Source organism: Gimesia sp., assembly GCF_048262075.1.
Taxonomy (GTDB): Bacteria; Planctomycetota; Planctomycetia; order Planctomycetales; family Planctomycetaceae; genus Gimesia.
Genome location: NZ_JBLXFK010000009.1, coordinates 173,014 through 230,684, shown reverse-complemented (window position 1 = coordinate 230,684; position 57,671 = coordinate 173,014). Strand labels below are relative to the sequence as shown.

The window sequence follows — 57,671 nt, the reverse complement described above, 5'->3', positions numbered from 1 at the left end:
CAGCAGCAGGCTTGTCAGGCCAATCGCCAGAATGACTTCCAGCATTGTAAAACCGGAAGAACCCACGGATTGTCTGTTCTGGCGAACGGTATGAATTTTCATAACTGTTCCTCCAGTGTGGTATCGGTCGTCGTTTCGACAGTATTGGCTGCATCAAGCAGCATGGCGGGATCGCGCACCTGCCGAATTAGCTGATAACTGGTCGATACGGTTTCAGAGTCGCCAGCGTACTGTACGAGCACTGTCAGTTTGAGGATGTTTTCATAGTCGCCTGGTTCGACGTTGAGACTCCATTTCCAGTTTTCATTGTCATCGTCAAACGCGGCCATCGACACCGATTGCATTGGCTGAGCGCCAGCCAGTACTTCTGCAAGGACCGACTGACATCTGAAAATCGCCTGGGTTCTTAACTGGGTCTGTACCGCGGCCCGGGAGCCGATTCCAATTAACTGGCTAAGCGCCGTTAAAGCGCCCAGAAATATTGATAGCGAGATCAAGACTTCCAGTAGCGTCAAACCTGCTCGGGGTGAAGTATGATTTATAGAAATCCGATGACGAACCTTCATGGCGATTTCTCCTGTTTGTAAGAAATCGTGGTATTACCGGTGAGTCCGCGAACTTCGATGCGTGCTACTTTTTGCTCTTTTTTCAGGATATCATGCTGCAGGTCGAGGGCTGCAGTTCCATCGGGATAGAAGGTGATGGGGAACGAGCTTTCAACCCAGCGTAAGTCTTTTGCGTTAGGGAGGCCTGACAGCCACCCAAACGGGATGATCGGTTCGGTGACAGTAGCGGATACTGTTTTGCTGAACTGAAATTCTTCAGGTAATTCACGGACGAGGAATGCATCGCTGATACCTGTCGTGGTTGAACCAGTTTCTTCGGTATTGAGACCCAGTAGTCCCTGGTCAACGGGAACCACCAGATACTGATTTCCTCCCAGTTCCAGATAGACATGATAATTCACGCCATGTTCAATAGCGCGGATGCGGGCGGCAGCGAAGGCCGAATCTACATCCTGCATACTTTGACGCAAGCGGTTACTGGAACTGATTCGCAGGACGGCAGGCCAGACCACGGAAACGAGCACCAGCAGTAATGCCAGTACCAGCAGCATTTCGAACAGCGTAAAGGCTGAGCGATGCTGATGCGCGTTTCGGAATATGTGTGGCTGTTTTGTCACGTGTGACGTCCTCTGAATTCATCTGCTGCAGGCCTTTGGCTAAGACAGATTATTCGTTCAGATCCCAGTTGTTGACATCATCGCCTGAGCCATTTTCATCCTGTTGATTGGGGCCAGATGACCAGATCGCAGGTTTGGTTGACTTGGCTTTGTTGTTGGGATATTCATAATGAAAGACCTGCCCCCAGGCATCGAGGGGAATTGATTCAATAAAGGGCTCGGCTGCCTGACCATCAGTGCTGACGGGTTGCATCAACAGTTCTAACTGTTCGGGACCGCCTTGCGGGTATTCACCACTATTCTCAGCAGCATACAGTTTGAAGGCCTGTTCCAGATTATGAATACTGGCCCGGGTGGCTTTGATATTGGCTTTTTTCTGACTGCCCAGCAGGTTGGGGACCACCATGGCTGCAATCACCAGGATGATTCCCAGTACGATCAGCATTTCCAGCAGGGTAAAACCGCGACGTTGTTTTTTGGTTTGTGATTTAGTTCGATGCATGTCTCCATCCTTTTCGCAATATACATTTCCAGAAGGAATGATTCTGGGTTCTACCCGTGTGAAGATAAAACCAATAAGTGAACTCAGTCTCTATTATAGTAAACCGGAGCTTTGAAAAACCGGTAAAAGTAACGCTAACATCACAAAAACCACAACTGCCGCCATCAACAGGAGCATTAACGGCTCCAGCATACGCACAAACATGTCGAGTTTGCGGTTGGTTTGCCGCTCCATGTTGTTGGCAATATCAATTAACACCTGTTCGAGGTTATTCGCTTCTTCCCCCACGGCAATCATCTCAACGACTTCTTCGGGGAACTGGCCACTCGATGCGAAAGGCTGTGCAATTGATTTTCCGGCAGAAATACTTTCAGCCGCTTCTCCGATCGATTTGCTGATCACTTTATTGCCGGCGGCATCTTTGGCGATTCGGAGCGACTGCAGAATGGGGACACCATTGGCGAGCAGTGTTCCCAGGATGCGGCAGAAGCGGGCAATTGCCAGGCTGCGGACCACATCACCCAGTCCATAGGCTTTCAGGCGGAACTGATCGAATTTGAACCGACCTTCCTTCGTTTCGATGTATTTATAAACCGCGACGACCGCCATTCCGATCGAGAAAAATATGATAAACCAGTAAGATTGCATAAATGCACTGAAACCCAGCAGGGTGGTCGTGGCCCAGGGAAGTTCGCCCCGTTCCGACATGCGTGCAAAAATCGGTTCAAATTTAGGCACAAAATAAACCAGCAGAAAGCTGACAATGACCGTACCAAACGTGGTGAGAAAGGCTGGGTAAATCATGGCACCGACAACGCGGTTTTTCAGTTCTTCCTGATGATCAGTAAAACTGGCGATACGTTTGAGTACGTCCTCCAGAAAGCTGCCTTCTTCTCCGGCACGGACCATACTGACTGCGAGTTCGGAAAAGACTTTAGGGTGCTGTCCCATCGCAACCGCTAACCGGGTTCCGTCGGCGACTTCCGCGCGAACTTCTTCCAGCACCTGTTTGAGAGAAGGGTTCGTGGACTGTTTATTTAACAGTTCCAGTGAACGCAACAGGGGAACACCCGATTTGAGCAGGTCTGCCAACTGGGTGTAAAAGATTGACAGATACCGGGCGCGAACACGGCGACCTGAGTGTTTCAACTGGGCTTTTGCCTGTTCTGCCAGATCGACTTTCACCGGAAACAGACTGCGCGCGGCCAGTGAATTCAAAGCATCCTGCTGATTGGATGCTGACAGAATTCCTGTGACCTGGCGGCCCGTTGCTTCGCGTGCGATGTATTGAAAATCCGGCATTTTTCTGACTCTGGTCACATTTGCTTATAAAAAGATTTCATTTCTGGTTTGACTGAAGTTTGATTAAATATCACCTTTGGTCACGCGGAGGATTTCATCAATGGATGTCACTCCCTCCAGTACTTTCAGCCAGCCGGCATCTCTCAATGTCTGCCAGCCATTCTTGCGGGCATAGTCACGGATCTGTCCTGAGCTGGCATGCTCGGTACATAATTTTCGGATGACCGCATCATTGATCAGCAGCTCCAGGATCCCAATTCGTCCGGAATATCCCATTTCACGACAGTGGCGGCAGCCGACCGGTTCCCAGAGTTCTTTGATATCCTGCACGGGAAAATCGGGTGGGATTTTATCGGGATGCGGTTCATAAGGTCGTTTGCAATGCTTGCAGAGCACACGCACCAGGCGTTGTGCCAAAACGGCTTCGACCGTACTGGCGACGAGGTAGGATTCGACTCCCATGTCAATCAGTCGTGTGAATGCACCGGGGGAATCGTTGGTGTGCAGTGTGCTGAATACAAGGTGACCGGTCAATGATGCCTGGATGGCACTGTTAGCGGTTTCGCCATCACGAATTTCTCCGATCAGGACAATATCGGGGTCGTGACGTAAAATACTGCGAAGACCGGCGGCGAAAGTGAGTCCGATCTTAGAATTCACCTGAATCTGGCTGATGCCTTCACTATGATATTCGACCGGGTCTTCCACGGTAATGATTTTGGTTTCTGGATTTTTGATTTCGTTTAAGGCACTGTAGAGAGTCGAGGTTTTACCACTTCCCGTCGGTCCCGTGACCAGGATAATACCGTGCGGCAGTTCGATCATCTCGCGAAATGATTTCAGCATCTCCGGGTTCAGGCCGACATTATCCAGGCGGAAGACCATGCGTTCTTTGTCGAGCAGACGCATTACGATACCTTCGCCGTAGATCATGGGGATGATCGAAACACGGACGTCGATTTCCCGCCCGGTAATGCGGAGCTTGATGCGTCCATCCTGAGGCAGTCGCTTTTCAGCAATATTCAGGTGAGACATGATTTTAAGACGCGTGATAATTGCAGAATAAAAATGATTGATTTCCGGAGGGACAGACTGCACCCGCAGCAGGCCGTCAACGCGGTAACGGACAACGAGACCCGTTTCGTGTGGTTCAATGTGGACATCACTGGCCTGCTGCTGCAGCGCTTCGATCAGCAGTTCATTGACCAGGCGAATGACGGAAGCGGTCTGGGCCATGTCGGCCAGTTCGCCATGTTCTTCGGAGACTTCCTCCAGTAGTTCGACGCCATCTTCTGCGGCCCGTTGTGAGACGAGTTCATTAATCGTATCGCCGCCGACCCCCAGGTTTTCCTTGATCAGTTCCATCACATCATCATGTAATGCCAGGACTGGTTCGAGATCCAAACCGCTCAGTGAACTGAGTTCGTCGATGGCTTCAAAATCAAATGGATCTGCAGAGGCGACCAGGACACGACCATTGTTGCGCTGCAGAGGGAGTAGAGCATTTCGAAAAATAGGTGTCGCAGGAAACTGAGCCAACAGCACCTTGTCGACCTGATAATCTTTGAGCTCAAAGTATTTCATGCCCAGTTCGTCGGCAAAAGCTTTGAGCAGGTCTTCCTCAGTGGCCAGTCCCATCTCCATGATAACGCGGTCCAGACGATTCCCGTTCGCCGACTGCTGCGCCAGGAGCAGTTGACGTTCGTCAAGGATGCCACGTCTTTGGAGAATTTCACCGATTTCCATGGAGTTGACTCAATGGTTTGATATCAGAGGATTGGAAAGGAAATTGTAATATTGTATCAGCGACCACGACCACGGCTGGAGCGACTGCTGCCGCCTCCGCGGGTGCTGCCACCATCGCTGCCTGGGAAACGAAAACCACGTGAGCTGCGGCCACCAAAAGGTGAACTGCTGCGGCTGGAATCGCCACCCGGCGCACCACCGGCTCCCATGCGTTCGCGCATTCGCTGTTCGAAGAAGTTACGGATTTCTTCACCACGATCACTGGAACCTGAGGGAGAGGTCGACTGGCCAGGGGAACCAGGTGTTGGATCGGCTGTTTTTTTGCGGGCATCACCGGTCGTGCTCACGGTGACATTGGGTAACAGTGAAGTCAGGGCGCTCTGGATCAAAGCAGAGTTCCCATTATTTAATGTGACAACCTGTACGGACTTTCGCGACATTTTCGCAGAGTAATCCAGTTCACGCACCAGTGATTCAATTTCCTGAAACAGGGAATCACTGGCGGAAACGAGCAACTGGTTAGCGTTGTCATCCACACTGACGGCAAGACGGGCTTCTGCCGGCTGGGCATTTGAGCCGCCTGAAGCGCCTCCTCCCATCATGGCGGCGAAAGGATTGCCGCCTCTGCGCGAGTTGTTCTGCTGTTGTGGTGCCTGCAGGTAATCTTTGTAAAGTTCTTTGACGATGTTGGCGACTTCCGTTGCTGATGCGAATTCGACGGGAATGATTCCCGGTGATCGATCTCGCAGTGAAGCAGGTAGTTCAGAAGTATCCAGGACTTTCAGCATCTGTTCCACAGAGCGAACTTTATCGGATGGCCCTGTCACATAAAGTGCATTGGAGCGGACTTCCGGAATAATACGCAGTGTCTGCGGTCCCATGCCCAGGGTAGTGAGTCCGGTGGCATCCATCAGGCTGCCGCCAATGTTGGAGATACCACTGAACATCCCGGAGCCCGTGTCCATGTCCGAGACAGAACTGCTGGGAAACAGGCTTTCCAGCATCTTAGCGGTCGAGGTGGCATCCGCAGAGCGCAGATAAAAAACAGTCCATTGATTTTTCGGTGGAATCGCCTGGGTCAGCGCTTCAATCATATTTTCCAGTCGATTAAGGGCTTCCAGATCCATGGAGGAAATAATCAGGTTATCACCATTGGTGGAGACAGCCACCGGGTTCTTTTTTTCAACCGGAGCATTATTAGCTGGTTTCTTCCCAGCTTCCGTTTGTTGAGCGGGGACCTGTTTGCTGCTGGAGTCTGTGTCGTCCTTCGCTTCTGCAGAGGATGTTGTTCTCTCGTCGCTGGCGGTAAAGAAAAACCGTTGTTGATTGGTTTCACGAACAGGTTGTTGCTGCCGAATCGGGCGGTTCAAGGGGGTACTGGTATTTTGTGAAGGATTTCGAAAACCCCGATTGCGTTCAGGGGCTTCTTCTTCGCCTCCGATAATGCGTTCACGAATCAGATTGTTTTCCGAAGGCACAACAATGCGGATGGGGTTTTCATCGCCTGAGGAAGCGGACCAGAGTTTATTGATCAGTTCCATGATTTCCCGAGAATCACGGCCGCCCAGCGGGATGGTCCGGACAGGACCACGATCACGGGGGTCGGTGGAGCGCCCCGATCCATCTTCGCCCAGTTGAGCCAGAAGGGCTTTGACCTGAACGACCTGATCGGGAGTGCCACGAATCAGGAGGCGACGTCCCAGCAGGTCAGCTTCGATGGTTGGTGCATCGTCACCATCGCGTAAGAACAGCGACCGTAGCGTTGTTGTGGCGGAAATGGGATCCATCGAGCTGAGATTGATTACGGAAACAGACTGGCTGCCTCCTTCGCCGTCGAGCTGACGAATCATTTCTTCGATTTTTTCGTGCTCTTTATGAGTGGCGAGAATATGGATTTTATCATTGCGGGCGTCTTCGTTGACGACAACGCCCGGTATCATCGCATCCAGAGTTTTGGTCACTTCGCGTGAGTCGGCAGAACTGACGGTATACACTCGTAGAAATGGCTTATTGCCACCAGGCCCGAGCGGGTTGTCTTCATCCACGTCGATGGATTTGATAATTTCATCCGCGATTTTAATCTGATCGGGTGTGGCAGTGACCAGCAAACGATTTGTACGAGGGTCAGCGGTCACCTGAGTATTAGATTCTTTACTGGGTTGTGGCTGTGGAGGGCTTCCACCACGATCTCTGCTGCTTCGGGAGCGATAGTCAAAGTAACGTGAAGAGGTGGCGCTGGCGCTCACGTTCTGTGTGGCAGCAGGCAGGCCAAACTGGCTCCGGACAATTTTTTCGGCCTCCGTCGCGTCAATGTATTTCAGTTCAAAGGAGCGAAACGCCAGGTCGGTAGGCCCTGCGTTTGCCATGGCACCTTCCAGCAGTTTTTTCACTCGCGACAGATTACTACCGATATCAGTCACAATGATGGAGTTGGCCGTGTTCAAAGCCACTGATTTGCCTTGGGGACCCAGAATTGCCTGAACTTCCTTGGCGACCTGACTGACGTCGACCCCTTCCAGCTGGAAGGTCACGCTCATCAGTTCGTTTTTACCATGTTCGGTAATCTTTTCAGAATCGACAATGGGTACGAGGTTGGGCGGAATTCCGTTATCGATGTTAAGAACCACCAGAAACTGATCACGGCGGACAATGATATACCCTTTCTGCAGGAGATAACCATTGATAATGTCGAGTGCTTCCGTGGGGGAGTAGGATCCCTGGTCGAAATAATTAAAGGTTCCTGGAGGGACATCGTTCAGATCGAGTGTATAACCGGCTGATTCTGCAAACAGCTTCAGAACATCACCCCAGGGAGCAAAGCGGAAATTGAAAGACATTTTGTTAACAGGCCCCGGTTTCTTTGCTGTCTGTGGTTGATCGGGGTCGGAAGATTCACTGGCTGCGCCGTTCATGGCGACTGCATTGCCACTACCGAACGAGACGCGACGGTCTTCCGGTTTCAACCCTTCCGGTTCCATCGGGATCTGCGGGCGTGGTCGTGGAATTGGACTGGTATTACTGCTGACAGCAGGCGCACCAGGCTCAGCCGGCTTTGCTTCTGCGACCAGTGCCGGTCCCAGCATCTGCTTCCATTGGGTCTGCTGGTCTTTGGTCAGCACAGCTTCAATTTTTTGATCGAATTCCTGCTGAACCTTGTCACGTTCTTCTGAAGTCGCACGGCGACCCAGTTCACGACGGGCGTTGGAACGCTGTTCTTCCAGTTCCGAAATCTGCTTCAGTTGGTCTTCAGACAGGTTGAGTTTTTTGGCGGTATCGTCATTGGTCAGCTGTCGATAACCGGTTTCCTGTAATTGCAGTTGTTTGAGTCGGGTGACCTGCTTTTCGTTCAGCAGGCTCATCATTTTAGCTTCGCCTTCAGTACGCAGCTTTTCAAAGGACGCGCCCATTTCTTCGCGGACTTTAGTTCGTTCTTCATCCGTCTGGGCAGCCCGCATGCGTGTCATGAAGGGTTCCATGCTTTCGCGAGTGGGCCGCATGCTGACTGCTGCTTCTTCAAGCTGTTTGATCTGGTCCGGGGTTAGCTGCAGCTCTTTTTGGACTTCTTCGCGATTGACCAGGGAACCGATGCCCCCCCGAGGGCCACCGAACCCACCTCGACTGCCGAATCCGCCCCGGTCGCCCCCGAATCCGCCTCCGCCACCAAAGGCACCTCGACCTCCTCCAAAACCTCCGCGATCGCCGCCAAAGCCACCGCGGTCTCGTCTGCCACCTCGGTCACTGCGATCACCCCGATCTTCAGAATCCTGAGCCTGTACCGAATTCGTGAGACATTCAGAGCAGGGGACCACACCCATCAGGGCGATCAAAAAAAAGAATTGGAATTTGATATTTCTCATCATTTGCATGGCGATTCTGATATCAGGCGGAAAATATAATCAAAACTAATGTTCTTGTGATCATTATTCTGAGGCATGTCAAATCAGGTTTCAAGGATTGCCTCAAACATTCTCTTGTTATGTCTGTCGTCTTTGCATTGCTGGATCTACTGACTACAGGCTATGTTGCTTCAAAACCAAACACAAGATCATTCAAATGGATAACGAACTATCATGTTATACTTCAAGAACTTACAGCTCGTTTCAAAGATCTCGGGAATCTAATAGAATTCATCGATCTGTTTCCACTCGACTGGTGTTTCTAATGTCAAGTGCTGAGATTCTACTTGCATCTCTGGCAGACAGATGCGCAAAATCACGGTATCTGTTTATTAAACACGGTAATACCCGTCAAAGACCGCTCTAAATGTTGCGGAGTAAGAAAATGTTCCGTTTTACCAATCTCCTGATTCCCTCTGTACTGCTGGTAGGGTTTTGCACTGATCTGGCATATGCGCAGCCAGGTGGCGATAGTCGTTCACGTGGCTTCATTTCGTTTCTGGATCGCAACAAAAACGGGGTGATCGAGGCCTCTGAATTTGATCAGATGCCGGGCCGTTTCAAAGAGACGCTTGAAGCTGCCGGAGTGAATACGTCGCGAGACATGAGCCAGCAGGAATTTGAACGGATTATGCCTCAGGTGATGGAGCGGATGCGCAGCCAGCGCGGTTCGTTTGGTGGTGGAGACCGGGGTAGTCGTGGTGGAGATGACCGCAGTCGTTTCGGTTCATCACGCGGTTTTGGTGGCCCTCCCGGCGGTTTTTCCCGGCCCGGCGGTGATCGGAATGGCGATGATGATCGGAGTGGAGGTTTTGACCGGGATGCCATGCGTGGCCGCTATGGGTCTTTTGAACCGGATCGGGGAGGTCCTTCAGACTCTCCTTCAGCTGGTCGTTCCAGCGGTAAATCTTCAAGCAGTTCCTCCAAAAATGAACCGGCCAAGCCTGTTCGCACGACCGTCGATCTGAATCAGGAGTTTGTGCCCCATGACATGGATCAGGATGGTCAGATCGGCCTTTATGAATGGCGCAAAAATAATCCGACGAAGCTGGGCGAATTTTTTACGATGGATCTGAATGGAGATGGATATCTTACACCAAAAGAAATCAAACTTGCCAAAGAGGGGAAAACCCAACGGAGTGCTGCTTCTTTCATGTTTGCTTTGAACACCGGGCAAACTGGTGCGAATCCTCTAGCTGCGAGTGGCAGTACCTCTGCTCCAGGATCAGTAGAGGTATCGAAGCAGTCCACACCTGAAAAACCGTCGCAACCAGTGTCAGTCCAGGTATCGACACCCAGCACCGATCCCCTGGTTGCACAAGCAGGCTATTTCTTTAAACTGGTCGACCGAGATAAAGATGGTTCCGTTTCTCCTGAAGAATGGAAAAAGAGTCGTTCCATGCGGCGGATGTTTGAAGGAGCTAATATTGACCTGACGGTGGCCATGCCTCAGGAACAATTTGTGAAGCATTATCTGGCGATCAAGCAGAAGTAGTACAAGTAATATTATTTCACTGGTTCTTCCTCTTCGGGCATTTTCAATTTACGTTCCAATTCGCGTTTTGCACGCCGTTCTTGATTCCTGTCAAACTGTTTTGAGATCGCAATTCCCAGCAGTTTCAGATAACCCTCGTCAAACTGCAGTCGAGTTCGGACACCGGTTTCGGTAGGTTGTGTGGTTACCAGAACCAAATCGTTTTCTTTCTGGAACGCACTATCCAGAATTTTCATAACGCCGCTTTCCTGAATTTCTGCTTCAGAGAACAGGTTCAGCCAGGGACGGATATGAAATTCCATCTGCATGGGAGCGGTACGTTGTTCTTTTCTGGCTTCGGGTGTCGCTGTGTTAATCGTTTCGATGGCTTCATTTAAAGCGGCAACAGCAATCTCAGTGCCCATGGCAAACCAGATCACTTCATTGTCCGCTCCAATATAGAGTGAAGGCACCCCGCCGAGAAAGCGTTGTTGTCTATCGTCGGCAGTTTTCGTTTCGGGTTGGAGCTGATGCAGCGCGATTCCCTGAACGGTTTCTGCATTTGTAAAGATGTGTGCTTTGTTATCGGGGAGTTGATCAATCCGATTAATAATATCCAATAGAGCAGCAGGCAGATTTGACGACGGTGCGACTTTGATGCCGCCGATCAAGGCAAATTTTTTCGTCGGTGTCGAGACCAGCTGGGCAAACACATCAATGTGCCCTTTGTCGACCATGGTTTTAACCGGACTGAAGAACTGTTGAACCGAGTTGGTATTCTGCAAGCGTTCCTCTTCCGTCAGAAATTGGACACTCAATTCCTTTTCGAAGTAGTCCAGGTACTTTTGATAGATTTTTCGATCGCGCTGGGCGAGGTTCATGGATGCCGATATAGCCAGCGGCAGGTTTTCGCGCGATGTGATCACACTGAAGTAGCTGGCTTTACCGGGAATGTTTTTGACAGCTCGGGCCAGATCACTATTGGGACGGGCTTTGATCAGCATGTCGACAACCCCCCGTTTCTCCTCTTTTTCGATACGGCCGCCGAACACCATCTCCTGGCCTTCACTCAGAAAGTATTCGATGTTTTCCAGATTCTGTTTGCCCGACATACGCCGGAGCTCATAGGCGGTATTGGATTCGCCATCCCGCTGCTGCAGTTGTGTTTCGATGGCGGTACGGAAGAAGCCCAGGAACGTGGTCCGCATCAGCTCAGGAATGGCATTCAGATCGATTTTGAAAGAAAGGTCGTAGTTATCGGTAAGGTTTTGCAGTTTTTGCGAAGGGTCACCGAAGTCGCGAGAACTGATCATGTCCAGACTGGTTTCATTCTCAACACCCTGAAACAGCATATGGGCATAATCATCCTGAAACCGAATGATAGATTCGCCTCGTCGTCCATTGATAATATACAGGTCATCCCGGTCTGCAGATTTATTTATCGTTTCTTCGTCACCAGGAATCAGTTTTTCCAGAGTGTCAAGGAAGGTACGAACTTTCGTCACAGGCAGATACATGGTCGGGACCGGCTGGGGGATTAATCCAGTTTTCAGATAGAGTTCCACCCCCAGGTTCTTATTTTGATCGATGCCTTCCAGATCGTTGACATTCGCCAGAGAGGCTGAAGCGATCTCGGCGATTTCCGGACGCTCTGCCAGCTCAAAGATGAAATCGATATCCGAGAGGATCTGTTCAACACTGGCCACATTGATGGTTATTAATGGTTTGGGGAGGATCGATTCCAGACCCGCGTTCTTTTTTTCCTGTTGCTCTTCCTGCTTTTCAGGTTCTGTCTTTCCAGCCCCTGGTTCCTGTGCAAAAAGTGTGCTGCTATAGAAGAAGATCAGAATCAGAAGAGACAATTGTCGTGCCATGAGGAGCATGGATTTTGTGAACATGGCCTGGGAGCCTGAAGTGCAGGAAATTCTCATACGATGCCTTTTGCGTAGAGTTGAGATTCGTATTGAAACGGAGGCGTTTTCTCACACTTTTGAAAACGCTGAACCCGACTGGAGTACAGACACTATCGATATGTGATTTTGTGTACTTATTACCCGATCAGGGTTGGTAGGGAATGATTTTGAATGAAAAGCGATTCAATACCAGTCACCCAGTATACCCGATCGAAAAACAAAAAGATTCAGTGAATCTGATATTTGCTCAGCGGGGTAAGAAAGCAGTCTGCAAAGTCAAGCGACCGAATTATTTACAGCGATGGTATAGCGGGCAGATTAAGACCATCCAATAGCTTTTTACGTTCTTCACGGGATTTCTTGTAATGATGAGGCAGTACCCGTTCGTGATAGGTTTCCAGTGGCCGCACCAGTGTGCGTTCCAGAACCCGTTTTCGCAGTCGCCAGTCTTCTTCGCTGACACTCGCCTGTGCCTGCAGCTCGTCCATGGTTTCGAATGCGCGTTCGATACCAGAAATACTGAGTTCGATGTCATGCAACGCCTGTTTTGAAGTTACAGGTCGCGCTTGGGAGCGGTTGTCCCAGCGATATTTTAAAGTCTGCAGCAACCCGTTCAGGTGATCCCACTGTTGTCCTGGTGTCTGAAACAGACTGGCGTCAGTTGCTGCCATCTCCAGTGCCCGTACAACAGATACAATCGAACGATCATTGGCGGCACCGTAATTGATGGCATGCAGACGGTGTGAAAATTCAAGAATGTCTGGCGCCTCATCTGATTTTTTATAGAGCTCTGCGACTTCGTCATGCATAAAGTAGCTGATCATGGGATCGTAAGTCGTTGTAAATGTTGTCACGCGACCAATCTGGTCGACCGAAGGGTTTGCTTTCTCCATCGCGTCCGAGAGTGCTTTGAAATAATACATGCGGCGTTTGTCTTCATCGTGGATGTAATCTTCTTTGTGCAGATTTTCTGCAGCAACCTGTCTGATAAGTGAACGCGGATTTTCCGTGATTTGATCTTTGGCAGGTTTGCGGTACTTCCAATACTGATCGGGATAGCGGGCCATCAGTTTGTTTTGTGCAGTCACTTCTGATAGTCGTCTGAGGACGATAGGGTCGTTCTTTTCGCCTTCCATCCAATTCAACAGGCGGCTGCTGCGATACTCTTTGACGGGTTTTTCGTTGTGGATTTCCGCTGACACCATTTTCCGGATTTCTTCCTGTTTCATCCCCCAGCGCATCATTTCGTAAGGGAGAGTAAAAGCGAAGTTACCGTTCGAAGAGTTATTGACGCTGGTTTTGACATCGGTGGCCATATCTGCCAATGCCTCATCCGAATATGCTGCCAGGTTCAACAAAACCGACCAGTCCCAGCCTACCTGTGCCAGTGTGCGTCTGACCTGCGGCGCCTGAATTCGATCAATCAGGTTGCCTCTGACAAAACCCTGTGCTGAATTTGTGCCCAGGAATAAAGTTTCGCCGTTGGCAATTTCGATTGCCAGAACCTGCTGGAAGGTAGACCGAAATGTCTGTGCCATCACTCGCAGAGGTTGCGCTCCAAAATCAATATGTTGAAAACGCTGACAGAAAATACCATCAGTATTCAGATGACGCGAAACATTGTGATAGAATTCAGCCGTGTACTCTGCCTGCGATTGGGTCACAACCGACTGGGCGGGGTTACTGATAATCAGGTCATACTGTTTTGCTGTATCCGCGCGGGCTGCCATTGCCAGAGCGATGGGAGTCTGAACCAACTCGATGCGATCTGAATCGAAGGCGGAGATCGCATTCCGTGGTACAATTTCTTCCTGATACAATTTGACGAGGCTTCGATCCGGTTCCAGGCAGGTCACATGTTGTACGGGGAAGTCGAGGCTGGAATTCACGCCCACGCCGGCGCCAAGACCCAGAAACAGAACATCTGCAGGACGCTCATGTAGAATAACGGGAATTACAAACGGCATCAGTTCTCCAGTGGTATGCGGGCATAATCCAGCATCCACACTGGTAACGCCGAAAGGCAGACCGCTTCTGCGAATCTGGATCTGATTTTCTCGATAAGACCAGATCGTAAACGTACCATATTGGCCTTCCCTTTCTGACAGGCAGCGACCTTCATCCAGGTGGGGCAGCAGTTCTGGTTTCAATCCATAGCGTAATCCGGTAAAGGTGTTTGTTGAGAACAACAGCTTCGCCGACTGACGAACATCATAGTTATTGTGATAAAACAGACCCGCCGTGAGCAGAATCAGTGAGCAAATCATTGCAGCGGCCCGCAAGCGCGTCGCCGGGAGTTGGAAGTGTGTCAGTCGAACCAGTACCGCCAGACCGAGCAGCACCAGGCAGGTGAGAACCGTGATCATTTTGAGTTCAATGCCAGCCGATCCGATCAACCATGAACAACCAAGCATACCGGCCAGCAGGCAGAGTGGCTGCCAGACGGGAAGAGTGGTTAAGGTGGATTTCTGCGCAGCGGAGTAACGTGCAGAACTGGAAAGTTTGAGCCACCCCCCCCAGCAGATTCCCAACAGGCAGAAGATAGTTGCTGTTAAACCACCACGGATAACAGACAGTAGCAGCGCGTATTCGATATAGGCGTTGGCATACAGCATCCAGGAGACCAGTAGTGGAAACAGCGCCAGACTGCCGACGCCAATCAATGCCACTGCAAGTAACAGGCTGGAAGTCGTCCGCATGAGCGTTCCGGGTTTGCGGGCTCGGATGAAGGAAAAGGCTGTGGCGATTCCGAGTAGAAATCCAGCCCAGATGGTGACTTTGAGATAGAGTGAATCCGGGAAAAGCTGAAACAGAACTCGACTGACGACAACCAGCAGAATTCCAGTAGCAACACTCATTGTATACGAGCCGATCTGGATCAGCAGTGGAATACGGAGCGGGGTAGCTGCTCGCTGTGGGGCTGTGAACTCAGAATGGGATTTCGTATGGGGCTGAACAAAATCCGGTTTCAGCCATTGTGAATATTCAGGAAGATAACTCTTGCAAAGTGAACTAATCCAGGGGACACAGCAGAAAACCAGAGTAGCGATGAGAGGAATCAGCAATGTACCGGTCCAGTTGAATACGGGAACGAGCCAGTAAGCTGATAGAATCAATGAAACACTGACGCCCGTCAGAAATCGGGCCAATTGTGAATGCATAATCACGCGGGAATTGTTGTGATCGACTTCAGACAATGTCGCAAACCAGAACAGGCGGGTCGACCAGAACACGGCAGGCAGGATCAGCATCATGGCAGCGAGTGTCATCAGGCCCGTCAGAAAAACGACGTTCGTCAACTGTGAGAGTGTGATCGAATGCAGGACCTGATTGAGCTGGGTGAGTAAAACCGGATAACAGATTGACCAGAATGAAAGCATCAATAACGTTAAGCGGATGCGTCTCTGGTGAGGTGCCATTTGGGGAGTAGAGTCTGAACGCAAGAAGGTGGCACGCTGTGGCAGTCCGAGCCAGATGCCCATCACAATTGATAGACCAATCCCCGCCATCACTTCGGGACTGTCACTGACCAGGTTCTGAAAACGTTGAACACAGGAAAGAACGAACAGACCGCAAATCGTTCCCAGAAGAAACACGATACCCATTCTCTGCTGCAAAAATGAGAGAGAAAACGGGAGTAGATGATGAGCAAACGAACGGATCATGGCTTCCTTGCCTGTCGTTATTTAAAAAATCAGAATTGCATCTCAACTTAAAGTAGCTTACTCTAAGTCACTTCCCAAGCGTCCCTTAGCAGCAAAAACTGCCGGTTGATATACAGGGACACTCAGGCAGTGTTTTATCGAAAATGCGTAAATATATGCAATACCAGTCGTTGTATCACTCCTGAGATGGCATTTGAATGATAACCAACGTACACTTATCTAGACAAAAATGCGTAGCGGAGTAAAAATAGGTTGTTATCCCGGTCTGTTTCAGTCCTTTGCCATAGAAATTCTTCAAAGTGAAATCCCAATTGAATTTTCCCTCTGTTGAGGAACCATTCTGCAGTCAGCGATGTCAGATTATATTGCCTTCGATTCGGATGATGCTGGTTTGTTTTGGATTCTTCATTTCAGTTTCCGGAGAACGGCTTCAGGCTGAGACAAATTCCACGGCTTTTTATAAAGCAGCAGCGAATTCAATCACAGTGGACGAGTTGAAATCGCATATCGAATTTCTGGCCAGCGATTCATTGGAAGGTCGTGAGGCGGGTTCACAGGGAGGCCAGGCTGCAGGAACTTATATCCGGACCTTTCTACAGAAACAGAAGATTCAACCGGGGATGGCTGATGAAGGCTACTTCCAGGAGTTTGATGGCGGTTTTCGAAATATCATCGGCCTGATTCCTGGAAATGATCCCGAGTTGAAAAAAGAATATGTGGTGATCGGTGCCCATTACGATCATGTGGGCTACGGGAAACCATCCAACAGTCGAGGCGGCGTCGGGCAGATCCATAATGGTGCTGATGATAATGCCAGCGGAACCGCGGCTTTGCTGGAAGTGATTGAAGCACTGTCGTTACACAAAGAGCTTCCCCGTCGCTCAATTCTCTTTGTATTCTGGGATGCGGAAGAAATGGGGCTTCTGGGTTCACGCCACTGGATCAATTATCCGACAGTGCCTTTGAACCAGGTTGTTCTCTATCTCAATCTGGATATGGTTGGGCGGTTGCAGAAGAATCCCCTGACTCTATTTGGTTCCCGATCCGCTTACGGACTGCGTTCCAGCACCGTACGATCAAATGAGCGAGAAACCGATCTCAAAATTGATTTTGATTCTGCTATCCGACCGGACAGTGATCACTGGCCCTTTTATCAGAAAGGGATTCCCTTCCTGATGTTTCACACAGGCAAGCATGCAGATTATCATCGTCCGGAAGACGACGCCTATAAAATTGATTATCTGGGCGCTCGCAAGAGTGCCCAGCTGTTAACACAGCTGACACTGGATTTTGCATTGCAGTCGGAAAAACCAGAATTTCGAAATGCCAATCAGGATATCCTGTCTGGCATCGATCAGCAGGCGCGCATTGATAACAGCGATCCTCCGCGGCTCGGAGTTGCCTGGAACGCGGATATTTATTCACAGGGGAAATTACTACTGACACAGGTAATGGCCAATACACCGGCTAAAAAAGCAGGACTCCAAACGGGTGATGAGATTGTCAAAATTGATGGCAAGTCTCCGATCGCGGAGCAGGGTTTTGGTGCCTTGGTTCAGAATTCCCCCAACAAGATTATCCTGCAGGTTCGTCGTAAAGATCAGGATAAACTGCTGGAACTTCCGGTAACATTGTCCGGGAAACCGGTCAAGCTGGGAATCCAGTGGCAATCAGATGAGGCCGATCCCAAAGTCATTGTGATTTCCGATATTATCGAATCTTCACCCGCTGCTCTGGCAGAACTGAAAATCAATGACCGGATTTATGAAATTGACGGGGAAAAAATTGAGAACAGTGAGGAGTTTCGCAAACTGGTCCGTTCCCGGAAACTCCCCTTCAGCCTGCTGGTGGAGCGGAAAGGCCGACTGAAAAAAATTGATATTCAGTCGGTGAGGTGAATTTTCCAGTCAATCATTTGCGGCTGCAATCCGGATTTGCCGAGCTCTTCTTTCAATCTGTCTTCAGGGACGACTCGTGCAGAGCCCGTTCGATAAACACGCACATGAATGCCGTCTTCATCACCGGATGCCTGCTTTGCGAGAGTGAGGATCTCACTCATCTCTGCAGGGCGGTATTTGTCTTTAGGCTGTGAGGCGGCTTTGACCAGATAGCTGCGGTCATCAATCAGGATATCCAGAACTTGTAAGGGAAGCTCGGCGAGCGACTTTTCCTGTTTTGGTTCCGGTTGAATCAGGATCGGGATGATTTCCGATTCACTGGATGCCATGATCGCCTGTGATTCTTCCTCCGCCGGGGCTGCTGTCTTCTCAGCTTCTCCCGGCCCGGAATTGATACCCGGAGTCAGACCGAAATACTGTCCGAGAATAATGCCCAGCGCTAAGATTCCACCTCCTGCATACATCATTTTTTTTGGTCGTTTACCCATATCCGGTCCCTGATACAAAATGTGCCTGACTGTCTCAGCATTGTAGTAGATCAGCATTGTGATGAAACAGGTCAATTTGGCGACCATTTTCAGAGATTCAACACTGTTCGAGGAATCACAGGTAAACCGGGTTGCCTACTTTCCGGAATTGAGTTCTTCCATCAGTTCAAAGAGAACCGTCATGATTTTATCAGAAGCATCCAGTTGAACGCGATTGGTTCCCATCCAGGTTTCGTATCCACCCAGTTTATGCTGAGCCGGTGTAGGGAGGTATCCATAATACCCGTTGGCAAGTTCAATCGTGAAAGCATCTTTGAACGGTGCCTTATCCTTAATTTCCAAACCGATTTCACAGAATGTTTCAAAGGGAATCGCAGCGACTGTCAGATCACCAATTCTGAGAGCCTGCAACTTCACTGTGACTTCATCCGGGCCTTCGAGCAGTCTTTGTACGCGTCCGGCGTAATTCCGTTCGTAGCGATGATGTTGTGGTGTGCCTTCTGGTTGTGCCAGCACTTTTTTGAAGTAGGCCTGCATCTCAGCGTCCGGCTTACGGACTTTTAATGTCAATTCTGCATTCGCGGAACCCAGGGGAACCCAGGTCTGGTATTTGACATCTTTATATGCTTCTGCGACACGTGCTGCGACGAGGTCTGCGACCAGTGTCATTTTTTTGTAAGCCTCCATCCGCTTACCTGGATTACTGAAATTGATGTTATTAATATCACCGCTGGTTCCATTTGAGAGCATACCCACAAAGGAGCCTTCATCCCGGTTGGCACCAATGAGCGAACCAATTTTTTCAGAGAAGATGCCGAAGTAGTCTGCCGAAATTTCACCTTTCTTCACGCCGCCGACATAATGGAGTGAATAATTAGCCAGCAGTGCCAGCGGACGACCATCCAGCGACTGGACACTGATGAAAGAGATTTCGGGATCAATGGGACCAGCTGGTTTCACGAGGGCTGCGTTGCCGCGCGGCGGATTCATGCGCACCTGATCGACGCCCCCAAACGGGTTCTTGCAGAAGTCCGGATTAGTGGTAAACCAGCGTCTGTTGAAAACTTCGGAGGCTTCGTCGATGCCCCCCCAGCCGATCTGAGCCGGTTCCGCTTTTTCCAGAGCACGCCGGACACAGTCCGCGATGCGGCGGGAAAGGAAGTCACGATACTTCGGACTGCTGGCCCTTGTCGCCGAATGCGTGTGTGTCGCTGCCATCAGGATGTTCTCGGGAGGCAGGTCCGTTTCTGCTTTGATGAAGTCTCGGGCTGCCTGATAAATGTCTTCGGTGATACCCAGGTTGTCGCAGATAACAAATGCAATCTTTGTTTCACCATTATCGAGCACAAGGCAGCGGGCATGCAGTTCGTCGTGTACATTTTCCGAAGGGAAGGGAGCAAAGCCACCGATGATCGCTTCCCCGAGTGGTGGTGTGATATTGCTGGTGGCGGCACCCGCTTTGAGCACTTTTCCCTGAGGGGAATCAGCGGCCTGTGAACTACTCAACAGGCTCAGTGCACAACACAGACTGCCAATAGCCTTCAAAGCCTGTCTACGATTGATTCGTCCTGCCATCGCTATCACTCCTCATTCAGGTCCCATGGAAAGTCAACTCAAGTCGGTTTGTGATTATAGCGCTTCGGATTCTCTAACACAACAACCACTATTGATGTGTTGATTGCCGTCTGTGACATAACCCTCTATTTGGAAGGTGATTACAACGACAGATTAGCTGGGGGATCAGGTCGGGGCAGTTAATTCCATCAATGTAATAGTAGAAAATCTGTTAAAATATATTGTCACCAATGTGAATTATAATTGCCATTGCCGGCAATATAATATACTTTGATGCCAATGTTATGATGAAGAGATTAATTATTTTTGCAATTTTAACCCAGTCATTTAATACGGTTTCGCTTTTTCAAATCATTATTTCGGTAGAGGCCTCTTATGCAGTATTCGAAGATACCCCGTCGTGCGTTTACATTAATCGAATTGCTGGTAGTGATCGCCATCATCGCGATTCTCATCGCGTTGCTCTTGCCGGCGGTCCAGCAGGCGCGGGAGGCTGCCCGTCGTTCCACTTGTAAGAACAATCTCAAGCAGATCGGGCTGGGTATGCACAATTACAATGGAACACACAGTACTTATCCTTATGGGGTCAGACATGCCGGGGACAATAATGCATTACACGAACGTGAATGCTGGGCCCAACAGTTGTTGCCTTATATTGATCAGGCGCCGCTGTATAACAAATACACGGCAGATACGACCAAAAATATCTGGAATGTTCCGAAATCAATCAGTGCGGTTGTCATCCCCGTTTACATGTGTCCCTCAGACCCTTCCTCTCCCGGTTTTAACTATGCCGATTTATTCGAAGGTAATTACACAGGTTGTGCGGGCAGTACTCCGATTAAAATGAACGACACCAATCCCAATAATGTAAAGATGGATGGTATTCTGTATCTGCAGTCTCGAACGCGTATTCGGGATATTGTAGACGGTTCTTCCAATACCATCATGCACAGTGAATCAATCATTCGCGGGACGAGTGGTGCAGACTGGGGTTCAGCCGGTCATTACTGGGGTGGTGGTCGCTGGGGAGGTGGTCTGTTTACTACGCTTGAGCCACCCAATACTTCCATTCCGGATGAGCATAATACCTGCAAGAGCACTACATGGCCTTTAGCGCCCTGCACGGCCGTGGGTTCCACCACACAAATCCAGAACTATGCCCGCAGTAACCATATTGGGGGGGTACACTGTCTGCTGGCCGATGGCGCGGTTCGATTCATTTCCTCCAATGTCGATCGTGGGACCTTTCATGCATTGGGAACACGTGCTTCCGGTGAAGTCTTAGGTGAATTCTAGACGGTGTCCCATTTTACTGTAGTGTCTCCAGGGCTGTTTGGCCCGAGTCTATTAGATTGAGAGACGCTATTCTTAAATGTGATGTTCTCTAGACCGTACGATCATCTGTTTATTGTTTCAAATTAAAGTACGTTCAGGAATTGAAAACCATGCGCGCTTCGAAATTACTCATCTTGCTTCTGCTGATATTCACGGGTTGTCAAGGTGGTGACGAGGGACCAGAAACATTCACAGTGACAGGTGAAGTCTCCTTTTCGGGAAAACCTGTGGAAGAGGGGCAGATTGTCTTTCTTCCCACTACAGGAAATACACAACGACAGGCAGCAATCATTAAGAATGGACAGTATTCCAGTGAATGCACGCCAGGCAAAAAAAATGTGGAAATCACTGCCTATCGATTCGATGAATCAAAGCAGGAACCAGATCCTGCTGAACCAGGTAAAACTGTTCCCGCGCGAGTTCAATATCTACCGAATAAATATAACCAGAAGACAACACTCGTTGCAGAGGTGGCTAAACAGGGAGAAAACCACATCGATTTTAAGCTTGCACCATAAGATTAATTAGAAGCGATCGGAGTTGACCTTTTTATTTCTACTGAATAAACAATAGAGGACATGCTATGAATTCGCCTGATCCAAGTCGACGCGCTTTTACGTTAATCGAATTGCTGGTAGTGATCGCGATCATCGCGATTCTCATCGCATTGCTTTTACCGGCGGTCCAGCAGGCGCGGGAGGCTGCCCGTCGTTCCACTTGTAAGAACAATCTGAAGCAGATCGGGCTGGCGCTGCATAATTACCATGATGCGTTCAATGTCTTTCCACCAAATTCCAATGGCGCTGATCCAAACCTGCCAAACGGCTTCAGCTGGCGAATGAAAGTGCTGCCCTATATCGATCAGGGACCATTATTTAATCAATTCAATTCGAGTTTACGAATCACTGATCCCGCACATCTGGCCCTGTGCCAGAATATCATTCCCGTTTATCTCTGTCCCAGCGATCCGACTCCGGCTGTGAAAAGTGATCTGCATGTCAACTGGTGCTTTCCTGGAAATGCAACGGGCGTCAGTGGCGCTTTGACTTCTACTAATGTCTGTGATATTGCTGGCAGTACTTACGATACGACCGCTGCAGTTGCAACATATGGAGAAGTCTGCGGACTACATCCGGATAGTGGTCCGGGGGGAATGTTTCGTCGACGTCAGACGTTTGTAATGCGGTTTCGTGATCTGACTGATGGGGCATCGAATGTGCTGGCGATTGGTGAAATGTCTCCCAGCTACAATCCCTTCAGTGCCTGGGTGCCCAGTGACAGCCCGGTACATACATCCGCAGCGATTAACAGTTCATCGTTACTATGTGGGCCGAGTCCCTGTCAATATCCGACGATCGGCTGGCCACAGACGACCGCTTCGCAAAGTTTTCACACAGGTGGTGCTCACTTTCTACTAGCAGACGGCAGTGTTCATTTTTTGAGTGAGAACATGGACCTGTCCCTGTATCAGCAACTGGGACATGCCAGTGATGGATTGCCAACAGGCGGATTCAACAAGTAACAGGAATGAGTATTTCGTTTTGTTTTAAGAAAGAATACAACATGAATATTCGATCTGGTCTGCTGCTGTCTCTGGTCGCTTTTCTCTGTTCAGGCTGTGGTCAACCAGATGACAGATTACCCACAGCCAGGGTCTCGGGAACCGTTGCGTTAGACGGGCAGCCTCTTACTGCCGGAAACATTATGTTTTTTCCTGACTCAGGAGGCAAACATGCTGTCGGTATGATTGGCGCTGATGGCGCGTTTCATTTATCCACATATGAATCAGGGGATGGTGCCATCCTGGGCCAGCATAAAGTGGTTATTCAGGTTTCGCATGGAAGTCCGGATGGCACCGCAGTCCCCCAGAAGTCGTCCCAGATTCCGGTCAAATATACTCAGCGAGGAACGACGACATTGACTGCTGAGGTAACAGCTGAGGGAGAGAACCAGCTTAATCTGAATATGCTACCCTGACACGGCTGTTTCATTGCGTCATGTCAAATCGCTCTTGCAGCAGATTTCGAAAGCCCGCATACTTTGCAGATACTGTTTACCAACTTATCTCGAAGAAAATGATGCGATGCAACTGGAACTGACCGAAAAAACAAAACTGGAAGCGCCTCCTGATCAGATTCACGACTGGCTGAGTGATCTGGAAAACTGGCCGAAGATCAATGATAAGATTCGTTCAATCACGGTTGAAGGCGATAAATGCATTGGAGAGTTGGTTTTCAAAGGGAAGACAATCGATTTTGCCGGCATGGTTCCCGAAGACGAAGATCCTCTAAAAGTCACTTGCAACATTGTAATCCAAACGAATCCTGAGCAGAATCGCACGGAGCATATAACGGTTGTGTATGAAATCGTGCCTCAGGGCAGATACACGCAGGTGATTGAACGCATCATCTTCGAGCGGTCAATTCCTTTCTGGGGCTGGCTGCTGATCAAGTTTATCATGAAAGTCGGGAAGCCGACCGGATCGACCAATCTCCAGCGGATTAAAGAACACATTACCGCAGAGAGTGAGTAATTCAGATGGTTCCGTCAGACAGGTTCGAGCTGCTATTGTTTCTCTTTCAAGATGAACTCGCCGTAATAACCGATGTTCGATTTATATTTTCCGTTGAGCATGTTGCCTTTCATTGAGCCGATCCACTGGTACTGGTGACCACGAATGATGGCATCCCCCGAAAGCTTTTGTTGATTGCCCATGGGCTTCGATTGAAACGTCGCTTCATATTTAAAGGGATCACCTTTGAATAAACCGGTAAAGGTGGCTTTCCATTTACCACTCTCGTCGGAAGTCGCGACGCACTTTAGCGGACCAGTGGTGTTGTACTTGCGGTTATTCCACTTCCCTTCCCAGGTCCGTGTTTCACCTGCCTGTAGATAAGATCCTCCCATTATCGCGAGTATTGCGATCAGGATGAAGCGTGTCATGCCCATTTCCCCTTTCAAACAGTCTGGTTTCTCAAAGGAACTTCGGAGAAGTTCACAGCGTTCAGACAGGGATTCGCTAAACGGACCGAAAATGCGACAATTTTACGGATACATGTCCGAACCACCTGTTGATGGAATTCTCACCGGGATTGTATCGTCCTGTATTGAAACGGGTTAAGGCGTTCCCGTCAATTTCGCTGAAAGATCCATCCGGAGATTAAATATAGTATTCAATCACATGTTCTTCTTCGACTGAGATGCGGTAATCGTGTCCGGGTGAGACGAGAGCTGCGTCATCCAGCAGCAACTGCGCGACGCGCATCGCCTGCCCGCGCAGTTCGGGAACAGCCGTTGTTTCCCAGAGCGTCCCTTTCATCAATGGACCGATGGCGAACAGAAATTCGGACGGATTGCCTTCTGCGTCGATCGTGGCAAAGTCGGCTCCGACATCGATGCCCATATCCAGTTCATCCGGTCGAATCAGCCCGCGCCGAAGCAAATTCTGAAACAGAGGTACGCTGGTGTCAGAAAAACCAGAATGGGGACCCGTGCAGTTGATTACCAGGCCGCCACTCACCTGTTGCGACTCGCCAGCCCGATTCTGCAGGTTCACACAGACGCGATCCCCGTCTGCTTCCAGCCCGGTAATGCGACCCCGGACAACACTCAATCGACCTTCTGTAATCGCTTCGGTGACGCGCTGATGAATCGGCTGGGCAATACGGTGTCGGATCACATTCCAGCGGGCCGCATACCGTTTGAGGAATTCCTGTTTTTCCGCCAGTTCAAATTTTTGCCAGATCTTCTGGGTATGAGGTCGCAGGCGATCAACTACGATTCCCGGGTTTTCACCAATCCGCTGCAGCTGGCGACAATGTTTTTCGAGCAATTGGACCAGATTTTCCAGACCCAGTGATTCGGGTTCTTCGGGGAGGAAGTCCGGATATTCAATACCGCGAAAATGGGCCTGGGGGATCATCCCGTTATGAGAAATCGCGATCAGATGCCCCTGCCAGTCCTGCTCGCTGAGTGTCAGGAAGACATCAATCATGGAGAGCCCCGTTCCCATGACAATAATGTTCTCAGCAGGGTTGGGAATCTTTTCCATCCAGTTGCCCCAGGGCTCGGCGCAATAACCTGGATGGGAGAATTCATCTTCAGCAAGCGGGCAGGGGGGCTGATTTCCCGTTGCCAGCAGAACGCGATCGGCTTCGATCGTCGTTCCCTCTTTGAGCGTAATCTCAGCTGTACCTTCAAAATTAAATTCGATGTCGACGGCTTCCTGTTCGATGACCTGAATTTCCGCAGGATGATGGCTGTCGATCGGCTGCATATAGGTTGCGAGGATGCTGCGCAGATAATCTCCATAGATGCGGCGCGGAACATAGGTTTCTCGGAGTTGGGGATCGGGCAGATCACTGTAGTCTACCCGGGTACGGAGCCAGTCCAGGAAGTGATTGGCATGATCGGGGACAGCAGACATGTTTCGTGCAGCGACATTCAATAGATGTTCTTCGCGGCGGGTTCCATAAGCAACGCCACGCCCGAGTGGATATTTGTCATTGATCAATTGAATACAGAGTGGGCTGCTGCTTAAGCGGGCGAGATTGACCGCCGCCATCGTTCCACTGAAACCACCTCCAATAATCGCCACTTTCTTCATGAGCCTCTCGTCCTTTCACAGTCAACACGGGATACCGGAATGATTGCACAACCAACGGAGATTCCTGCCGTTTCGAATAGAAATCTGATCGAATAGAAATCTGAAAATGAAAACAGCTTCAGGAAGTGTATTAATTGTACCTGACGAAGCACTGGTGGAACAGGCAGCAGGCGTCGATCGCCGGTATTGCCGGAAAAGCAGTAATCGCGTTCAATACTCCCGTTTGATGATCGGCGTTTTTTTCCCCTGGTCATCAATGGCAACATAGGTAAAGGCCGCTTCGGTGACTTTGAAGTAGGGGCAGTTCGAATCTTCATGCCGCAGGACCGGTTCGACCCAGACTTCGAGTTGCAGGGTGATGGATGTATTGCCAATGCGTTCGACCGTGCCATAGCAACTCACAACATCACCGATCTTGACCGGACGAATGAATTTCATCGACTCGACAGCAATCGTCACCGTGCGGGTTCCTGAGGCCTCCTTGGAAAGGATCCCACCGGCGATATCCATCTGCGACATAATCCAGCCACCAAAGATATCGCCGTTGGCATTTGTGTCCGCCGGCATGGCCAGCGTTCTCAAAATCAGCTTGCCGTCCGGCAGTTCACAGGTTTCTTCCATCATTCAACAATCCCGTATCACAGCTGTTGACCACTATTTTTCGAACGAATGATTTGTTTCGACAGGCTATGTTAATGCGAACGCGGTGGCCGGCCATTGTTCTTCGCAACATGGCCTCCCCAGACCAGTAGATTTTTGCTGCAGTCATCCCGATGGATGAGGACTTCAATCAGCGCGGGGCCATCATGCGCGGTCGCCTGTTTGATGGCTTCATCCAGTTCGCCTTCCGTGCGGGCTTTACAGCTGAAGCCATTGCCGTCTTCCGCATTGAAGACATGTACCAGTTCGGCATAGTTCCAGTTTTTGATGGTATTATAGGGACCATCATGAATTTCCACTTCAATCGTGTAGCCGCCGTTATTAATCAGAAAGATGATCGGTTTCAATCCATAGCGAATGATGGTGGAAACTTCCTGTGCGGTCAGCTGGAATGAACCGTCTCCGATCAGGGCAATCGGTCGTCGATCGGGCGCTCCGACACTATAGCCCAGTGTGGCGCCCACGGACCACCCGATAGAACCGTACTGCATCTGAACTTCAAACCGTGCCCTATCGGGTAAATCCAGCTGCATGCCATTGAACCAGGAATCACCGGTTTCCGCGATGACAGTGGAATCGGAGTCCAGCATTTGTTGAATGCGCGAGAACAACTGACGCGTGGAGAGCTCCGTTTCGGGAGGCCCCGGTCGCAGAGGAGTGACTTCTTCCTTGATTCGATTATAGGCGATCATCGACCCGTCATTGGGTTTCAATTTCTTTGCCAGCAGTTCCAGGAATTCGGTGAGTTTCACATTACTGAAAGTCTGATTGGGAAAGACTACACTGTTCGGTCGAGCCTGTATGACTTTGGCCGGATTGATCAAAGCCGCATGTCCGGTGGTGGTATAGTCGGTAAAGGTACCTCCTGCGAACAGGCAGAGATCAGAGGAATCAACAATCTCGCCACAGCCGGGAGTGCCTACGGGGCCCCAGTAGATACCCATGTAGTGGGGATGTTGTTCGCTGAAGAATCCCTTGGCGTTGGGCATGCTGGCGACGGCGTAACCACAGGCATCCGCCAGTTTCAGAAAGTTGGCTTCTGCACCAAACGAACGGAGTTTGACGCCTGCGACCAGAACTGGTTTTGTCGCGGTGTTCAACAGTTCGACGGCTCGATCGACGGCGGCGTTCAGCGACAGCGGATCACTGGCGGTCGGCCCAGCGAACGAACGGACGTTGGGAGCCGAAGTGACTGCATCCGCGATGTTACAGGCAATTTCAATATAGACGGGTTTACGAAAGCGGAGGGCCGTCTGAATTGCATGATCAATCTGCGTCGGCGCTTCGCGGGGATCGTGAATGGTTACTGCTTCCGCAGTCACTTTAGAAAAGATGTCGCGCTGATAGTCGTAGTCAAGCAGACCCAGTGTATGGTGCAGCATTTCGAACTCGGATTCCGAGTTGGTGTTTGGTCCGCCGGAGACGGCTATGATCGGCAGGTCTTCTGCATAGGCACCCGCAACGGCGTTGAGCAGGCTCAAACCGCCGACACTAAAAGTCACGAAGACTGCACTGGCACCGCCGGTGGCGCGACAATATCCGTCTGCGGCGTAACCGGCGTTTAATTCGTTACAGCAGGAGATCATCTCCAGATTTTTATTTTCCAGCAATTTATCCAGCAGCACCAGGTTGTAGTCTCCCGGGACTGCAAAATAGTGCTGCAAACCAATTTCCTCCAGTCGAGAAGCCAGATACGAACCGACGGTAGTGCTGTTTTCAGACATCAAAGTTCCTTCTATAAATAAATGCAAATCATCCCGGGTTGCGCAATGCTGGAAAAATTAATATTCAGGATGCCACATGGTCTCTTCAATCCGCTGATCAATTTCTGCTTCCGTGATCGAGTCGGCAACGCCATCCGCAATGGCTGCCAGCGCAACCGCATGAGCAATTTTGCGACTGACATCACGAATGATGGTCAAAGAGGGGAGCAGGGAAGCAGTCCGGTCCTGGAGCGCGGGTGATGTTTCTTTCAAGGCTTCCGCTGCGGCGATGAACATCGCATCGGTGACACGACGTGACCGCGACGCGAGGATGCCCAGACCCATCGCCGGGAAGATATAACTGTTATTACATTGTGCGATGGTATGCGTGACGCCGTTGTGGTCAACAGGATCAAAGGGGCTGCCGGTTGCAATCACCGCTTTGCCATCGGTCCATTTCAGCAGATCTGCGGGCGTGGCTTCCGCCCGGGACGTTGGATTGGATAGCGGAAAGATGACCGGGTGTTCGACATGCGATGCCATTTCACGAATGATTGGTTCTGAGAAGGCACCCGCCTGACCGGTTGCGCCGATCAAAACACCTGGTTTTCCATTGCGGACCACATCGGCAAACGAGACGGCTCCGGTTGTATCGCAATCCCAGCTTTTCAGGTTTTCTGAAGGCTGTGCCAGCTGCTGATGCAGTTCGTCGAGATCCGTGCGCCCGGAATGCAGCAGACCGTCTCGATCGATTACATAAAAATGGGAACGGGCCTCGGGTTCACTCATGCCTCCGGCCATCATCGTCTGTTTCAACTGCATACAGATACCAACCCCGGCGGAACCCGCTCCCAGCATCAGAATGTTCTGGTCCTTTAATTCTCCACCCCCGGCAGCGATCGCGGCGAGAATCGTGCCCGTGGTGACAGCGGCGGTGCCTTGAATGTCGTCATTGAAGGTACACAGGTCATCCCGGTAGCGGTCGATAATTCGTTCGGCGTCGACGGAAGCAAAGTCTTCCCATTGCAGCAGAACATTCGGAAATCGTTTTTTGACCGCCGTCACGAACTGATCGATGAACTTGTCGTATTCTTCCCCCTTGATACGATTTTCCCGCCAGCCGATGTAGCGGGGATCGTCGAGGCGCTCCTGATTGTTGGTTCCCAAATCCAGTACGATAGGCAGTGTTTTCTCGGGAGCAACCCCGCCACACAGGGTGTACAGCGATAGTTTACCGATGGGAATGCCCATGCCACCGACCCCCTGGTCGCCCAACCCCAGAATTCGTTCGCCGTCTGTGACGACAATCACATCAATGTCCCGTTCGACGTTTTCCAGGATCGCATCCATGGAATCCCGTTCCGGGTAAGAGATGAAAATCCCACGGGGACGTCGGTAAATATGGCTGAAGCGTTCACACGCCAGACCCACAATGGGCGTATAAACGATTGGCATCATCTCTGTGATATGACCCAGCATCAGGCGATAGAAGAGAGTTTCGTTTTCGTCCTGGAGCTGTCTGAGATAAATATGTTTGTTAATCGGTTCCTTAAAGTCGCAGAAGGCTTCGTAAGCGCGTTCGACCTGTTCTTCGAGAGTATCCACATGCGGTGGCAGGAGCCCGAGTAATCCGTGTTGGATTCGCTCCTCGGTCGTAAAAGCGGTTCCTTTATTCAACAGGGGGTCTTCCACCAGCAGGGTGCCGCGTTTCTCGATCGAAAGTTCTTCTGTCGTACGTCCTGTATTCATGTCAAATTCAATCCCGATGTGAAGAGTCGTGGGTGAGGAAGTGATGCGGGCAGCCTGGTCTGAGAGGTACTTCCCGTATCAGGCATAGAATAGTGGAAAAGTGGTGAGTCTGTCGATGTTACTCTTAAGAATCTCCAAGGAATCCTGTAAGCTGGAGTTTGAGCGGTGATGGCTGTCTCATGATTTGTCGGGAAACGGCGGAAGTGGGTGATGCACGACTTGCAACTCACTTTCAGATTTCGTACATAACAGCACCAAGCGAATGATCGGCCTGCACGCTGGTTGCTGTAACAGGTCTTCACAGTTTATTCATGTTTCTGGAATGCCCTCTTTATGTCGCGTCAATTTAATATTGCTCTGGTGCAGGTCTCACTGAACGGGACTCCCGATGAGAATCTGATCAAGTGCCTCGACTGGGTCCGCACCGCCGCCGGGCAGGGGGGACAGGTCATCTGTCTGCCTGAGCTTTACAGTTCGTTCTACTTCTGTCAAAAAGAGACGACGAAGTATTTCGAGTTCGCTGAACCGCTATACGACAAATCGTTCACCGCTTTCAGTAAACTGGCGGAAGAGTTGGGCGTGGTGATCATTGTGCCGTTTTTCGAGAAACGAACCGAAGGCCTGTATCATAATAGCGCTTACGTAATTGACGCGGACGGTAGCGAAGCGGGCCTGTATCGCAAGATGCATATTCCCGATGATCCCTGCTTTTACGAAAAGTTTTATTTCACCCCCGGCGACCTGGGTTTCAAAGCGATTCAGACCCGCTTCGGGAAAATTGGTACCCTGATCTGCTGGGACCAGTGGTTCCCGGAAGGAGCGCGGATTACCGCCTTGAGCGGCGCGAATGTACTGGTCTACCCGACGGCGATCGGCTGGCATCCCCATGAAAAAGAAGAATATGGTATAAAGCAGCACGATTCCTGGATGACAATTCAGCGGAGTCACGCGATTGCCAATGGCACGTTTGTCGCCGCCGTTAACCGGGTTGGATTTGAACAGCCCGAACCCGAGCAGCCGGGGCTGGAATTCTGGGGAGCTTCCTTTATCTGCGGCCCCCAGGGTGAAATCATTGCCCAGGCATCGCACGATCAGGAAGAGATTCTGATCGCCGAGGTCAACCTGGATGAGATGGCAGAGGTCCGTCAGAACTGGCCGTTCCTCCGCGACCGCCGCATCGACGCATATGGCAATATCCTTAAACTCTATCATGATGATGCCTCTCAATGAGTGAGATCACGCGTAGACTGCCCGCAGAATGGGAACCGCAGCAGGCGACGCTGCTCTGTTTTCCGCATAACGGCAATGACTGGCCCGGCAAGTACGAAGTCATCAAATGGGCGTTCATCGAACTGATCCGCAAGGTAGCCGAGTTCGAACGCGTGTTACTGATCGTGAAAAATGACGAACAGCAGCAGAGAATCACGAGGATGCTGAAACAGGCGCACGCCAATACAAAGCAGGTCCGGTTTATTCTGCAGAATACCAACCGCAGCTGGATGCGCGATTCGGGGCCGATTGTGGTACAGCGGAGCGATGGCAAACGGGAAGCACTGCAGTTCCGTTTTAATGGCTGGGCGAAGTATCCCAATCATCGCCTGGACTGGCAGGTACCACCCGCGGTTGCGAAAAACCTTAAGCTTCCTTTTACAGAAGTTTGTTACCAGGGACGCCCGGTGGTCCTGGAGGGGGGCGCGATCGAAGTCAATGGCAAAGGGACTTTGATTACCACGGAAGAGTGTCTGCTCGATCAGAAGACACAGGTCCGCAATCCTGGTTTCACGAAAGAAGATTACGCTGCGATCTTCAAAGAATACCTGGGTGTGACGAATGTGATCTGGCTGGGGGATGGTATTGAAGGGGATGACACACACGGCCATGTGGATGATATCTGCCGTTTCGTGAATCCGAGGACGGTAGTTGCCTGTATGGAAGCGAACAAAAAAGACGCCAATCATCGCCGCCTGGAACAAAATCTCGAGCGACTGAAAAGTGCGCGACTGGAAGATGGCAGCAAACTGAAAGTGGTAGAAATACCGATGCCGGCGCGACTCGACTTCGAAGATCTCAGGTTGCCTGCCAGCTATGTTAACTTTCTGGTTACGAACGGCTGCGTGCTGGTGCCGACCTTTAATGATCCGAATGATGCAATCGCTTTGGACATACTCAGCGCCCTTTTTACTGACCGCCGCGTTATAGGCATTCATGCGGTCGATCTGGTGTGGGGGCTGGGCACGCTACACTGTTTGAGTCATGAGATTACGGCTGGAGAATAGAAAACTGGTTCAATAAACGATCTTTGATTGAGTCCGGGCAAGCGAGCAGGTATGATAATTAAGAACATTTAATTATCTGGCCGCCAGATGATCCTGCCGCTGTTTAATCTCCTGCCCGCATTCCCGCTCATGAGGTCGCTGCTATGAATCGCCTGCTTTTGTTGACTTTGTTTGGCTTTCTGTCTGTTGTTTCTCCGATTGCTAATGCGGCGGAAGATTTAACTGTGCTTCCCGCTCTGGAAGGTACAGCAGCCGAGTCTGGTCTGGTGTATCAGGCTCTGCAAAAACGTGCGCATGAAGCCTTCGCGAAACGGAAAGAAGTCTACGAGAACATCAAAACGCCTGAAGACTGTGAAGCCTACCAGAAGCGGATGAAAGATTTCTTCCGGACGCAGATCGGCGGGTTTCCGGAGCGGATGCCCCTCAATCCCCGCGTAATCGGAAAGCTGAAGGGGGACGGATTTCGGGTCGAGAATGTGATTTACGAAAGCTGGCCCGGTCATCATGTGACGGCGAATCTCTACCTGCCGGACAGCAAACCACCGTATCCGGGGGTGTTGGTTCCCTGTGGACACAGTCATAACGGCAAGGCCTCCGCCGCGTATCAGCGGGCCTGCATTCTGCTGGCAAAAAACGGAATGGCGGCGCTGTGCTACGATCCCATCGGGCAGGGGGAACGGTATCAGGTACTGTCCGAACAGCCGAACGAATTTTTTAAAGGCGGGAGTCGCTACCGACCGCCTCATCCGCGTGTGCAGTACTACTGCACTGCCGAGCATACGCTGTTTTCGGTCAGCTCGATTCCATTAGGCAGCAACGCGGCCCGGTATCGGATCTGGGATGGGATGCGGAGTATTGACTACCTGGTGAGCCGTCCGGAAATTAATGCGAAACGAATTGGCTGTACCGGAAATTCCGGGGGTGGAACACTGACGAGTTATATCATGGCGCTGGATGATCGCGTGCAGGCTGCAGCGCCGGTCTGTTATTCGACCATGTATCGTTATCTCATCGATTTTAATGGTCCGCAAGATGGCGAGCAGAATATTTTCGGTCAGCTCGCCTATGGAATGGACATCGCCGACTATACGCTGATGCGGGCTCCCAAACCGACGCTGATCTGTGCCGGCACACTCGATAGTACATTCAAAATTGACGGGACATGGGAACTGTTCCGCGAAGCCAAACGCTTTTATACACGACTGGGCTACGCGGAACGGGTCGGGATTATTGAAGCAGACGCACCGCACGGATTTACGATTCAGTTGAGAGAAGGAGCGGCCCGCTGGATGAACCGCTGGCTGTTAAACAAAGAAAACCCGATCTTTGAAGTTGAAGATCAGCCTGTCTTTACGGACGAAGAACTGCAGTGTTCGCAGTCGGGGCAGATTCTGCTTGATGCAGGCGAACGTTCGCTCTTTGCTGTCAATGATGACTTGAACCAGAAGCTGGCGGCAGAGCGGACTGCGTTTTGGAGTTCAACAGATGTAAGTGCCGCAAGAGACAAAGTGCGCGAGATTTCCGGTATCCAGCCACTCGGTTCATTGCCGCGACCTGAATTCAAAGAAGTGGGCAGCATTTCACGCGACGGTTATCAGATTCAGAAACTGATTGTCACCCCCGATCACGGAACTCCTCTGCCAGCACTGTTGTTTCTGCCGAACATGCGTCAGGGAGATCTCGTGTTATACCTGCATGGCGGTGGCAAACAGGTGGAAGCAGAAACAGGTGCAGCGATCGAGCAACTGGTGAAACAGGGCGACGTCGTCCTCGCGTTGGATGTGCGTTGTATTGGTGAAACTTCGCGAAAGAATAATCGTCGAATTGGTTGGTCGCATGGACTGCTGGGGCCGAACTATCATGAGTGTGCGCTCGCGTATCTTCTGGGCGAGTCGATGGTCAAGTTACGGGCGGAAGATATCCTCGTAGCGGCACGGTTCCTGTCGGAATCTCAGTCAAAGAAAAAAACAAACCCGGTTGTGGTGACCGCGATCGGCGAAACTGCAATTCCTGCACTACATGCAGCAGCCCTGGAACCGGGGCTGTTTTCAAAAGTAAATCTGAGCCAGATGATCACTTCCTGGGGTGAAGTTGTGAAAACACCTGAGACCCAGAATCAGTTGATTAATACGGTACACGGCGCACTCAAGGTATATGATCTGCCGAACCTGATTCAACTGGCGGGGCGTGAGAAAGTCCAGGTCACTCTGCCGGCAAGTGTGACCGCCGGGCTGGCGTCGCAGGAGTAAATTGGAACACTGTCTTAACAACCTTAAGTAGTGGTTCCCGCCGGGAGACTCGCTGGACAACGCCTGCTGCGGCCTTGATAATGGCTGTTCCGGTATTATTAATTATTTACTACAGAACCTGCGCTCAATGGGAGAATACTAGATGCAATCGCTGACTCGACGGATGGCTTTGAAACTGTTTGCAGCAGGAACGACATTTCTGGGCTTCAACAGACCGGGCGGTCTGCAGGCGGCTGATAAAGCAGAGGGAGGTTCTGTCGTAGGTCGCTGGGCTAAAACACACGATCGGGTCTGGCTGGGAGAAGAATTCTGGGCCAATCCAATGGAGGACTGGCGGATCAAAGAGGGTGCCGCAGAATGTCTGTCGACCGGAGGTAGCCGAAATATTCAGTTGGTCACACACCAGTTGACCAATACCGGTGCGCCGTTCAGGATGTCCGTCCATGTAAGTCAGCGGGAAGTCAAGCAGCAGGATGGCGGCGTTGGTTTTCGGGTGGGTGTGAAAAGCGATATTAACGAATACCGCAGCAACTGCTTCGCCAAAAATGGCATCAAGGCAGGCGTGATCGATGGCACGATGGTGCTGGGCAACAAGCAGCAGAAGTTATCTCGGCCGGCTGACATGAAAGACTGCGTGCTGACGCTGATCGGGAAACCGGACGGAGAAAAGTATTCGCTGACGTTAATCGTTTCCAACCCCGAGTCAGATAAACCACTGGGAACTCTGACCCAGACGTTTCCCCCACAGGCGCTGCTGGGCAATGTGGCGGTCGTCAGCAATTTCGATCCCCGCTTCAAACGGATGATCGGTGCCCGCTATCGCTTCAGTGATTGGTCGGTCAGCGGCGATGCCTTTACCGTTTCACCCGAACACAAATTTGGACCGATCTTATGGTCGCAGTATTCGCTCAGCGACTCACGGAGCGATGATGGTTTTGTGATGAAGATCACTGCTCTGACGGGCCCGCTGGGTGAGCAGGATAATAAAGACGTGGAACTGTTCATCAAACAGGAGAAGGAATGGAAGTCACTGGGGACTGCTGCTCTGGATACAGATGCGTGGACGGCGACCTTCCGTGTGCCCAACTGGAACGAGAAAGAGGCAACGCCGTTCAAACTGGTTTACCAGGAAAAGCTCACGGATGGCACCGAACTGGCTGCCGAGCGAACCGGTATCATCCGGGCGAATCCGGAGGGGCGTCCGCTGAAACTGGGAGCGCTGACCTGCCAGAAAGATTACGGGTTTCCGTATGAACCTGTGGCGAACAATCTGTTGAAAGTCGATCCAGATCTGCTTTATTTCTCGGGCGATCAGCTGTATGAGGATCATGGCGGTTTTGGCTTGATTCGTGACCCTGCGGAGCCGGCGATTCTGAATTACCTGCGCAAGTTTTATATGCATGGCTGGGCCTTTGGTGAGGCCATGCGGGACCGTCCTACAATTTGCCTTCCCGACGACCATGACGTGTTTCAGGGAAACATCTGGGGTGAAGGCGGGATGAAAATGAAGGAAGGCACTACGTCTTCCAATGGCGGATATCGCGAACCCGCGCGGATGGTGAATGTGGTTCATAAAACCTGTACCGCCCACCACCCTGATTATGCTGACCCGACTCCCTGCAAACAGAACATCAGCGTGTACTATGGCGATATGGTGTATGGCGGTGTGGGATTTGCCATCATTGCTGACCGACAGTTTAAAAGTGGCCCCGAGCATGTCGAAACCGGTAGCGGCCGGGCAGACCATGTGATGGATCCCAACTTTGATACGTCAGTCCTCGATAAACCCGACCTCGTCCTCTTGGGTGAGCGACAGGAAAAGTTTCTGGAACGCTGGTGTAAAGACTGGCGGGCGCACAATATAAAGGTACTCTTCAGTCAGACCGTGTTTGCCGGTGTTGCTACACATCATGGCAGTTATGATGGTTATCTGAAAGCCGACCTTGATAGTGGCAGCTGGCCTCAGACTGCTCGTAACCGCACGGTCAAGATCATTCGTAAAGGGATGCCGTTACATATCAACGGTGATCAGCATTTGACATCGCTTTCACAATACGGAGCCGACGCGCAGCGGGACAGTTGCTGGTCGTTCTGCACGCCGGCAATCTCCGCCGGTTACCCGCGCTGGTGGCGACCCGATGAAGTGGGGATGCCTCACAAAAATCGTCCGCAGCATGGACTGGCAAACACGGGAGAATTCATCGATGGATTCGGCAATAAAGTGTATGTCTACGCGGTGGGGAACCCGGAACCGGCTTCTGAAAAGAACCGTTACGATCTGGCCCATCAAAAGGGGAGCGGCTTTGGGCTGGTGCTGATTGATCCGGAGGAGAAAACCTATACGTTGAACAGCTTTCGTTTCCTCGTCGATGCAACGGATGGGAAGGCTTCCAATCAGTTTCCCGGCTGGCCTGTAACGATTCACCAGAAAGAAAATGGTGGCGACAATCTAATTCAGTAAACAGATTCTGCGTGTTTACTTCTCTTTTTAACCCGCCGGTGTCAGGAGACGGAGCGATGTGGAAATGCTTTCTGATTACAGCTGCGCTATTGGTTCAGCTCACTTCGCTTTCTTTTGCGCAGACACGCGAAGAAAAAGTGAAACAGGATCGTGCCCATGTGGAGTCGACCGGGTACTGGATCTACAATGATCTGGAGCAGGGATTCCAGGCAGCAAAAGCGTCAAGCAAACCACTTCTGGTCGTGTTGCGTTGTATTCCCTGTGAGGAATGCGTGAAGCTGGATGAACAGTTGATGGAGCAGGATCAGAGTCTGAAGCCATTGATGGATCAGTTTGTCCGAGTGCGGCTGATTTCCACTAACGGACTAGATCTGTCTCTGTTTCAATATGACTACGATCAGTCGTTCGCCGTCTTCATGCTGAACCCTGACCGGACGATTTACGGGAGGTTTGGAACCCGTTCGCATCGAACGATGTGGTCGGAAGATGTTTCGATTACCGGTTTGCGGAAGGCTATTAAAGGGGCACTGGAACTGCATGCGAACTACGACAACAGCAAGACCTCACTGGCTGGAAAACAGGGAACAAAGCCACTGGTCGCCTCGCCGGAAAAGTATCCTCTCCTGGCAGGGAAGTATAAGTCGCGCATCAATCAGAAGCAGAACATTGTGAAAAGCTGTATTCACTGTCACCAGATTGGTGATGCCCAGCGTGATTATTATCTGCGTGATCAGAAACCGCTGCCCGATCAGATCCTGTTTTCGTATCCGCATCCCAAAATCCTGGGGCTGATTCTTGACCCGCAGGAAAAAGCGACGGTGCAGGAAGTCACTGCAGACTCGATCGCCGCTCAAGCCGGGTTTAAACCGGGAGATCAGATCATTTCATTGGAAGGCCAGCCTCTGCTTTCAATTGCCGACGTGCAGTGGGTATTGCAGCATGCGAATGAGACAGATCAGCTGGCTGCCCGTGTCAATCGCGATGGTCAGGAACTTGATCTGACCATTTCTCTCCCCCCTGGCTGGAGACGCAAGGATGATATTTCCTGGCGCGTGAGCAGTTGGCCTTTACGGCGAATGATGCTGGGAGGAGCCGTGCTGGAAGAAGCGTCGCGGGAGGAACGCAAGCAGATTGGACTGACAATGGCATCACCCGATATGGCGCTCCGCATCAAGCACCTGGGGCAGTACGGTGCCCATGCAGCGGCAAAAAAAGCCGGTTTCCAGAAAGGGGATCTGATCCTTTCCTATGACGGCAGAAAAGATTTGAAGCGTGAGACCGACCTGCTGGCGTATGGAGTAAATAAATTGAAGGCGGGTGAGTCCGTTCCGGTGACGGTTTTACGTGACGGAAAACGATTAGGAATGTATCTACCCCGGCAGGAGTAAGTTCTACTGTCCGCCCCCTGGTGGGTTCAGCGCCAGGCGAGTGTTTTTGTCTGGTGATTCCAGGCATGGTCTTTGATATTGGTGCGTGTGGTTAACGTGACACCCTGGGGCGTGAGCTTCGCGACGGTCCAGCCTGTTGTGGAATGATCGGGGTTGGCTACATACGAAGTAGCTGGCGTGTTGAGAATGTGGATGCCTTTATGCTGAGCGTTACCGCGATCATGAATGTGCCCGTGGATGTAGGCTTTTACCTGCGGCCGCGATTCCAGTAATTCCCAGAGTTCTTCCGAATCAGTCAGCCCGCCCGGGAAATGCAGGGGGTCGCCACCGAGCCGCGGGTTATGGTGAGTGACAATGATCGCCGGTTTGTTGGCATGCGCATCAAGTGCATGGGCCAGCCAGGTGCGCTGTTCTTTACCGAGTGTACCTTGAGTGACCATCGTTTTGTGCAGCGAATCAAGTAGAAAGAAATTGGCATACTTTGTCTGTACGACGGAAATATGTCGCGAATTAACAGGTGGCGCAGACGGACGCTGTTCCTGCATGACTTCATAAAAGACATTGCGTTCATCGTGATTGCCCAGCGTCAGATGTGTATCGATTTTGGCTTCCTGCAGCGGCTGAATCAGTTTGGCGAAGTGTCGATAGTCGCCGGGTTGACCGTCGCGCAGGGCGAGATCTCCATTAATCAAAACACACGCTGGTTTCTGAGGTAGTTCCACCAGCTCAGTGACGATCTCCCGCAGATGGGTGGGAATGGGCGACTTTGGAGGATGCTTTTCGCCGATGTGCGTGTCGTTTAAGAGGTAGACAACGTCGGATTGCTGAGTGCTTTGTTCTTTCGCCAGCAGACCGGTGGAACAGGTGACGAAGCCGGCACCCAGCGTGAAAAGGAACTGACGTCGGTTCTGTGAGGGAAGATGTACGGGCATGGGAGGGCGTCCTGTGTTGGATCGTTTCAGGTGGGATGAAAGCAATATATTCTTAATATCGTAAACGACGCACCGACTGAGTGAAACCAAAACTTCCGTTAATTTTGTTTAAGTATTGGCGAAGATTCGAGTAAATACAGTGATTCACGCCCCATCCGTTCACAGATTCCGAGCGCCTCGGAGAACGGGATATCCAGTCGTTCGACGCGATCAGGGTTCATGAAGACGACCCAGCCGGACCAGGGATCGGGGGAGCCGGGAAGATAGACGGATACAAGTTTGTCGTTCGTGCGTTCCGCTTCAAAGGCGATGCGGGTCATGTCATCCAGGCGAACGAGGACCGGCAGCATCTCCGGTTTATTGTGATCGCCGCCGATGCTGCCTTTCAGCTGCTCGCGGTAGATGGCATAACGGGGGAAGAGCAGGATCAGATTCTTCTCGATCAATCGTGACAGACTGCGCCCAATGGACCAGCGGGCTACCAGGCCAGCGGCAAAACACAGCAGGAGTACGATGCCCAGTGCGAGGCCAATCAGCATGGCAATGCCCGCAGGAGTTTTAACGTCAATGTAAACGGAGAGGAATGTGGCGATGGAGAGTACGATCGGCACGATCTGTCCGACGAGTGCACCGATCACAATTAATGGTAATAGAAAGATCAGTCCCCCGATTGCGGTGGTTTTCAGGAAGCCAAAACTTTTTTTAACGTGCTGTGACATGTGGGATCGTCTTTGCTGGGAAAAATTGTGAGTTTATGGTTCGGTTGATTCTGTCTGAGGCGTCATTGTTTCGACAAGGGCATCGCGGCGTTGCTGAAGTTCTGCCAGTTTCGCAGCCTGAGTGTGAATCAGGTTCTGTTTTTCGCAGGGATCCGTTTTGAGATCGAAGAGAAATTCTGCGCCCGCTGCATCCTCGATGTATTTCCAGTCGCCTTGTCTTAATGCAGACCAGCGGCCGCGTTTCAATTCGGCATGGGGTCCGAGCTGCCAGTACAGTTCCCTGGTTCCAACTGGAGACTGGCCGGTCAACAGACCGGAGATGTCTTTTCCATCCAGAGTCAATCCGTCTGTTTTCACATTCGTGAGCCGACAGATGGTGGGGAACAGATCCAGTGCCCAGGTGACTTCGTCAGTTTCGGTCGCTGCTTTGATTTTACCGGGCCAGCGAATGATACAGGGAACGCGAATGCCGCCTTCAAAGAGTGTCGCCTTCGCGCCCCTGAATGGTTGGTTATTGCCGCCATAGACATAGTCACCGCCGTGATCCGTCATGAAAATCACCAGCGTGTTCTGATCAAGCCCGTTATTTTTCAGTGATGACATGACGCGTCCGATACCATCATCCAGGGCAACTGTCATGGCAGCAAACTCGCGGCGGACTTTGTCTTTGATGTTTCCCACCCGTTTCAAATCATCGCCACGCGCCTGCATAATATTCACCGGGCTTTGATCGGAGGGGGACCAGCCTTTTCCGAAATGCGGGGCATTGTAGGACAGGAACAGAAAGAATGGTTTGTCTGTCGTCTGTTGATCTTTCAGAAAATGTTCGGCTTCTTCAGTAATGAGATCGGTGGCGTATCCATTCTCGGAGACATGACGCTGGTTGTGATACCAGTCGGGGATATTACCGTAGGTCATGGTAAAGTAATCGATGCAGCCTCCGGTATGTCCGCGAAACAGGTCAAAGCCATGCGAGGTCGGCAGGAAGGAATTCGTGCCATGCCCCAGATGCCATTTACCGATCAGGGCGGTCTGATAGCCGTTCTGCTGCAGGACTTCTGCGATAGTTGTTTCGGCTGGTTGAATACCGCGATTTTGATCAATCTCGCTCATAAACATCAATGCTCCCAGCAGTTGATCCTGCGAGCGTATCGGGTTGCGGCCTGTGAGGATTCCAAAGCGGGAGGGGGTACAGATCGCAGACGCAGAATAGTACTGGCGAAACAGTAATCCTTCTTTTGCCAGTTGATCGATATTGGGGGTCGGGATTTCACTGCCGTAACAGCCGACATCGTTGATGCCCTGATCGTCAGTGAAAATAATCAGAACGTTCGGTCGTTCCGACGCCTGCAACTGAGAGTAGATTGCAAACAGAGATAAAATCAGTATTGGAATTGAGCGACGGGGAGTATGCAACATCGGATTCCTGCCAGAGTGAGTTGAATCAACCAGAGGACGAAAGAGATTCGTAGTGTAGTCACTCACTATTGTGCATGAAAAGCGTCTGTCAGGCAATGATGTCGTGCACGACGCTCCCGCCTTCGGTGCCGGTCAGGCGGAATTCGCGGTTGCCCTGGTGGAAGGTCAGCCTGTCATGCTGCAGTCCCAACTGGTGCAGGATGGTAGCGTGCAGATCGCGAAAATGGACTTTGCCTTCAATGGCCCGGGCGCCGGTGGGATCGGTTTTTCCGTAAGCCAGTCCGCGTTTGATGCCTCCGCCGGCCATCCAGAACGTGAAGCCACGGGCATTGTGTCCAGTCTCGTCTTTTTTGGTTTCGGGAACAAGACCGGGGCGACCGAATTCCCCCCCCCAGACGACCAGTGTTTCCTCAAGCAGGCCCCGTTGTTCGAGATCTTCCAGCAGGGCGGCAATGGGAGCATCCGTTGATTCGCAGTTTGCTGTCAGGTCGGCACGATGGTTTTTGTGCTGATCCCAGCTGCCATGATTGACTTCAATAAAACGTACACCCGCTTCGGCAAAGCGACGTGCCAACAAACACTGGCGACCAAAGTCGGAGTCTTTACAGGTACCTGCAGTTTTGCCCTGTCCGACGCGATAGCGTTCGAGCGTTGATTTCGTTTCCTGGCTCAGGTCGAGCAGTTCGGGCGCCGCCATCTGCATGCGGAACCCCAGTTCCATCGACTGGATCACGGCGTCGAGGCGGGCATCCTCGGGCCGCAGAGTGGCGTGTTCGCGGTTCATCGACTGCACGAAGTCGAGCTGGCGGCGCTTGACATGTGTGGGCAGATGATCGCTTTGAATGTTGCCAATACTTGCGGTAGACATGTTGGTCGTGTTGAGTCCGATTGGGGTCCCTTCGTAAACGGGAGGCAGAAACGCACTGGAATAAACGGAGGGCTTTTTGGGATACAGACTGATAAAACCGGGTACATTCTGATTTTCTGTTCCCAGTCCATACAGGATCCAGGAACCCAGGCTGGGGCGGGGCCGCAGTCGATCGCCGGTGTGCAGTTGCAGAAACGACTGCGCGTGGTTGGTGATGTCCGCGTGCATGCCATTCAGAACACAAAGTTTGTCGGCGTGCTTTGCCGTTTCGGGGAGCAGTTCGGAAATCCAGAGTCCGCTTTCGCCGTGTTGCGCGAAATTGAAGACAGAGCCAGGATGCTTTTTTTTACCGGTCTGCGGTTTATAATCAAATGTATCCAGTTGTGCGGGGCCACCGCTCATGCAGAGGAAGATCACACGTTTGGCTCGTGCTGGAAGTTGCGGGGCGCGGGCAGACAGGCTGGCAGTCGCCATCGATTCACGGGCATCTGCTGTCTGACCACAGAGAGCAGACAGAGCGAGGTAGCCGAAGCCACAGGAAGCTGAACGTAGTATTTCGCGTCGTGATATTTCGGGCATGAGGTCGTTCCCCTGGTTGTGATCGTGTTTACTGTGTGGGTTCTATTCTTAATCGACGTAGCGAAATTCGTTGGTGGTCAATAATGCCTGGCAGAGTGTGGACCAGACGGTGAGCTGCCTCTGTTCTGTTTGTGATATTTTTGTTTTCAGACTTTGATCGAGATCCTGCAGGAGTGTCAGCGCCCGTTGCAGTTCGGGAGATTCGGGGACGCGATTTAAGGCCCGTTGATAGACCAGATTGATGCGTTCCGTTTCAATTATATTTGGATCGCTCAGGATATTCCGGGCAAAAGCCTGTGACTGCTCAATCAGAAAATCGCTGTTGAGCAGAAACAGACTTTGGGTAGGCAGTGTGGTTTCATTGCGCTGGCCGACGGGTTTTGTGGAATCGGGCAGATCAAAGGCGGCTAACTGGGTTGGTTCGGAATGACGTAACATGCAGAGATAGATACTGCGATGGTTTGAAGGCAGATGCAGGTTACCCGCGGTATTGACGAGTTCGTCTACATTGGCGATAGAAGAGCCCAGGCCGGGGTTCGGGTTGAGCTGACCGCTGGCTGCGAGGATACTGTCCCGGAGGGATTCGGCATCGAGGCGGCGTCGATTGTGGCGACAGAGGAGCTTATTTTCCGGGTCGGCATCCCGCACGTCGGCTTCACAGAAGCTGCTCTGCTGATAGGTGCGGCTGAGGACGATGCTGCGAATCAGCTGTTTGATCGACCAGCCTTCACGGCGGAAGCGGGTTGCCAGATGATCGAGCAGTTCCGGATGCGTGGGACGTTCTCCGTACACGCCAAAATCATCGGGAGTGCGAACGAGCGCGTGACCGAACAGATGCAGCCAGATGCGGTTCACCATCACGCGGGAGGTCTGAGGATGATCGTCAGAGGTGAGCCATTCTGCCAGCTGCAGGCGACCACTTTGTGAGGCATCGATTTTTGGTGATGACGTCATGTTACAGGCAGTCAGGAAGCCTCGGGGCGCACTGGGACCCAGTTTTTTGGATTCCCCTTTGATGTTGATTTTACAATCTGTCGGTTTTTTCTTTTCACGCACGCCCATCGCCAGCGGTGTTCCGGCGGGATAAACGTATTTTGGTTTCTTTTTTCTTGCTTGAACACGTTTGTTCAAGACCGGCTTGGCACCGCTGTCCGGCGGCGCGACATAGTGGTGTTTCGCTTTCAGAACATGCAGGGGGGTTTCCGGCGCGGTTAACGGTTGATGACCGGCGGCGCCCCACATGGTTTCGGTACTGAGGAAGATGCCTGCCATGGCGTAGTAGTCGCTGGTGGGAATGGGATCGTGTTTGTGATCGTGACAGCGGGCACAGGCGACACTGAGCCCCATGACACCAGTGCTGACAACATCAATCTGGTCGTTGACCACATCCATATCAAAGTTGACATTCATGGCTTTGGCGGGTTTGGAACCGAGGGCCAGAAAGCCTGTGGCGATCAGCAGGCGGTCGCGCTCTGCAGGATTCTCTGCAGGAAGCAAATCGCCGGCGATCTGTTCGGTCAGAAAACGATCATAAGGAATATCATTGTTGAACGCCTGGATTACATAATCACGATACCGCCAGGCATGCGGGAAGGTCGGATTGCGACTGAGACCGTCATTCCCGTTCGATTCACCGTAGCGGGCTACGTCGAGCCAGTGGCGTCCCCAGCGTTCGCCGAAATGTGGTGAGTTCAGGAGCTGATCCACCAGGGTGTTTACGGCGGCCTGTTGTCGACGCTGATAGTCGTCCAGGAAGGCTTCGACCTGCTCCAGCGTGGGGGGCAGACCGATCAGGTCATAATATAACCGTCTTACCAGTTGTTTTGGCGCTGCATCGTATGTGGGCTTCAGGCCAGCAGCTTCGATGCGGGCGAGAACAAACTGATCGAGCGGATCAACGCTCCAGTGTTGATTCTGTATGGCGGGGAGTTCGGGATTTGTGATCGGTTGAAAGGACCAGAGCGCAGGATCAGCAGAGGCAGAAACGATGTTCGGTTTTTTCGCAATGAGAGGGAGATCACTGCGGGGATCGGGTACCCCCATTTCCACCCATTTGACGAAGTCAGTGATGACTGCTGCCGGCAGTGGTTCGCTGGGAGGCATCTCCAGGCCGTCATAGCGGAGTGCCTGGATTAACAGGCTTTCATTAGGACGTCCTTCGACAAAAGCCGGTCCTGATTCGCCTCCTTCGCGCATGCCGTCGCGGGTATCCATGCGGAGTTTGCCACCGAGCTCTTCTGATTTGGCAGAATGGCAGGAGTAACACTTCTTAACGAGGACGGGGCGGATTTTGTTTTCGAAAAAGGCCCGTTGCGCGGGATTCATCTTCGCGTGAACGGGCTTCTTTACTGATTTACTGGCTGATAATACAGGGGGAACCGTGTAGAACGTGATCGCGAGAAACCAGCAGGTGGCAGAAATCAGGGTGGTGAGCTTACGCATGGCCGACAGATTCTATGCAGGTAGGAGAAGTCGTACGCGTTCAGGTAAGATGTAGTGAACAAGGATAGATCATACTTGGTTGATGTGTTTAAGTCAACAACCTTAAGTTTCTTTCGGCTTGTAGGAGAGTAAAACGACAGACTTTTGTGAGCAGGGCTTGATAAAGTCTTAATCGCTCAGCTTTACCTGATTGATGTGATCTGCTGTTTTGATAGGATTGTGATCTGTTGCGAAATGAAAATGGCTACTGACAGAGAGTGAACAGCGTGTTAACAATCTATGACGTAATTATCGTTGGCGGTGGTGGCAGTGGACTGGCGGCGGCAGTGCGGGCACTGGAGCAGGGGGCACGCGTACTGGTGCTGGAGAAGCAGCCTCAACTGGGGGGCACGACGGGGATGGCCATCGGCTCGTTTACCGCGAACGGAACGAGTTTGCAGCGTGATGCGGGTGTGAACGATAACGCGGATGATCACGAGGAAGATGCCAGCAGGTTTGCGGCTGCGGAAGTTGAAACGCATAACAACAGTGAACTGCGGCGGTTTTTTCTAGGGGAGACTGCGGAGACGCTGGAATGGCTGCGGGGCATGGGCCTGTATTTTCATGGACCCAATCCGGAACCGCCGAACCGGGTGCCTCGTATGCATAATATTGTGCCAAACGCGAAAGCGTATATTGCTGCCTTTCAGGCGAGGATCATCCGATTGAAGGGAACGATAGTCTGCAGTGCGCCAGCAGTGGAACTGGTCTCTGACGGAACGCGGATTACCGGAGTCGTTGCGGAAATTGAGGGGACGCGAACGGCGATCACCGCGCAGCGGGGGGTGGTGCTGGCGGCTGGCGATTATTCCAGTGCGCCGGAGATGATCGGGCGGTTCAAAGGGGACCGGTTTAAAACGATTGAGGGGGTGAACCCCAAGGCGTGCGGCGACGGGCATCTGCTGGCAGAGCGGGTGGGGGCGCGACTGCTGAATATGGAGATCACCTATGGACCGGAACTGCGGTTTGTCCCGCCGCCGGGAGATCCCTTCGAACAACTGCTGCCAACCAGTGGTGTTTTCTCAAAGCTGCTGGGGCAACTGGTGCCTTTACTGCCGCAGGCGGTGATCAACTGGCGGATCAAACGACTGTTGTTAACGTGGCAGCATCCGGAGAATTCGCTGTTTGAAGATGGCGCGATACTGGTGAATACAGATGGTTGCCGCTTCTGTAATGAGACCGATTCTCCTGCCCGCGAGATCGCGATTTCTGAGCAGCCGGGAAAAGCCGCTTATATTTTATTGGACGAACGGATCGCCGCGCATTACAGCCAGTGGCCTTACTTTATTTCGACCGCGCCGCAAATTGCGTATGCTTACGTGGATGATTATCTCAGACTGCGCCCGGATGTGAGTGTGGCGGCAGATTCGCTGGAAGCCGTCGCAGAACAGCGGGGATTAAACGCGTCAAATATGAAAGGAGCAGCGCAACAGTTTAATCATTACGTTAGCGGGGAGCAGTCAGACTCGTTTGGCCGAACCGGTGATGCATGTCCTCTGGCAGGAAAACGCTGGGTATTGCTGGGACCGGCGAAAGCGTATTTTACGACCACCGAAGGGGGTGTGGCGATTAATGCGGGACTGCAGGCGCTGAATGAAAGTGGGCAACCCATTCCCGGTTTGTATGCGATCGGCAGTAACGGCATGGGAGGCCAGGTACTGTGGGGACATGGGCTGCACATCGCCTGGGCGATCACCAGCGGTAGACTGGTGGGTGAAAAGCTGGGGAAAGAACTCAATTAAAGTGTGTAGTGGGCATGGTGGGAGTATCGGGATAAGGAGCAGAAAATGGATGAATTTTCAGAGTGGCAGGAATGTCAGATTGTTCCATCTCAGGGAATGGAAGTTCCTTCGGTACACGACAACTTTGTGACGGCGCTATCGATTGATCTGGAACAGGGGACACTTATTCTGAAGACACTCTATCAGGAAATGAATCAGCGGAAAGAACAGACTGATCTGCGATTTACCGGAGTGAGCGCACATTATTTCAACGATATCGTCGCTCCCAGTATTCTGTTTGATGTGGAATGCACTACCATCCGGTCATTGCTGTCTGAGTGGGAGTGGCTGTTTCTCAAACGAAAAAATCATGGTTGGCCGCTCCGTTCCTATGAAACACTTACGGAACTGGAACGGCATTGGGAAGAGCGGGGACTCAAAGCGTATCGGGTGAGGGGGATCTCTGGCCTGGATGGGTTTGTGATCGCAGAAAAAGTGGAGTATCAGATGCGGACGCGCGATTGAGAAAAGCTGCCGGGTATCGAGTACTCAGCGGGGCATCTTCAGTGTCTGTTTACTCCCAATGAACCGGGGTGATCAATCTCTGGGGGCGATCAGCACCGCTTTCGGCTGCTTTTCGGCAGTCTCGGACAGAGCCTTATTTACTTCAATCGATTTGCTTAATTCCATGACCCTGGCTCTGATCTCAGGATCTTTTTTCCAGCCAGTTTTTCCTGAAAGCTCCAATAACTCTCGCATATTTTCGGACATCGGCTGGATTTTGACTTTCCTCGAACTCAGGGGCCTTCCGCCGATGTCGACGTTTATTTCCTGCCGTGTTAAATACAGAATCGCGATCAAAAAAATAAACAGACTAATGCAGAGAGTGAGCGGTCCGTACAGAAACGAACTCAATAGCAGGAGTACACGCGAGAGCATGGGGCACCTTACATTTAAGAGAAAATGGATTTTATGTGCCTGCAGAGTTCTTATAGTTAGATCTGTTTTATTTGGTTCGAATGAAAATAATACAGAGTGAAGATCAGCTATGTCTTTTAGCTCAGGATTTGACATATGTAGTTGAGTATGTACATTTCAGTATAGATGCTCTTATTAAATAAACAATTATTAGTATGTTTTATTGTATCAATATTAAGAAAATAGATTTGGCATAAAATCAGCTGTTTTTATTGCAATTTACGAGGATTTTTCTGTGGCGTGAATCCGGTAGAGCCAGCTTTTAAATCCTGTTCCATCGGTGCGGCTCCCATCGCGGAGGGCGCCGATTTTTTCGACGGCTCGCTGAGAGCGGATATTGTCAGGGCCGATGAGGAAAATGACAGAATTGACAAAGCGGAAAGCGTGCTGCAGCATGAGCTGTTTCATTTCGCCGTTATAGCGGCCGCCCCAGTGGGAGCGGGCCAGAAAGCTCCAGCCGATTTCAATTTCGGATGCTTCGGGGTGATAGCCGTTAAAACGCGAGGAGCCGATGACTGTGTCTGTGATGATATCAATGGCGACCAACGCACCGCCGGACTCCAGGGATTCCTGAAATAACTTTTGGAATATGGGTTCCTGATAGCGCGTGCGAGCGGGGTGCTGTTCCCAGAGAAGCGGGTCAGAGGCGACAGCATACAGGGTGGCATAGTCATCGGGCTGTAGGGGACGTAGCCGAAGCAGTTCGCCGTGGAGAGTGGGTTGCAGATCAAATGTCATGGGTTTGGATTCTAATCAAAATGACTGACTGGTCGGGGCGGTATGAAACCGATTTAAACAGGAGTTATCAGTATGAGAAAATTGAGTAGAACGGGTTCGGTTGAGAATCGTTTTTTATACTACCAATCAAAGCATGAAATGACAGGAAAAAGAAACACACTGATTCAAGTGCCGGATGTTCATTTGAGTGACTGAGATCTGGATTGATTAAAATACACGACTGCGCGAGTTCATCTGGAGTCCACTTACAGTTAATGTAAACTTTTGATTTAGGAGTGAGGAATGAGTGTGTTTTCGCCGTTGAGTTTTATGATCCCATTGTCTTTGAAGGGATCATCTTCAAAGACGTGGTGGTGTCAAGCAGGATTTCGGAAATTCGGTTGGCGATACCGTTGTGAAAGGTTGCGATCCCATGGTGATCGATTCGCGAAGGCAGCGTGGTGGTGCAACGAAGTGTGTCGATAACCGGGGATCGGATGAGCAGGGATTTTAAAAATGGTACGGAAACGAGGGACTTTAATAGTGATGATGTCGCAATGGTTCATGTGTTTTCACTAACCTGAAATTTGACTCGCGCGCGCGACGCAGTTCAGGGAGTTTCATCAGCGACGCGTGGCTGTCAAGCTGAACTTGAGCAGCGAGGAAGTGGGCAGAGAAAGATTGAACATCAGTGATTAGAAATGCCTGTATTCAGCCGGCGATGGGAGTTCGTTTTGAATTATACATATCAAAGCCTTCCGAGTGCCAAAACTCTTTCAGGCCGATTTTGTCATACAGGTCAATTTCCGAGGCAAAGAGAGGATACATGCCTGCAAGATGAATGGTGCGATCGGGTAGTTCAAAAGTCGCCTCATCCTGATTTAGAAAAGAGGGGGCGAACACCAGATAGGCGCTCATTTCGCTTTCCTCTGAAATCGGGTCGTCGACCTGAAAAATGTCGCCGTAGGAGAATCGTTTTTCGTTAAAAAAACCTGAGGCAAAATAGCCGGCTGCAAAACCCCAGCTCTTGTCGGTGGTGTCCAGCGAGACGATCAATTCTGGTTTCCCATGTTTCCAGTCAGGGTGTGAGGCGTTGGACAGACCGCAGGTGACGGCGGTAAGAGTTCCTTCTTCCGGCAGATCTTCAAAGTAAAAGATCTTGATAGTGGGGAGATGGTCTTCTGCCTGTACTTCGGCGACTTCGTTGATCTCGCCAAAACGTTCTTCAAGTGCGTTTTGCCACTGTTGTTCAAATTCGTCCATGAGATTGCAAGTCCTGAGAAGTGGGATTAATAGTGAGTACGAGTCTGAATATTAGATAAATCTGCCTGAACTTTAACTGTCCGGGTTGTTGGAGCCGGGGATCACCTTTGTGAGATCTTTACCGAGAATTGAAGGGCACCAGTGACGCTCGATGTGTTCGATAATCATTTCCGTACCTCGCGCGTGGCTGACGTAGGGGCGGTCACGGGGATCGTAGAGTGCATCGGTCAGATCTCTACAGAGCACGACATTTTTATCGAGGTATCTCAATTGACGAATCCCGAAGGGACGGCCGAGGACACACATGTTGGTGTGCACGCCCATGATCACAATGTTCTTCCGCTGTTCCTGTTCGAGGAAATTGTAGATCTCCTGACCATTGGCGCTGATGACATCGTAACCGACGATTTTGATCGCCGGGTGTTCGTGGCGGTCGGTATTTTTTTTGTAGTCGGCTATCGGGTCGTCACAGCCCCGTAAACTGGATTCAGTAGATCGTTTCACGGTGTCATCCACGGGCAGTGGTGGTTCTTTCTCCGGGTTGAGATAACACCAGCTTTGAATGGGGACGGGTGGCTTTGAAGGTCTGGCTTCTTTAATGCGCTGGCGGAAAGGCGTTTCTTCATAGAGTTGAATCCCGCCGCTGGGGGCATGAATGATGGCGACGCCCTGATCGCGGGCTTTCGAGATCACTTCGTTCATACGAGGTGCCATGCGATCCACACGCTGTGCCGCCAGTTTACAGGGATGATCGGCCCACATGTCGCAGATGATAATCGCGGTTTCCGAAGCGTTCCACTCGGTCTGTTCGGTTTTTGCTGCCGCATCTTTTTCCTTGCTTCTTTTGCGAAGTGTCACGGAGAGCTTTCCGGGAACAGCTGGAATGGACCGGGAGGATCGACCAGTTTCTTCGGCCAATAGAGTTCCGATTTGAGGGAGCAACGCCCCCGCGGTACAACTCTGGAGGATAGATTGCAGGAAACGTCGTCGGTGTTGTGTCGAATACTTCGGCATGGTGAATCCTTTTCTCGTAGAATTTCGAGCGGTCTAATCTGTATTGTGAAGTGACCGGTCCACCAATTCAATGCGAAACTGCCGTGAAATCGGATGCATGGCAGGAAACTGTTTTGAGCTGACCTTTCCTTTGCCCCGACGTGATCGCATAATAAAGGAACAACGCCTCGACCGTTATGGAAGTCACAGACCAGATATCGGGATTCGATTTTATGCTTATACGTCTTTGTGCTTTTTTATTCATCCTGATCAGTTCGGTAGTTTTTTTACCCGCGAACGTTTTCGCCGTGAATTTTCCTGGACAAAATCCGCCCGCTTCCCTGGAATTGAAAACGGGAGATCGGATTGTATTGATCGGAAATACATTTGCCGATCAGCTCAGACTGAATAATTATCTGGAGACAGTGTTGACATCACAGTCAGCTGCCCCGGGGCTGACGTTCCGGAATCTGGCGTGGTCGGGCGATGCATTGAAGCTGATGCCGCGCCCTTTAAATTTTGGATCGCTGGATGATCATCTGAAAGCACAGCAGGCTGATGTGATCATCGCCTGTTTTGGAATGAATGAGTCGTTCGACGGAGATGCGGGACTGGCCGAGTATACTGAGGCGTGGGAAGAGTTTCTGAAACATCTGGCTTCTCAAAAATATAATGGCAAATCGGCTCCGCGGGTGGTCATCATTTCTCCGATCGCCCATGAAAATATGGGGCCACCATTGCCGGACCCGGCCGAACATAACCAGAGTCTGGCAAAATACACGCAGGCAATGCAGTCTGTTGCGAAGCGACATCAGATTCCAGTCGTGGACCTGTATTCCAGATCGAAAAAAATGATGCAGAAAAATGTTTCACAGAAACTGACACGAAACGGAATCCATCTCAATGAATATGGTTACTGGGCAATGAGTCATTTCGTGGCAGAACAGTTACTGGGGCAGAAACTCGAGAGCCCGTTAGTTGTGATTGACGTCGCACAGAAACAGATCCAGGCAACCCATGCGAAGGTCAGTGATTCGAAGTTTCAACCTGATCAGATCGAGTTTACTCTTCAGGCTGAAACATTGCCGCTACCTGCTCCACCAAAAGTTTCGATTCCAGATAGCGAGTTACTGGAAAAGCAGCCTCGACTGACGGTTAAAAATCTGCCTGAAGGGAAGTATCGACTGCTGGTGAATGGAACGCCGGTGACAGAGGCCCGACACTCCGACTGGTCTCGGGGGCTGCTGTTGTTGAATCTACCTTCACAAGGACAAGTCAATGATCTGCGAGCAGACATTGATAGGAAGAATGAACTGTTCTTCTATGTCTATCGGGCGCACAATGCTGAATATGTCTTCGGGCGTCGCACTAAGCCGTTCGGCGCGGTTTCTTTTCCACCGGAAATGGAGACGTTCGGCAAACTGATTGAAGCCCGTGAAGCGACCATTCAATCCCAGGCACGCCCGTTGGATAAAACGAAGTGGGGACTGTTCCGGATAGACTAGCCAGCTTTATGTTTGAAAACTGCTTCTCCATTTAATGATTAAATCTTATCAGATATCAGAGCGAAATATGTTTCCACGATCAATCCTGCCGAATTTAACTGTTGCGATATCAATGGTGAGTGTCCTGTTTTGGAATGAACCACCCTGTGGTGCCGCGGAGCAGGAACAGCCACACGTGGTGTTTGTGGTGGGGACCACACATAATTTGCCTCGCAAAACAATTCCCGCATTTGCGAAACGGCTGGAACAGTATGGTTTCAAAACGACGGTTCTGCTCCCCGAGAAAACAGGTGAGAAGAAATATCTACGCGAAGAAGTTACCGGATTAGAGGTGTTAAAAAAAGCGGATGTTGCTGTGTTTTACCTGCGATTTCAGCGGTTGGCACCAGGTGAGTTTTCACATCTGCAGGACTATATTGAGTCCGGAAAACCGCTGATCGGATTACGGACCAGTACGCATGCGTTTGATTACCAGAAGGGGCATCCGCTTGAAGAGTGGAACCAGGGTTTTGGTAAGCGGGTGCTGGGGTCTGAATTCCTGTTTGACGTGTTGGGGGAAACCGTGGTCGACCATGTGCTGGAGCACCGTGATCATGAAATATTGAATGGTGTTGCTGCGAGGTTTCTTGATCCCGGGACTTTATATCAGGCCCGCCCCCCGGCCGATGCAACCCCCTTACTTCGGGGGACCGGTAATTCGAAACGGAAGGGGATCTTCAAGAATCAGTTTGGCACCTATGAGCTGACCGGCGAGATGAGTTTTCCCGTGGCCTGGACGTGGAAAAACGAATGGGGCAGCCGGGTGTTTACGACAACGCTGGGCCACGAAAGATCGTTTGGCCTGGATGCCTTTAATCGATTGTTGATTAACGCGGTCCACTGGTGTCTGGAGAAACCGGTAGGGACGACTCCCGAACGAATGGCAGTCGCGAATTCGGCTCCCAACCTGAAACGGCCGTTCGAACTGACACAGGATCATTCTCCGGAAGCGGAACGGAAAACATTTGAGATGTTGCCTGGATACGAGGTGAATCTGTTCGCAGCCGAACCGATGCTGGTTAATCCCATTCATATGACGTGGGATCCGCAGGGCCGACTGTGGGTAATCTGTTCGACCTCGTATCCACAGGTTTCTCCTGGTGAGAAGCCGAACGACCAGATCGTGATTCTGGAAGATACCGATGGAGACGGGCGCGCGGACAAGTCGACGGTCTTCGCAGAAGGGCTTTATGTTCCCACGGGACTGGAGTTGGGAGATGGGGGTGTATATGTTGCGAATGCCCCTGACCTGCTGTTTTTGAAAGATACGAATGGCGACGGGAAAGCCGACCATCGTGAAGTCATTCTCACCGGGTTTGCGACAGAGGACAATCATCACTCGATCAGTGCCTGGCGCTGGGGGCCGGGAGGCTGGCTGTACTTCCAGGAGGGAACCTTCATGCATACGCAAGTGGAGACGCCTTATGGAACTGTCCGTCTGGAAAACGGGGGCGTGTTTCAGTTTCAACCACGTACACTTAAGTTGAATGTGTTCGCCGACTATCGCGCTTCGAATCCGTGGGGCCATATGTTCGATGACTGGGGGCAATCGTTTGTGATTGATAACCCACGGCTATATTTTACTGCACCACTCACTGCGAACAGTCGTGCTAAGCTGGGATATGATGCCAGCGGTGAAGGAACCAAGCAGTGTGGCGGCGAGTTTGTGTCCAGCAGACATTTCCCACCGGAAGTCCAGGGAGAAATCTGGACTAATCAGTACAAGTCGCATGTGATGGCCCGTTATGAGGTATCAGATGATGGCGCTGGCTTTACGATTAAGGGGCTGGATCCGTTGATTCAGTCGAGCAGTTCTTATTTTCGACCCGTTGACTTGAAGATGGGACCGGATGGCGCTGCGTATATTCTGGACTGGTACAATCCGTTGATCGGTCATATGCAGCACAGCTTTCGTGACGAACGCCGCGATACCACACATGGCCGCGTCTGGAGGGTGACGCATAAAACACGTCCTCTGGTGGAACGTCCGCAACTGACGGAAGTGCCTCTCGCGAAAGTCGTTTCCCATTTGCGTGATCCGGAAAGCTTTACCCGGCAGCAGGTGAAACGCGTATTGTACGATGCCGATCAGCAGCAGGCGAAGCAGGCTCTGGATGAATGGTTGCTGACCCTGGTTCCGCAGGAACCAAATTATGATCATCATCGGCTGGAAGTACTCTGGTGTTACCAGACGATTGGCGTTGTGAATGAAGAACTCCTGCGTGAGCTCCTGCAGGCAAAGGATGCCCGGGCCCGCGCTGCCGCCATGCGGGTGCTGAGGTATTGGTATCCAAATATTAAAAAACCGCTGGAACTGGTTGAGACGGCGATCCACGATCCGCATCCGCGCGTACGGTTAGAAGCAGTTCTGACAGCTGGTTATATTCCTGATCCACATTCGGTAACGATTGCCGTCAAGGCGATCGATGCTCCTATGGACCGCTATCTGGAACACGCGTTGAAGTTGACGATTGATGGTTTGCAGTCGCAGTGGCTGGAACCTCAACGCCAGGGGAAATTGAAGTTTGAAAAATCAGCCCACCAAAATTACGCGTTGGCGAATCTACTTTCGAATGAATCGATTGATGTAATTATTGATCTGTTAAACGCGGGCAGTATTGATGCTGAACTTTTACAGGGTCCGGCTCAGACGGTCGCAGAGCGAGCGAATGCCAATCAACTGGAACCGCTGGTATTGAGTCTGTTGGAAGTGACGCGTGAATATAAAACACAGGGGGGGAAAGGGATTTCCCCGGAAGCATTGAGTATTTTACTGAACGCCCTTGATCGGGCGGCCCGGGAACGGGGAGTGATTCCCAATGGAAATATCGGCTCGATGCTCAGTCGCTCAGCCGTGGTACCGGGTTTACCGGTGCAGAAATCAGTAGCCCGATTGGTCGGATCCTGGAAACTGACACGGGAAGGAAAACGTTTACAGCGTGAGATCAATAAGGCGGAGACGGATTTCGAAGTCAAACAGCTGGCAGCGGAATCACTGGGGATGCTCGGAGATTCGGCTTCGCTGAAGTTTCTGAAGGCGCTGGCTGAATCGAAGAAGCCGATGAGTCAGCGACTGCTGGGTGTTTATGGACTAGCGGCTCATGATCAGAAAGAGGCGGCAGCATTGTTACCGGCAATTCTGAAGAATGATCCTCACGAGGAGAATCCTGCCTGGGTTTTAACGGCTTTCACCCTTCGCAAAGGGAGAGTGGAAATTCTGACGGAGGAATTGAAGACGGCTTCACTGCATCCGCGGGTAGCATCACAAATCAGACAGGCTCTGATCGAAACGGGCGAAACCAGTCAGTCGCTGATTGAGGCGTTTGGTGGAGCTGTCATGCAGGGTTCCCTGGAAGCACAGCTGTTGAAAGAAAACGTATTGGAACTGGCGACAGCTGTTCGTGAAGAAGGAGATGCAGCGCGGGGTGAGCAGATCTTCCGCCGCAGCGAACTGGCGTGCATGAAGTGCCACAGTATCTCGAATGCGGGTCCGGTTCTCGGACCAGATCTGGCTGCCATCGGTTCGAGTTCACCGCCGGACTATATTGTAGATTCGTTTCTGCGACCATCGAAGGTGATCAAAGAATTCTATGAAAGCATCATGGTCGTGACGGATGAGGGCCGCGTGTACAACGGAATTATGGTGGTACACGATGATAAGAAAGTCGTGCTCAAAGATGCGGTCCGTCAGGGAGCACTGGTGACGATTCCCGCGGAACAGATCGAATTTACAAAGAAGCTGCCATCATTGATGCCGCAGGGGCTGGCGAGCAAATTAAAAAACCGCCAGGAGTTTCTGGACTTGGTGAAGTTCGTGACAGAACTGGGGCGTCCTGGTCCTTATGCCACGAGTGTGGCCCAGGTGGTGCGACGCTGGCGACTGCGTGGGGCGGATGAGCCTTTGACTGCAGAACAGATCCAGGAATTCAAAACACTGAATGATTCGGGAGTCGCTGCATACAGCATGGTGAGTGGTATGCTACCGGCTGCAGATCTGAATCTGGAAAAACCACTGACCCAGGCGATTGCTTTTGTAGATGTCAATCAAGCAGGCAACGTTCAGTTGAAATTGAATTCGGTCAAAGGGCTCAAAGTCTGGCAGAACGGGATACCACTTCCGGTCGAAGCATTAACGACACTGGTTTTGCCGACCGGTCGAAATCAGTTGACATTCGAAGTAGATCGCAGCTTGCGCGGTGATCTGGGATTGCGGGTAGAATTTCAGAGAGCCAGTCAACCCCCCGAGGGCCGCTTCAAAGTTGTGGGCGGCCCTTGAGGGTTGTGTGGCATATGACTAATCCTGTTGTTGTTGCGTGGTGCGTTTGAGCCATTCGCTGCAGAGTTTCGGCCAGCCTGAAACTGGGTTTTCGGAAGGTCGCAGTCCATATCCGTGTCCGCCTTTCGCGTAAAGATGAAGTTCAGCATCGACCTTGGCGTCTTTCAGATCACGGGTGTAGTTGAAGGCACTGTCGACCAGGCGACGATCATCAAGAGTTTGCACGATAAACGCGGGGGGCGTCTTCGCATCGACTTTGATCTCGGGGGCAGACTGGCGTTTGTCATCATCTTTGTAGATATATGCAGGATAGATGAGGACTGTGAAATCAGGTCGACAACTGAGCTTGTCAGCTTCGTCAATCGTTTCGTAATTGCGTTTCTTGTAGTTTGTGGAAAGATTTGCTGCCAGATGACCGCCGGCGGAAAAACCGAGCACACCGATTTGATTCGGATTGATACCCCACTCCCTGGCTTTACTGCGGACAATGCCAAATGCACGTTGTGCATCTTTCAGAGCCGCTTCTCTCTGATTCCCGGGAACCGTGTATTTGACAACGATCGCGTGGATGCCGATCGAATTCAGCCATTCAGCGATCTCGGTTCCTTCCAGGTCATACGCAAGGATATTGTATCCGCCTCCAGGGAAGATGACGACCGCGGGGGCATTCGGTTTCGCGTCAGGGGCTTTATAGAATTCAATCGCTGGCCGATTGACCTTGGTAATGCGAATGATGTTGCTGTATTTGACTTCATCATCACTCTTGTCCAGCAACGGACGATCAGGCCAGAGAGCGATGCTTTCAGTCGGTTCAGGAGTCTCGATGGGCGCGACTGCCAGAGAAAATAAGACAAAAAAAGTAAGACAAAGATGTTTCATCGTAGCGGACTCCGCACAGTTGGACCTGACGATTTTAGAATTCAAAAGTAATACACTATACGAAATGATAACGTGCGAGGTGTTATCAGAACAGCAGCCACAAAACGTAATTTCAGGAGAAGATCGAGTTAATTATGAGTTGTCAGAGAGATGTCCTTGCATTTTACAAAAGATAACTACAGACTTGATTCTATGAATCCTTTCTTCACTGCCAGTTCTTTCAAGTGTGT

The 57,671-nt window shown here is 51.2% G+C and carries 41 protein-coding genes (1 of these 41 running past the window's edge); 16 read left to right on the top strand and 25 right to left on the bottom strand.

Features of this window, described 5'->3' with window-relative positions; translation table 11 throughout:
- From ACN0YH_RS18355 to ACN0YH_RS18325, 7 genes are all read right to left on the bottom strand, one after another.
- A protein-coding gene (locus ACN0YH_RS18355; RefSeq protein ID WP_417381038.1) for a hypothetical protein crosses the window boundary here: on the bottom strand, window positions 1–102 show its start. It extends 798 nt beyond the left edge of the window; 102 of the gene's 900 nt are visible here — the first part of the coding sequence; its start codon is at window positions 100–102; its stop codon lies beyond the left edge, outside the window.
- Complete coding sequence (locus ACN0YH_RS18350) at window positions 99–566, bottom strand: type IV pilus modification PilV family protein (protein ID WP_417381036.1); 468 nt, start codon at window positions 564–566, stop codon at window positions 99–101. The genes ACN0YH_RS18355 and ACN0YH_RS18350 overlap by 4 nt, the downstream gene beginning before the upstream one ends.
- Window positions 563–1,183, bottom strand: a complete 621-nt coding sequence (locus tag ACN0YH_RS18345) for a prepilin-type N-terminal cleavage/methylation domain-containing protein (RefSeq protein ID WP_417381035.1) — start codon at window positions 1,181–1,183, stop codon at window positions 563–565. The genes ACN0YH_RS18350 and ACN0YH_RS18345 overlap by 4 nt, the downstream gene beginning before the upstream one ends.
- Window positions 1,184–1,232: 49 nt before the next feature.
- Window positions 1,233–1,685 (bottom strand): type II secretion system protein GspG, encoded by a 453-nt coding sequence (locus tag ACN0YH_RS18340; RefSeq protein WP_417381034.1) that lies wholly within the window; start codon window positions 1,683–1,685, stop codon window positions 1,233–1,235.
- Between the two features lie 93 nt (window positions 1,686–1,778).
- Entirely contained in the window at window positions 1,779–2,987 is a 1,209-nt protein-coding gene (locus ACN0YH_RS18335) for a type II secretion system F family protein (RefSeq protein ID WP_417381033.1), read from the bottom strand.
- 63 nt (window positions 2,988–3,050) lie between these two features.
- Window positions 3,051–4,733, bottom strand: a complete 1,683-nt coding sequence (locus tag ACN0YH_RS18330) for a GspE/PulE family protein (protein ID WP_417381032.1) — start codon at window positions 4,731–4,733, stop codon at window positions 3,051–3,053.
- A gap of 56 nt (window positions 4,734–4,789) precedes the next feature.
- On the bottom strand, window positions 4,790–8,593 hold the full coding sequence (locus tag ACN0YH_RS18325) for a secretin N-terminal domain-containing protein (RefSeq protein WP_417381031.1): 3,804 nt from the start codon (window positions 8,591–8,593) through the stop codon (window positions 4,790–4,792).
- Window positions 8,594–9,014: 421 nt separating this feature from the next.
- Between ACN0YH_RS18325 and ACN0YH_RS18320 the strand changes: the two genes are divergently transcribed.
- Window positions 9,015–10,124 (top strand): hypothetical protein, encoded by a 1,110-nt coding sequence (locus ACN0YH_RS18320; protein WP_417381030.1) that lies wholly within the window; start codon window positions 9,015–9,017, stop codon window positions 10,122–10,124.
- Between the two features lie 11 nt (window positions 10,125–10,135).
- Here the strand turns inward: ACN0YH_RS18320 and ACN0YH_RS18315 are convergent, their stop codons facing one another.
- Both ACN0YH_RS18315 and ACN0YH_RS18310 read right to left on the bottom strand, forming a co-directional pair.
- Window positions 10,136–12,001 carry a hypothetical protein gene (locus ACN0YH_RS18315; RefSeq protein WP_417381029.1) on the bottom strand — a complete coding sequence of 622 codons (1,866 nt, stop codon included), beginning with the start codon at window positions 11,999–12,001 and terminating at the stop codon, window positions 10,136–10,138.
- A 308-nt stretch (window positions 12,002–12,309) separates the two neighbouring features.
- On the bottom strand, window positions 12,310–15,681 hold the full coding sequence (locus ACN0YH_RS18310; protein ID WP_417381028.1) for a spermidine synthase: 3,372 nt from the start codon (window positions 15,679–15,681) through the stop codon (window positions 12,310–12,312).
- Window positions 15,682–15,992: 311 nt separating this feature from the next.
- On the opposite strand from ACN0YH_RS18310, the gene ACN0YH_RS18305 reads away from it, so the two are divergent.
- The gene (locus ACN0YH_RS18305; RefSeq protein WP_417381027.1) at window positions 15,993–17,579 is read left to right on the top strand and encodes a M20/M25/M40 family metallo-hydrolase; all 1,587 of its coding nucleotides are present in this window, start codon (window positions 15,993–15,995) and stop codon (window positions 17,577–17,579) included.
- Here the strand turns inward: ACN0YH_RS18305 and ACN0YH_RS18300 are convergent.
- Window positions 17,564–18,067, bottom strand: a complete 504-nt coding sequence (locus ACN0YH_RS18300; RefSeq protein ID WP_417381026.1) for a hypothetical protein — start codon at window positions 18,065–18,067, stop codon at window positions 17,564–17,566. The two genes, ACN0YH_RS18305 and ACN0YH_RS18300, sit on opposite strands and share 16 nt — an antisense overlap.
- A gap of 135 nt (window positions 18,068–18,202) precedes the next feature.
- Complete coding sequence (locus ACN0YH_RS18295; protein ID WP_417381025.1) at window positions 18,203–19,642, bottom strand: hypothetical protein; 1,440 nt, start codon at window positions 19,640–19,642, stop codon at window positions 18,203–18,205.
- A gap of 375 nt (window positions 19,643–20,017) precedes the next feature.
- Between ACN0YH_RS18295 and ACN0YH_RS18290 the strand changes: the two genes are divergently transcribed.
- From ACN0YH_RS18290 to ACN0YH_RS18270, 5 genes are all read left to right on the top strand, one after another.
- A complete protein-coding gene (locus ACN0YH_RS18290) occupies window positions 20,018–20,941 on the top strand; it encodes a DUF1559 domain-containing protein (RefSeq protein WP_417381024.1) in 924 nt (307 codons plus the stop codon).
- A 149-nt stretch (window positions 20,942–21,090) separates the two neighbouring features.
- Window positions 21,091–21,498, top strand: coding sequence for a hypothetical protein (locus tag ACN0YH_RS18285; protein ID WP_417381023.1), 408 nt, complete (start codon window positions 21,091–21,093; stop codon window positions 21,496–21,498).
- 65 nt (window positions 21,499–21,563) lie between these two features.
- Complete coding sequence (locus ACN0YH_RS18280; protein WP_417381022.1) at window positions 21,564–22,502, top strand: DUF1559 domain-containing protein; 939 nt, start codon at window positions 21,564–21,566, stop codon at window positions 22,500–22,502.
- 41 nt (window positions 22,503–22,543) lie between these two features.
- The gene (locus ACN0YH_RS18275) at window positions 22,544–22,957 is read left to right on the top strand and encodes a hypothetical protein (RefSeq protein WP_417381021.1); all 414 of its coding nucleotides are present in this window, start codon (window positions 22,544–22,546) and stop codon (window positions 22,955–22,957) included.
- Between the two features lie 106 nt (window positions 22,958–23,063).
- Window positions 23,064–23,513 (top strand): SRPBCC family protein, encoded by a 450-nt coding sequence (locus tag ACN0YH_RS18270; RefSeq protein WP_417381020.1) that lies wholly within the window; start codon window positions 23,064–23,066, stop codon window positions 23,511–23,513.
- Between the two features lie 32 nt (window positions 23,514–23,545).
- On the opposite strand, the gene ACN0YH_RS18265 is transcribed toward ACN0YH_RS18270, so the two are convergent.
- From ACN0YH_RS18265 to ACN0YH_RS18245, 5 genes are all read right to left on the bottom strand, one after another.
- Complete coding sequence (locus ACN0YH_RS18265) at window positions 23,546–23,923, bottom strand: hypothetical protein (protein ID WP_417381019.1); 378 nt, start codon at window positions 23,921–23,923, stop codon at window positions 23,546–23,548.
- Between the two features lie 217 nt (window positions 23,924–24,140).
- Window positions 24,141–25,586 (bottom strand): FAD/NAD(P)-binding protein, encoded by a 1,446-nt coding sequence (locus ACN0YH_RS18260; RefSeq protein ID WP_417381018.1) that lies wholly within the window; start codon window positions 25,584–25,586, stop codon window positions 24,141–24,143.
- A 210-nt stretch (window positions 25,587–25,796) separates the two neighbouring features.
- Window positions 25,797–26,210, bottom strand: a complete 414-nt coding sequence (yciA, locus tag ACN0YH_RS18255; protein ID WP_417381017.1) for an acyl-CoA thioester hydrolase YciA — start codon at window positions 26,208–26,210, stop codon at window positions 25,797–25,799.
- Between the two features lie 68 nt (window positions 26,211–26,278).
- Window positions 26,279–27,970 (bottom strand): thiamine pyrophosphate-binding protein, encoded by a 1,692-nt coding sequence (locus tag ACN0YH_RS18250; protein ID WP_417381016.1) that lies wholly within the window; start codon window positions 27,968–27,970, stop codon window positions 26,279–26,281.
- 57 nt (window positions 27,971–28,027) lie between these two features.
- Window positions 28,028–29,698 (bottom strand): NAD-dependent malic enzyme, encoded by a 1,671-nt coding sequence (locus ACN0YH_RS18245; RefSeq protein ID WP_417381015.1) that lies wholly within the window; start codon window positions 29,696–29,698, stop codon window positions 28,028–28,030.
- Window positions 29,699–30,031: 333 nt separating this feature from the next.
- Between ACN0YH_RS18245 and ACN0YH_RS18240 the strand changes: the two genes are divergently transcribed.
- From ACN0YH_RS18240 to ACN0YH_RS18220, 5 genes are all read left to right on the top strand, one after another.
- The gene (locus tag ACN0YH_RS18240; protein ID WP_417381014.1) at window positions 30,032–30,928 is read left to right on the top strand and encodes a carbon-nitrogen hydrolase; all 897 of its coding nucleotides are present in this window, start codon (window positions 30,032–30,034) and stop codon (window positions 30,926–30,928) included.
- Window positions 30,925–31,974: an agmatine deiminase family protein gene (locus ACN0YH_RS18235; RefSeq protein ID WP_417381013.1), complete on the top strand. Its 1,050-nt coding sequence runs from the start codon at window positions 30,925–30,927 to the stop codon at window positions 31,972–31,974. Before ACN0YH_RS18240 ends, ACN0YH_RS18235 begins: the two co-directional genes overlap by 4 nt.
- Before the next feature lie 143 nt (window positions 31,975–32,117).
- Window positions 32,118–34,223, top strand: coding sequence for an alpha/beta hydrolase family protein (locus ACN0YH_RS18230; RefSeq protein WP_417381012.1), 2,106 nt, complete (start codon window positions 32,118–32,120; stop codon window positions 34,221–34,223).
- 142 nt (window positions 34,224–34,365) lie between these two features.
- Window positions 34,366–36,684, top strand: coding sequence for an alkaline phosphatase D family protein (locus ACN0YH_RS18225; RefSeq protein ID WP_417381011.1), 2,319 nt, complete (start codon window positions 34,366–34,368; stop codon window positions 36,682–36,684).
- Between the two features lie 56 nt (window positions 36,685–36,740).
- Window positions 36,741–38,072, top strand: coding sequence for a Trx7/PDZ domain-containing (seleno)protein (locus ACN0YH_RS18220; RefSeq protein ID WP_417381010.1), 1,332 nt, complete (start codon window positions 36,741–36,743; stop codon window positions 38,070–38,072).
- A gap of 26 nt (window positions 38,073–38,098) precedes the next feature.
- Here ACN0YH_RS18220 and ACN0YH_RS18215 read toward each other — a convergent pair whose 3' ends face one another.
- The 5 genes from ACN0YH_RS18215 to ACN0YH_RS18195 form a co-directional block, all read right to left on the bottom strand.
- Window positions 38,099–39,004 carry a metallophosphoesterase gene (locus ACN0YH_RS18215; RefSeq protein ID WP_417381009.1) on the bottom strand — a complete coding sequence of 302 codons (906 nt, stop codon included), beginning with the start codon at window positions 39,002–39,004 and terminating at the stop codon, window positions 38,099–38,101.
- A gap of 98 nt (window positions 39,005–39,102) precedes the next feature.
- The gene (locus ACN0YH_RS18210; protein ID WP_417381008.1) at window positions 39,103–39,723 is read right to left on the bottom strand and encodes a DUF502 domain-containing protein; all 621 of its coding nucleotides are present in this window, start codon (window positions 39,721–39,723) and stop codon (window positions 39,103–39,105) included.
- 33 nt (window positions 39,724–39,756) lie between these two features.
- Complete coding sequence (locus ACN0YH_RS18205) at window positions 39,757–41,142, bottom strand: sulfatase-like hydrolase/transferase (protein WP_417381007.1); 1,386 nt, start codon at window positions 41,140–41,142, stop codon at window positions 39,757–39,759.
- 88 nt (window positions 41,143–41,230) lie between these two features.
- Window positions 41,231–42,589 (bottom strand): DUF1501 domain-containing protein, encoded by a 1,359-nt coding sequence (locus ACN0YH_RS18200; RefSeq protein ID WP_417381006.1) that lies wholly within the window; start codon window positions 42,587–42,589, stop codon window positions 41,231–41,233.
- A 48-nt stretch (window positions 42,590–42,637) separates the two neighbouring features.
- The gene (locus tag ACN0YH_RS18195; RefSeq protein WP_417381005.1) at window positions 42,638–45,031 is read right to left on the bottom strand and encodes a PSD1 and planctomycete cytochrome C domain-containing protein; all 2,394 of its coding nucleotides are present in this window, start codon (window positions 45,029–45,031) and stop codon (window positions 42,638–42,640) included.
- Between the two features lie 266 nt (window positions 45,032–45,297).
- On the opposite strand from ACN0YH_RS18195, the gene ACN0YH_RS18190 reads away from it, so the two are divergent.
- Together ACN0YH_RS18190 and ACN0YH_RS18185 are read left to right on the top strand one after the other, a co-directional pair.
- Window positions 45,298–46,812, top strand: a complete 1,515-nt coding sequence (locus ACN0YH_RS18190) for an FAD-dependent oxidoreductase (RefSeq protein ID WP_417381004.1) — start codon at window positions 45,298–45,300, stop codon at window positions 46,810–46,812.
- 45 nt (window positions 46,813–46,857) lie between these two features.
- Window positions 46,858–47,316 carry a hypothetical protein gene (locus tag ACN0YH_RS18185; RefSeq protein ID WP_417381003.1) on the top strand — a complete coding sequence of 153 codons (459 nt, stop codon included), beginning with the start codon at window positions 46,858–46,860 and terminating at the stop codon, window positions 47,314–47,316.
- A gap of 672 nt (window positions 47,317–47,988) precedes the next feature.
- On the opposite strand, the gene ACN0YH_RS18180 is transcribed toward ACN0YH_RS18185, so the two are convergent.
- The 3 genes from ACN0YH_RS18180 to ACN0YH_RS18170 all read right to left on the bottom strand — a co-directional run bounded on the left by ACN0YH_RS18180 (window position 47,989) and on the right by ACN0YH_RS18170 (window position 50,763).
- The gene (locus ACN0YH_RS18180; RefSeq protein WP_417381002.1) at window positions 47,989–48,507 is read right to left on the bottom strand and encodes a GNAT family N-acetyltransferase; all 519 of its coding nucleotides are present in this window, start codon (window positions 48,505–48,507) and stop codon (window positions 47,989–47,991) included.
- 690 nt (window positions 48,508–49,197) lie between these two features.
- Window positions 49,198–49,749, bottom strand: a complete 552-nt coding sequence (locus ACN0YH_RS18175; RefSeq protein WP_417381001.1) for a suppressor of fused domain protein — start codon at window positions 49,747–49,749, stop codon at window positions 49,198–49,200.
- 72 nt (window positions 49,750–49,821) lie between these two features.
- Window positions 49,822–50,763 carry a protein-signal peptide and transmembrane prediction gene (locus ACN0YH_RS18170; RefSeq protein ID WP_417381000.1) on the bottom strand — a complete coding sequence of 314 codons (942 nt, stop codon included), beginning with the start codon at window positions 50,761–50,763 and terminating at the stop codon, window positions 49,822–49,824.
- A gap of 212 nt (window positions 50,764–50,975) precedes the next feature.
- Here ACN0YH_RS18170 and ACN0YH_RS18165 point away from each other — a divergent pair, with 212 nt between their 5' ends.
- Entirely contained in the window at window positions 50,976–52,247 is a 1,272-nt protein-coding gene (locus ACN0YH_RS18165) for an SGNH/GDSL hydrolase family protein (RefSeq protein ID WP_417380999.1), read from the top strand.
- Between the two features lie 67 nt (window positions 52,248–52,314).
- A complete protein-coding gene (locus tag ACN0YH_RS18160) occupies window positions 52,315–56,562 on the top strand; it encodes a PVC-type heme-binding CxxCH protein (protein WP_417380998.1) in 4,248 nt (1,415 codons plus the stop codon).
- An 18-nt stretch (window positions 56,563–56,580) separates the two neighbouring features.
- Here the strand turns inward: ACN0YH_RS18160 and ACN0YH_RS18155 are convergent, their stop codons facing one another.
- Entirely contained in the window at window positions 56,581–57,441 is an 861-nt protein-coding gene (locus ACN0YH_RS18155) for an alpha/beta hydrolase (RefSeq protein ID WP_417380997.1), read from the bottom strand.
- Between the last annotated feature and the right edge of the window lie 230 nt (window positions 57,442–57,671).

Coding starts and splice junctions, on each gene's coding strand:
- ACN0YH_RS18170 (WP_417381000.1), bottom strand. CDS start 50,763: ATGCCGAAGTATTCGACACAACACCGACGACGTTTCCTGCAATCTATC.
- ACN0YH_RS18335 (WP_417381033.1), bottom strand. CDS start 2,987: ATGCCGGATTTTCAATACATCGCACGCGAAGCAACGGGCCGCCAGGTC.
- yciA (WP_417381017.1), bottom strand. CDS start 26,210: ATGATGGAAGAAACCTGTGAACTGCCGGACGGCAAGCTGATTTTGAGA.
- ACN0YH_RS18340 (WP_417381034.1), bottom strand. CDS start 1,685: ATGCATCGAACTAAATCACAAACCAAAAAACAACGTCGCGGTTTTACC.
- ACN0YH_RS18250 (WP_417381016.1), bottom strand. CDS start 27,970: ATGTCTGAAAACAGCACTACCGTCGGTTCGTATCTGGCTTCTCGACTG.
- ACN0YH_RS18215 (WP_417381009.1), bottom strand. CDS start 39,004: ATGCCCGTACATCTTCCCTCACAGAACCGACGTCAGTTCCTTTTCACG.
- ACN0YH_RS18310 (WP_417381028.1), bottom strand. CDS start 15,681: ATGATCCGTTCGTTTGCTCATCATCTACTCCCGTTTTCTCTCTCATTT.
- ACN0YH_RS18350 (WP_417381036.1), bottom strand. CDS start 566: ATGAAGGTTCGTCATCGGATTTCTATAAATCATACTTCACCCCGAGCA.
- ACN0YH_RS18270 (WP_417381020.1), top strand. CDS start 23,064: ATGCAACTGGAACTGACCGAAAAAACAAAACTGGAAGCGCCTCCTGAT.
- ACN0YH_RS18230 (WP_417381012.1), top strand. CDS start 32,118: ATGAATCGCCTGCTTTTGTTGACTTTGTTTGGCTTTCTGTCTGTTGTT.
- ACN0YH_RS18200 (WP_417381006.1), bottom strand. CDS start 42,589: ATGCCCGAAATATCACGACGCGAAATACTACGTTCAGCTTCCTGTGGC.
- ACN0YH_RS18160 (WP_417380998.1), top strand. CDS start 52,315: ATGTTTCCACGATCAATCCTGCCGAATTTAACTGTTGCGATATCAATG.
- ACN0YH_RS18180 (WP_417381002.1), bottom strand. CDS start 48,507: ATGACATTTGATCTGCAACCCACTCTCCACGGCGAACTGCTTCGGCTA.
- ACN0YH_RS18290 (WP_417381024.1), top strand. CDS start 20,018: ATGCAGTATTCGAAGATACCCCGTCGTGCGTTTACATTAATCGAATTG.
- ACN0YH_RS18205 (WP_417381007.1), bottom strand. CDS start 41,142: ATGTTGCATACTCCCCGTCGCTCAATTCCAATACTGATTTTATCTCTG.
- ACN0YH_RS18175 (WP_417381001.1), bottom strand. CDS start 49,749: ATGGACGAATTTGAACAACAGTGGCAAAACGCACTTGAAGAACGTTTT.
- ACN0YH_RS18155 (WP_417380997.1), bottom strand. CDS start 57,441: ATGAAACATCTTTGTCTTACTTTTTTTGTCTTATTTTCTCTGGCAGTC.
- ACN0YH_RS18185 (WP_417381003.1), top strand. CDS start 46,858: ATGGATGAATTTTCAGAGTGGCAGGAATGTCAGATTGTTCCATCTCAG.
- ACN0YH_RS18240 (WP_417381014.1), top strand. CDS start 30,032: ATGTCGCGTCAATTTAATATTGCTCTGGTGCAGGTCTCACTGAACGGG.
- ACN0YH_RS18225 (WP_417381011.1), top strand. CDS start 34,366: ATGCAATCGCTGACTCGACGGATGGCTTTGAAACTGTTTGCAGCAGGA.
- ACN0YH_RS18265 (WP_417381019.1), bottom strand. CDS start 23,923: ATGACACGCTTCATCCTGATCGCAATACTCGCGATAATGGGAGGATCT.
- ACN0YH_RS18330 (WP_417381032.1), bottom strand. CDS start 4,733: ATGGAAATCGGTGAAATTCTCCAAAGACGTGGCATCCTTGACGAACGT.
- ACN0YH_RS18235 (WP_417381013.1), top strand. CDS start 30,925: ATGAGTGAGATCACGCGTAGACTGCCCGCAGAATGGGAACCGCAGCAG.
- ACN0YH_RS18210 (WP_417381008.1), bottom strand. CDS start 39,723: ATGTCACAGCACGTTAAAAAAAGTTTTGGCTTCCTGAAAACCACCGCA.
- ACN0YH_RS18295 (WP_417381025.1), bottom strand. CDS start 19,642: ATGGCAGGACGAATCAATCGTAGACAGGCTTTGAAGGCTATTGGCAGT.
- ACN0YH_RS18195 (WP_417381005.1), bottom strand. CDS start 45,031: ATGCGTAAGCTCACCACCCTGATTTCTGCCACCTGCTGGTTTCTCGCG.
- ACN0YH_RS18165 (WP_417380999.1), top strand. CDS start 50,976: ATGCTTATACGTCTTTGTGCTTTTTTATTCATCCTGATCAGTTCGGTA.
- ACN0YH_RS18285 (WP_417381023.1), top strand. CDS start 21,091: ATGCGCGCTTCGAAATTACTCATCTTGCTTCTGCTGATATTCACGGGT.
- ACN0YH_RS18320 (WP_417381030.1), top strand. CDS start 9,015: ATGTTCCGTTTTACCAATCTCCTGATTCCCTCTGTACTGCTGGTAGGG.
- ACN0YH_RS18275 (WP_417381021.1), top strand. CDS start 22,544: ATGAATATTCGATCTGGTCTGCTGCTGTCTCTGGTCGCTTTTCTCTGT.
- ACN0YH_RS18315 (WP_417381029.1), bottom strand. CDS start 12,001: ATGTTCACAAAATCCATGCTCCTCATGGCACGACAATTGTCTCTTCTG.
- ACN0YH_RS18280 (WP_417381022.1), top strand. CDS start 21,564: ATGAATTCGCCTGATCCAAGTCGACGCGCTTTTACGTTAATCGAATTG.
- ACN0YH_RS18300 (WP_417381026.1), bottom strand. CDS start 18,067: ATGGGTAAACGACCAAAAAAAATGATGTATGCAGGAGGTGGAATCTTA.
- ACN0YH_RS18260 (WP_417381018.1), bottom strand. CDS start 25,586: ATGAAGAAAGTGGCGATTATTGGAGGTGGTTTCAGTGGAACGATGGCG.
- ACN0YH_RS18245 (WP_417381015.1), bottom strand. CDS start 29,698: ATGAATACAGGACGTACGACAGAAGAACTTTCGATCGAGAAACGCGGC.
- ACN0YH_RS18325 (WP_417381031.1), bottom strand. CDS start 8,593: ATGATGAGAAATATCAAATTCCAATTCTTTTTTTTGATCGCCCTGATG.
- ACN0YH_RS18220 (WP_417381010.1), top strand. CDS start 36,741: ATGTGGAAATGCTTTCTGATTACAGCTGCGCTATTGGTTCAGCTCACT.